We start from the raw sequence: 55587 nt of genomic DNA, 5'->3' as shown, positions 1-55587 counted from the left end.
TTTGAGAATTGGCGACAGCTTGAGCGCCGCAACCCTTGAAGCGCCAGAAAGCCCACAAGCCCAGAAGCTGTTCGACGATGAACGCCTCGACCCCGACGCACCGCGTGAAGTGGCAGCGTCTGGCGGCGACATTCACCGTTTCCCACGTGGCCCTAACCCCGGCACCTTTCTCCATGGCCTGTTGGAGTGGGCGGGCGAGGAAGGCTTCAACGTGACGCCCGAGGCCATCGAAAAAGCCGTGGGCGCCCGCTGTAATCGGCGCAATTGGGAAGGCTGGATCGTCACCCTAAGCGGCTGGCTCGGCCATTTGCTGCAGACGCCGCTGCCGGTAGATAACGATCTAGTCGCCCTCAGCAGCCTGCAGCACTACCAGATCGAAATGGAGTTCTGGTTCGCCAGCCACAAAGTCGACGTGCTGGCCCTCGACAAGCTGGTGTGCCAGTACACCCATAAAGGCGTGTCCCGAGTAGCCGCCGAACCGGTGCTGCTCAACGGTATGTTCAAGGGCTTTATCGACCTGACGTTCGAACACGACGGCCGTTATTACGTGGCCGACTACAAATCCAACTGGCTCGGCCCTGACGATTCGGCCTACACGCAGGACGCCATGGAACAGTCGATCCTCGAGCACCGGTACGACCTGCAATACGTACTTTACCTGCTGGCCCTGCACCGCCAACTGAAGGCACGCCTGCCGGATTACGACTACGACCGCCATGTCGGCGGCGCGCTGTACCTGTTCCTGCGTGGCACCCAGGCCATCAGCCAAGGCGCGTATTTTACCCGGCCGCCACGGGAGCTGATCGAAGGCTTGGACCTGTTGTTCCAGGGCAAACCCATACCGCCCAAGGTTGAGCCCGCCTGGGAACAAGGAGTGCTGCTATGAGCCTGTTGCCATTACCGCTTGAGGACCTGCTGCCGCTCAGCCGCGCTGCCGACCTGGTGCAGTTGTTGGAACGCTGGGTCGACCGTGGCTGGCTGCGCGCATTGGACAAAGCCTTCGTCGGCTTCCTCCACGAACTCGACCCGCAGGCCGACCCGCTGGTATTGCTGGCCGCCGCATTGACCAGCCACCAACTGGGTCATGGCCACGTCTGCCTGGACCTGTTCGAAACCCTTAAAGCGCCAGACTTTGCCCTGTCATTGCCCCCCGAAGGCGACCTGCAAACCGGCGCCATGCTGCTGCCCTCGCAATTGCTCGACGGCCTTGATGGCGCCCACTGGTGCCATGCGCTGGCCGCCAGCCACTTGGTCGCGCTGGCTGCGGATGGCAGTGAATCGGCTCAAAGCCGCCCGCTGGTGTTGTCCGGCAAACGCCTGTATTTGCGCCGCTATTGGACCTACGAACGGCGCATCGACACGGCGTTGCGCCTGCGCCTGGCCACCCAGGAAACCGTCGCCACTGATTTGCGGCAACGCCTGAACACCTTGTTCGATCAAGCGCCACCGGACGGCGTGATCGACTGGCAAAAACTCGCCTGCGCCCTGGCCACACGCGGGGCCTTCAGCATCGTCACCGGCGGCCCCGGCACCGGCAAAACCACCACCGTAGTGCGCTTGCTCGCGCTGCTGCAAGCCCCGGCCGTAGAGGCCAACAGCCCATTGCGCATTCGCCTCGCCGCGCCCACCGGCAAAGCCGCCGCGCGCCTCACCGAATCCATCAGCCAGCAAGTGTTGTCGCTGAATGTGCCGCACAGCGTGCGGGAAAAAATCCCCACCCAGGTCACCACGGTTCACCGCCTGCTCGGCAGCCGCCCCGGCACGCGACATTTTCGCCATCACCTCGGCAACCCGTTGCCATTGGACGTGCTGGTGGTGGACGAAGCCTCGATGATCGACCTGGAAATGATGGCCAACCTGCTCGACGCCTTGCCGGCCCACGCACGCCTGGTATTGCTCGGGGACAAAGACCAACTCGCCTCGGTAGAAGCCGGCGCCGTGCTCGGCGACTTGTGCCGTGATGCCGAAGCCGGCTGGTACAGCCCCGACACGCGCCAATGGCTGCAAGCGGTCAGCGGCGAAGACCTCAGCGCCAGCGGCCTGCAGGAAGACCTCGAGGGCAGTCATCCGCTCGCCCAGCAAGTGGTCATGCTGCGCTACTCGCGACGCTTCGGCGAAGGTAGCGGCATCGGCCAACTGGCGCGCTGGGTCAACCAGCAAAATGCCGAAGAGGCGCGCAAACTGCTTGCTGCGCGCAGCCACAGCGACCTGTTCTGCTTAAGCCTCAAGGGCGAACATGATCACGCCCTTGAGCGCCTGGTGCTGGACGGGCAGGGCGACGATGCCCAGGGTTATCGCTATTACCTGAATCTGCTGCACAGCGCGCGCCCGGCCCTCGACACCCCACGTGAAGACGCCGCCTGGACTCACTGGGCGCAACAACTGTTGCAAGCCTTTGACGCCTTCCAGCTGCTCTGCGCCGTGCGCAAGGGCCCGTGGGGCGTGGAAGGTTTAAACCAGCGCATTACCGCAGCCTTGCGCAAAGTGCGGCTGATCGAAGGCGATGACCAATGGTACGAAGGCCGACCGGTGCTGATGACCCGCAACGACTACGGCCTGGGCTTGATGAACGGCGACATCGGCATCGCCCTCAAGCTGCCCGAAAGTGACGGCGGCCCACAGGTGCTGCGTGTGGCTTTCCCACGCAACGATGGCCAGGGCGGCGTGCGTTTTGTACTGCCCAGCCGTCTGAATGATGTGGAAACCGTGTACGCCATGACTGTGCACAAATCCCAGGGCTCGGAATTCACCCACACGGCGCTGATCCTGCCGGATGCGCTGAACCCGGTACTGACCAAAGAGCTGATCTACACCGGCATCACCCGCGCCAAACGCTGGTTCAGTTTGATCGAACCGCGAGGCGGGGTGTTTGAGGAGGCGGTGCGGCGCAAGGTCAAACGCCTGAGCGGGTTGATGCTGGAGTTGGATGCCGTCCTCGATAAAACTGACTGATAGGTCATGAAATATTTCTGATTTAGTTGCCTGATTTTTCTGAAAAAATAGCAGGCTTTGATAAACCCCCAAGTCGTGGGGTTTTGCGCCGCTGTGCTATCGTTGCGGCATCACCCTGTAAAATAGCTGAGAGAATCGCTGCATGAACGTGGCTGTCTCGCCCACAGAGCGCAGTTTGAGCTGGAGACGCATGTTACTGGTGGCGGTGCTATGCCTGCTCGCCCCGCACGTATTTGCGCAGACGCCCAGCCTGGCGGATCACCGCGCCCAGGCCGTCACCCAAGTGGTACTCGGCATCCTCAGTTATGCCCGTTGGCCGGTGGAGCCTGCGCAACTGCGCTTGTGCATCGTCGGCCCCACCCAATACACCGACGACCTGATCAAAGGCACCACCCAGGCCACTGGCCGCCCGGTGGTGGTGCAGCGTCTGCTGGCCGATAATCCCAATATCGTCAGCGCCTGCGACGCCATTTACATCGGCAAACTCTCCGCCGATGAACGCAGCCGTCTGTTCACCTCATTGATCGGCCACCCGGTGCTCAGCATCAGCGAAGGCGGCGACCAATGCACCGTGGGCAGCCTGTTCTGCCTGCGCGTGGGCGATGAGCAAGTGTCGTTCGAGGTCAACCTGGACTCCGTCGCCCGCAGTGGCGTGCGTATTCACCCCAGCGTGTTGCAACTGTCCCGCCGTCGAGCGCCGGCGCCATGAGTACCGCTAAAGCGCGGCCGACCTTGCGTTCGGTCATTGGCCGTGGGCATTTGATCCTGGCACTGGTGGCCGTGACCCTGGCCAGTGTGTCGCTGACCCTGCTCGGCGTACTGGCGCTGCGCGTGTATGCCGAACACAACCTGCACCTGATTGCGCGCTCCATCAACTACACCGTTGAGGCGGCAGTGGTGTTCGACGACAGTGCCGCCGCCACCGAGGCCCTGAGCCTGATCGCCTCCACCGAAGAAGTGGCCCAGGCCGAAGTCTTCGATGCCAACGGCAAGCTGCTGGCGCAATGGATACGGCCCGATACCGGCATGCTCTCCAGGGTTGAACTGGCGGTGGCGCACACCCTGCTCGAACAGCCCATCAGCCAGCCGATCCTGCACCAAGGCAAACCCGTCGGCAGCATTCACTTGGTCGGCCATGGTGGCAGCCTGCTGCGCTTTTTGCTCAGCGGCCTGGCCGGAATTCTGATCTGTACCGCGCTCAGCGCCTGGGTCGCGTTGTACCTGGCGCGGCGTTTGTTGCAGGGCATCACCCAACCGCTGCAAAGCCTCGCCGCCGTGGCCCACGCCGCCCGCAGCGAGCGCGATTTCGACCGGCGTGTGCCACCGGCGCAGATCGCCGAACTCGACAGCCTCGGCAGCGACTTCAACGCCCTGCTCGGCGAGATGGAAGCCTGGCAAAGCCACCTGCAAAGTGAAAATGAAACCCTCGCGCACCAGGCCAGCCACGACAGCCTCACCGGCTTGCCCAATCGCGCGTTTTTCGAGGGCCGCATGATCCGTGCGCTGCGCAGCGCCGCCAAGGTCAATGAGAAGGTGGCGGTGCTGTTCCTCGACAGCGACCGCTTCAAAGACATAAACGACAACTTCGGCCACGCCGCCGGCGATGCCGTGCTGGTCGCCGTCGCCGAGCGCGTGCGCGCGCAACTGCGTGAGGATGACCTGGTGGCGCGCCTGGGCGGTGATGAATTCGCGATCCTGCTGGCGCCGCTGCACAAGGCCGAGGATGCCCAGCGCATCGCCGACAAGATCATTGCCAGCATGGACAAGCCGATCCCATTGCCCGGCAACGAACAGGTGTTGACCTCCCTCAGTATCGGCATCGCCATCTACCCCGATCATGGCGCCACTCCCGGCACCTTGCTCAATGCCGCCGACGCGGCCATGTACCAAGCCAAGCGGCTGTCCCAAGGCAGCCAGCAAACGGCGGAGGCGGAGCCTACCGCTGCCAATGTTCAACACAGGAGTTGATCCCTTGTTCTCTAAAACGCGTGTTCTGTTTATCACTTTGCTGGTGGCCTTCCTGGCCCTCGGCGGCTGCCAGACGCCGCCACCCAAAGGCCTGAGCCCGGCGCAAATCGCGGTCCTCAAACAACAGGGCTTTGAACTGACAGATGAGGGTTGGGCGTTCGGCCTGTCGGGCAAAGTGCTGTTCGGCAGCGATGTGGAAAGCCTCAACAAAGCCAGCACCGACATCGTCGAGCGCATCGGCAAAGCCCTGACGGGCGCCGGCATCGAACGCGTGCGCGTCGACGGCCACACCGACGCCTCGGGCAAAGAAACCTACAACCAGCAACTGTCACTGCGCCGCGCCAAAAGCGTGGGCAAGGTGCTGACCGGCGTGGGCATGAAAGAAGAAAACATCCAACTACGCGGCCTGGGCAGCAGCGAGCCGGTGGCGTCGAATACCACCGTGGCAGGTCGCACCGAGAACCGGCGCGTGTCGATCGTCGTGATCGCTGACTAAGCACACACCTCAAAAGCGGACGCAGAGCGTCCAGGGCGGCATTCCCACGCAGAGCGTGGGAACGATCGATTGAGGTCATTCAGCCAACGGGTCATTGACTGGCCCACCGCTTCACCGATCATTCCCACGCTCCGCGTGGGAATGCATCCTGTGACGCTCGGCGTCACGACTTCAAAAGCAGACGCAGAACGTCCAGGGCGGCATTCCCACGCAGAGCGTGGGAACGATCTGCGATCTAGCGTTTAGCTCGTTGGCGTCATCGCTTGCGTCAGGTCATCCACCACGGCTTTGCCCATCTCACACAGGTAGTGTGCGGCCCAGGCGTATTGCTCGCCGCGTACATCCATGGCGGCTTCCATGGCGAGTTTCTTGGAGTAGAACAGCAGGGTGGAGGCGTGTTCCAGGGCTTGCTCGATGGGCATGCCGGAGTTGACGCGGAACAGCGGTTTTTGGTTTTCGCCGTAGTCGCCGAAGGTGACGACGCCGAGGGTGGTGATGGAGGAAAGGGGTGGATCGGGGACGATTTTAGTCATGATCTATACCTGGGAGTTTTAGGAACCACCCACTCATGTCGCTAAACATGAAAGGGTGGCAGCTGTACGCAGGTTAGCGAACCGGACCCAGGACCCGGCAGACCCGAAGGTCTCCCACGCACAGCCGCCATAACACGAGAACGACGAGCATAAAGCTCCTGCCGTTGGGGGCTGTGTCCGGGTTCGGGTCGCTAAACCCGTTCGCTGATGTCAGCGAAGTACGGAGGCTAGTGACTCGAACCCTAAGGCGCAATAGGGCGGATAGTCTCTAGGAAACGTCCTGCAAATTAAAGCGAATCGTCGCTGATGGCGCTTTAATCCGCGAACCTCATCTCCCGCGTTTCCCCCATCAACAACCCCGCGTTCTGCTCCGTCACTTCCCTGATGTAATCCCACAACAACGTAATCCGCTTCAGCTTCCGCAAATCCTCCCGGCAATACATCCAAAACTGCCGCGTAATCGCAATCTGCTCGCCCAGCACCGGCAACAACCGTGGGTCCTGCGCCGCCAGGAAGCACGGCAATATCGCCATCGACCGGCCCTGCTGCGCCGCCACGTACTGCGCGATCACGCTGGTACTGCGCAAGCTCGCGCTGGCGCCGGGCACCACATTGGCCAGGTACAACAGCTCCGAGCTGAACGCCAGATCATCCACATAGCTGATAAACGGATGCTCGGCCAAATCCGCCGGTTTGCGGATCGGCGGGTGTTGGTCGAGGTAGCCCTGGGTCGCGTACAGCTGCAGTTTGTAGTCGCACAGTTTGCAGCACACATACGGCCCGTGTTCCGGGCGCTCCAGGGCGATCACAATGTCGGCTTCGCGCTTGGAGAGGCTGATGAAGTGGGGCAGGGGCAGGATATCTACCGAGATTGCCGGGTAAGTGTCGACAAAATGGCTGAGCTGCGGCGTCACGAAGAAGCTGCCGAAACCTTCGGTGCAGCCCATGCGCACATGCCCGGACAGCGCCACGCCGGAGCCGGAAACCTGTTCGCAGGCCATGTGCAGCGTGCTTTCGATGGACTCCGCATACCCCAGCAAACGCTGGCCTTCGGTGGTGAGCACGAAGCCGTTGGTCCGGGATTTTTCGAACAGCAGTGTGCCGAGCGACACTTCCAGTGAGCTGATGCGCCGCGACACGGTGGTGTAGTCCACCGCCAGGCGCTTGGCGGCGACGCTGGCCTTGCGGGTGCGGGCCACTTCGAGGAAAAACTTCAGGTCATCCCAGTTCAGGGAGCCCAGCGACGTGATGTTTTTTTGCATATTGGACCGGCTTTTATGTGCGTTCTTATTAGAGATTTGCACATCTATACTCCAAAAACAGTCCGAACGCCTCATTCTTCAAGGCGATTCAACGCCTTGGTTCTCTGCACAACTATAAGATTTGGAGACCACATGAACGCTTCTGCCGATATTTCCGTGCAACAGGTCAAGTTGTTGATCAAGGGTGAATGGGTCGAGTCCAAGACCACCCACTGGCAAGACATCGTCAATCCGGCCACCCAAGAGGTGCTGGCCAAAGTCCCTTTCGCCACCGCCGATGAAGTCAACGCCGCCATCGACGCTGCCCATCAAGCTTTTCAAACCTGGAAGCTCACGCCGATCGGTGCACGCATGCGCATCATGCTCAAGCTGCAGGCCTTGATCCGCGAGCATTCCAAGCGCATCGCCGTAGTCCTCAGCGCCGAGCAGGGTAAGACCATTGCGGACGCCGAAGGCGATATTTTCCGTGGCCTGGAAGTGGTCGAGCACGCGTGCTCCATCGGCACCTTGCAGATGGGCGAGTTCGCTGAAAACGTCGCCGGTGGCGTCGACACCTACACCCTGCGTCAGCCCATCGGCGTGTGTGCAGGCATCACGCCGTTCAACTTCCCGGCAATGATTCCACTGTGGATGTTCCCGATGGCGATTGCCTGCGGTAACACCTTCGTCCTCAAGCCCTCTGAGCAAGACCCGCTGTCGACTATGTTGCTGGTAGAGCTGGCGCTGGAAGCCGGTGTGCCGGCCGGCGTGCTCAACGTGGTGCACGGCGGCAAGGATGTGGTGGATGCGCTGTGTACCCATAAAGATATCAAGGCGGTTTCCTTCGTCGGCTCGACCGCCGTCGGCACCCACGTGTACGACCTGGCCGGCAAACACGGCAAGCGTGTGCAGTCGATGATGGGCGCCAAGAACCACGCCGTGGTGCTGCCGGATGCTAACCGCGAACACACGCTGAATGCCCTGGTCGGTGCGGGTTTCGGCGCGGCGGGCCAGCGTTGCATGGCCACCTCGGTGGTGGTGCTGGTGGGCGCGGCCAAGCAATGGCTGCCTGACCTGAAAGCGCTGGCGCAAAAACTCAAGGTCAATGCCGGCAGCGAAGCGGGCACGGATGTCGGCCCGGTGATCTCCAAACGCGCCAAAGCCCGCATCCTGGAACTGATCGAAAGCGGCGTGAAAGAAGGCGCCAAGCTGGAGCTGGATGGCCGCGACATCAAGGTGCCAGGCTTCGAACAAGGCAACTTCGTCGGCCCGACCCTGTTCTCGGGCGTGACCACTGATATGCAGATCTACACCCAGGAAATCTTCGGCCCGGTGCTGGTGGTGCTGGAAGTCGCCACGCTGGATGAAGCCATCGCCCTGGTCAACGCCAACCCGTTCGGCAACGGCACCGGCCTGTTCACCCAAAGCGGTGCGGCGGCGCGTAAGTTCCAGAGCGAAATCGATGTAGGCCAGGTCGGCATCAACATCCCGATTCCGGTGCCAGTGCCGTTCTTCAGCTTCACCGGCTCGCGTGGCTCCAAGCTCGGCGACCTTGGCCCGTATGGCAAGCAAGTGGTGCAGTTCTACACCCAGACCAAAACCGTCACCAGCCGCTGGTTCGACGATGACACGGTCAACGATGGCGTCAACACCACCATCAACCTGCGCTGATTCCGGGAGACGATCATGAAGATTGCATTTATCGGCTTGGGCAACATGGGCGCGCCCATGGCCCGCAACCTGATCAAGGCTGGCCATGCGCTTAACCTGTTTGATTTGAACCAGACAGTGCTCAAGGAGTTGGCCGAACTGGGCGGCGCCATCAGCGACTCGCCGCGTGATGCGGCCAGTGGCGCGGAGCTGGTGATTACCATGCTGCCGGCCGCTGCCCATGTGCGCAGCGTGTGGCTGAATGAAGATGGCGTGCTTGCTGGCATCGGCAAAGGCGTGCCTGCGGTGGATTGCAGCACCATCGACCCGCAAACCATCCGCGAGGTTGCCGCTACGGCGGCCAAGCAAGGTGTGGTGATAGCTGATGCGCCAGTCTCTGGCGGCACCGGCGGTGCTAGCGCAGGGACGCTGACCTTCATGGTTGGCGCCACGCCCGAACTGTTTGCCACCCTGCAACCAGTATTGGCGCAGATGGGCCGCAATATCGTGCATTGCGGCGACGTCGGCACCGGCCAGATCGCCAAGATCTGCAACAACCTATTGCTCGGCATCAGCATGGTCGGCGTCAGCGAGGCCATGGCCCTGGGCGATGCGCTGGGTATCGACACCCAGGTGCTGGCGGGGATTATCAACAGCTCCACCGGGCGCTGCTGGAGTTCCGACACCTACAACCCATGGCCGGGCGTGATTGAAACCGCGCCGTCGTCCCGTGGGTATACCGGTGGTTTCGGCGCCGACCTGATGCTCAAAGACCTGGGCCTGGCCACCGAAGCCGCGCGCCAGGCCAAGCAACCGGTAATCCTAGGCGCCGTGGCCCAGCAGTTGTATCAATCGATGAGTCAGCGTGGGGAAGGCGGCCTAGACTTCTCGGCCATCATCAACAGCTATCGCAAACCCAAGTAGGGGTGTTTCCGAGCGCCCGCGTCGGGCGGGCTTTCGGGTTTTTGCCGGTTACCACAGTGGCTTTTCGTAGCTGACGATCAAGCGTGTTTCGTCTATATCGCTTTCAAAGTTGGAGCGCAGCATTGCGTTGCGTAAGCGGACTTTGACGTTTTTCAGGGTCGGATTCTGGAAGGCATAGCTCACATCGATATCCCGCTCCCACTCACGCCCTTGCGAACGGCCAGGCCCTCGGTCGACGTTGCTGCCCGATGCATAGCGCGTGAACATGGAAAGGCCGGGAGCGCCCAGCGCGCTGAAGTCGAAGTCGTAGCGCACTTGCCAGGACTTTTCATCCTTATTGGCGAAGTCGCTGTACTGCAGAAAATTCACCAGTGTGGGATAGCTTCCTCTTACAGCGGCGTAGCCTGTGTTGCCTGACATGGTTTGGTAGGCCCCACCCAATTTATGCGCCCCCCATGAGTAGGTCAGCATCGCACCCACTGCGGTGTTGTCGATGTTGGTGTGGCCGTTATCGAGAGAGCGCGTGTAACGCAATTCACTTTTCAGGCTTTGGTTCTCGGCGACCGGATAGGTATGTTGAAGGCTGCCCGCGTGCTGGGTGTAGAGGTTGTCCAGCGTGCTGTAGTAGTAGCTGACGGTGAGTCGTTTGTTGACGGCGTAACTACCGCCTGCAAAGTCGAATGCATTGGATTGATTCTTCCCACGCACCACGATATTCCTGCGTGCGCCGGTGGCGACCGCTAACGCTTCATAGTGGGTTGAGTCGACCTGGTTGACGTGGGTAATTCTGCCCACGTCCAGCGTCAGGTCTTTGAGTTCCTGGGAGCGCAGGTGTGCGCCCCTGAAAAGCTGCGGCTGCAGGCGGCCAACGTTTTTTTCCAGTATCGGAAGCGTCGGTGGGGCCAGCGCACCCACTTTCAGCGTCGTTTGGGAGGCCCTGAATTTTGCCGTAAAGGCAGCTTCGCCATAGCTGTCTTCGGCTTTGCCGGATTGGCGCACCGGCAATAAGCCGGAGCGGGTTCGGTCTGCACTCGAATCGAGCTTAAAGCCCGCCATGGCGAGGACATCTACCCCCATGCCTACGGTGCCATCGGTAAACCCGGACTCAATGTGCAACGCGAAGCCTTGTGCCCATTCCTCGCGCTTGGACTGTGCGGCATTGGGCTCGCGATAATCGCGGTTGAAGTAAAAGTTTTTCAGTTCCAGCTTGCCGGTGCTGTCGTTGATGAAGTCAGCAAAGGCAGAGGGTGCGAGAAAAATGCAGATATTCAGCGTGCATATTTTGGTCAGAACGTTCACTTAGGCAGCCTGCGTGAGAGAGAGGACTCATCGCAGGGTGCTTTAAGGGGTTCGGACTCACGCTAGGACTAAGCTGAAGTCAGCCAGGGGTTGTCTGATGTGACTTACGCAAACACAAAATACTTACGCACGGTCTCGACCACTTCCCACGTGCCTTTCATGCCGGGTTCCACCACAAAGATATCCCCAGCACGCAGGTGAATCGGCGCCATGCCTTCGGGGGTGATCACGCAGTAGCCTTCCTGGAAATGGCAGTATTCCCACTTCACGTATTCCACGTACCACTTGCCCGGCGTGCAGATCCAGGTGCCCATGATTTTGCTGCCGTCTTCGCTGGTGTAGGCGTTGAGGTTGACGGTGTGCGGGTCGCCCTCGAGCTTTTCCCATTTGCAGGCATCCAGGACAGGTAGCGGGTGGGTGTCGCGCAGTACGGTGATGGGCTTGGACATGACGGCTCCGAGGCAGGGAATGGAAGCGTCCACCCTAAGGCCTGGGGCGTTGGGCCAGTGGTCTGAACTCGACATCGGGATGCCCAGAAGCGCAGGTGCGTCGTGATTCACCAGGCGCCGCAAACCCCTGTGGGAGCCGGGCTTGCCCGCGATAGCGGAGTGTCAGGTGCTGGAGATGCAAGCTGTGCCGCCGTCACCGCGGGCAAGCCCGGCTCCCACAGGGAATGGAGGAACTCTTGAGTGATAGGTTTGTGCGGTAAACTGCTGTTTCCTCGCAGTAACTGCGAAATATTTCCCGCCTTACGCTGGAATTCGCAAGAAAATGCACGGCTGGCCCTCGTATCATTCACCCAGGAACGAGTGAGAGCCTTGCAATGAACCCAATAAAAACGTGGTGGGATATCAGCCCGCCCTTGAGTACGGCGACGCCGACCTGGCCGGGCGATACGCCGTTCCAGGAAGCGCGCGTATGGCAGTTTGGCCCGGAGTGCCCGGTGAATGTAGGGCGCGTGACATTTTCGCCGCACACCGGCGCCCATGTGGATGCGCCGCTGCATTACAGCGCCGACGGCGCGCCGATCGGTGAGGTGTCGCTGGATGTGTACATGGGGCCATGCCGGGTGCTGCATTGCCTGGGCAGCGGTGCGCTGGTGCAGCCCCATCAATTGCAAGGGCGTGTGGATAACTTGCCTGAGCGCGTGCTGCTGCGCACTTATCCACAAGCGCCGCTGACCGAATGGGACTCGAATTTCACCGCCATCGCCCCGCAAACCATTGAGCTGTTCGCCAGCCTGGGCGTGCGCCTGATCGGTATCGACACACCGTCCCTGGACCCGCAACAGTCCAAGACCATGGATTCGCACAACGCCGTGGCCCGCCATGGCATGGCGATTCTCGAAGGCATCGTGCTCGATGATGTACCGGAGGGCGACTATGAGTTGATCGCGCTGCCGCTGCGTTTTGCCAACCTGGACGCCAGCCCTGTCCGTGCCATTCTGCGCCCGCTCAAGGAGCCCACGCGATGAGCCAGTGTCCCTTCTCACCTGATTACCAGCCGCCGGAAGAATGGCATAACGCCGAGCTGAATTTTTCCGAGTCCATGAGCTACGGCGATTACCTGGACCTGGGCAAAGTTCTCAGTGCCCAGCACCCGCTGTCGCCGGACCACAACGAAATGCTCTTTATCATCCAGCACCAGACCTCGGAGCTGTGGATGAAACTGATGCTCCACGAACTCAAGGCCGCCCGCGAACACGTGCGCCTGGGCGAGTTGCCGCCGGCCTTCAAGATGCTGGCAAGGGTGTCGCGGATCTTCGACCAACTGGTGCACGCCTGGGCCGTGCTGGCGACCATGACGCCGTCGGAATACAAGGCGATTCGCCCGTTTCTGGGGCAGTCGTCGGGGTTTCAGTCGTTCCAGTACCGCGAGATCGAATTTATTCTCGGCAATAAAAGCGCAGCGCTGTTACGCCCGCATGCGCATCGCCCGGAGTTGCTGAACGAGTTGAAAGTGGCGATTGCCACGCCGTCGTTGTATGACGAGGCGATCAATCTGATGGTTAAAGCCGGGTTGGCGATTGACCCCAAACGCGCCGAACGCGACCCGACGGCGGCCACGGTTCACGATGAGTCGGTGGAGGCGGCGTGGCGCGAGGTGTACCGCGACCCGAGCCGGTATTGGGATTTGTATCAGTTGGCCGAGAAGTTCATCGACCTGGAAGACTCATTCCGCCAGTGGCGCTTTCGACATGTGACCACGGTGGAGCGCATCATCGGCTTCCAGCCCGGCACCGGTGGCACGGAAGGTGTGGGTTACCTGCGCAAGATGCTCGACACGGTGTTGTTCCCCGAACTGTGGCGAGTGCGTTCCACGCTTTAAACAAAAAGCCCCGCAGAACCGGGGCTGATCGTTCCCACGCTCTGCGTGGGAATGCCGCTTTGGACGCTCTGCGTCCGCTTCATGTGGGAGCTGGCTTGCCTGCGATGGCGGTGCCAGCCCATCCACTGACTGACCCACCGCTATCGCGGGCAAGCCCGGCTCTCACAGGGGTTACTGCGCCACGGCTACTTTTGCGTTTCTGATCCGCAACCGGTAGGCAATGTAGATGATGCCCACCCACACCGGCATCGCATACACCGACTCGCGAATGCCTGGAATCGCCAGCATCACGCTGATGATCACCACCATGAACGCCAGGCACAGGTAGTTGCTGAACGGGAACCAGAAGGTCTTGAACGACGGCGTCACGCCTTGCTCGCCCATGGCCTTGCGGAACTTGATGTGGGTGAGGCTGATCAGTGCCCAGTTGATCATCAGCGAGGCAACCACCAGCGCGAACAGCAGTTCCAGCGCACTGTGCGGCGCGACGTAGTTGACCACCACGCACAGCATCGTCACCAGCGCCGAAATGGCCAGGGCGCGAATCGGCACGCCCTGCTTGTTGAGCTTCATCAGCGCCTTGGGCGCGTCGCCTTGCTCGGCCAGGCCGAACAGCATGCGGCTGTTGCAGTACACGCCGCTGTTGTACACCGACAGCGCTGCGGTCAGCACCACGAAGTTGAGGATGTGTGCGGCGGTGTCGTTACCGATCAGCGAGAAGATCTGCACAAACGGGCTGCCGCTGTAGGGGTCGCCCGATGCGCCGAGGGTTTGCAGCAGTTGGTCCCACGGGTACAGCGACAGCAGCACGGTCAGTGCGCCGACGTAGAAAATCAGGATGCGGTAGACCACCTGGTTGATGGCTTTGGGGATCACTTTGCGCGGCTCGCTGGCCTCGGCGGCGGTAATGCCCACCAGCTCCAGGCCGCCGAACGAGAACATGATGAAGGCCATCGACATCAACAGCCCCATGCCGCCATTGGGGAAGAACCCGCCGTGGCTCCACAGGTTGCTCACCGAAGCTTGCGGGCCGCCGGTGCCGCTGAACAGCAGGTAGCAGCCGAGCACGATCATGCCGACGATCGCCACTACCTTGATGATCGCAAACCAGAACTCGGCTTCACCGAAGAACTTCACGTTGAGGGTGTTGATCAGGTTGACCGCGACAAAAAACACCAGCGCACTGACCCAGGTCGGAATCTCCGGCCACCAGAACTGGATGTATTTGCCCACGGCTGTCAGTTCGGCCATGCCCACCAGCACGTAGAGCACCCAGTAGTTCCAGCCCGCCAGAAAGCCTGCGTAGCCGCCCCAGTATTTATGGGCAAAGTGGCTGAAGGAGCCGGCCACCGGCTCTTCGACGATCATCTCGCCAAGCTGGCGCATGATCAGGAATGCGATGAAACCGGCAATCGCGTAGCCCAGGATCATCGACGGCCCCGCCGACTTGAGTACCCCGGCCGAACCGAGGAACAACCCTGTGCCAATCGCCCCTCCCAAGGCAATCAGCTGAATGTGCCGGTTCTTCAGGCCACGCTTGAGGCCCACCGGGTTAACCATGTCATCCGCCATTAACATTCCCTTCTACTTGTTTTTCTTGAGGGTGAGTGCACGCCGCATCAGCCCCTCAGAACCGCTGAGGGGTCAGATATTACTCTGCGTAAACTTTTCGTAATACAGTTGAACGCCATCAAGTGCCTGATCCGCCAGCCATTGTTGAATGGATTCGACCATTGGAGGGGGGCCGCACACGTACATATCCGCCGAACCGTCCCGCAATTCGGCCAGGTCGAAATGTTCGGTGAGGTAGCCGCGTTTGCCCGGCCACTCCGGCGACGGGTCGCTGAGCACTTCGGTGTAGCGAAAGCCGGGGATTGTCGAGGCATAGGCGTGGATGCGTTGGGCTTCGCACAAGTCTTCGGCCCCGCGCACGCCGTAATACAAGTGGACCGGCTGGTCGCAGCCGTTGGCGGCCAGCTCGTCGAGCATGCCCAGCAAGGCCGACAAGCCGGTGCCGCCGGCCACCAGGATCAGCGGCCGGGTCACATGCCTGAGGTAGAAGGCACCCAATGGCGCCTCCATCAGCACTTCATCACCCACCTGGCAGCGTTCGCGCAGGTAGTTGCTCATGACACCATCGGGCAACAGGCGCACCAGAAACTGCAATTGATTGCCCGACCGGTTGGCAAAAGAATACGAACGCCAACGGTCGGTGCCTGGGACCGACAGACGGGCATATTGACCGGGCAGGAAGTCCAGTGAGTCGTCCAGGGTCAGCTGCAAAATCGCCGTGCTGGCCGACACGAGCTGCACTTCGCTGACCTTGCCGCGCACCTGCACCGGCCCTGGCGCATTGCACAGGCTCGATTCAAAATCGAAGTAGAACGTAGCGTCGGACTGCACCCGCGTCTGGCAACTGAGCATCTTGCGTTGCTTGAGGTCGAGGCTGGAGAGGGCTTCGTCGTCGACATAATCCTGGGTGTAATCGCCGGATTCGCAGCGGCCCTGGCAGGTGCCGCACACGCCTTCACGGCAATCGAGGGGGATCTTGATGCCGTTGCGCAATGCCGCATCCAGCAGGATTTCATTCGCACCTACCGGGAAAAACAGGGTTTTGCCGTCGGCAAAACTGAAGGCCACTTTGTGATTCATCCGCATAACTCCGCGTATCTGATTTTTGTGGCTGCCCCGTGAGCTTTTGTGGCGAGCGGGCTTGCCCCGCGTTGGGCTGCGAAGCGGCCCCAATAAAGTCACCGCATTCATCCAGTCAAACCACAGTGCCTGAACCAGGGGCCGCTTCGCGCCCCAACGCGGGGCAAGCCCGCTCGCCACAACAACCCAGCTCGCCACAGTGGCCAGCTAGCCCATGGGCGCAGTCAAAGGTGATAGAAATCCAGCACCGAGTTGATGGTGTCGTTGAGCAACAGTGCGTGCTTGCGGGTGATCAGCCAGCTGTCGCCATTCGGCTTGAGGTGGTAAGTGGCAGGCCCGTAAAACTGCTCTGAGGTGGCGAGTCGATAGAACAGCGTGTGCCAGTTCAGCTTCACCTCCAGCGTGCCGTCTGCCTGCTCGGCGATCCGCACGTTATTGATCAAGTGCAAGGTGCGCGGCATCGGCGTGGCCGACGCCGCCTTGCCGGTGCGCAAACGGAACACGCGGTCTTCCAGGCCCGAACGGTTGGCGTAGTAGATCAGCGACATCTCGCGTTTGGGGTCGCGGGTGTACACGTGTTCCGAGTCCCATTGCGGCAGGTGAAACTCGCTCTGCGGGTCGAACAGCTGCACGTAGGCGTCCCAGTCCTGGGCGTCGCACAGTTCGGATTTGCGGTAGAAAAATTGCTCGATCCGGTACTGCAATTGGGCATCCATCACTTCACCTCCCGCAGTGTCAGCGCTTGCTGGTCCAGGCCTTTGAGCAGAAATTGCTGCCAGTTACGGTGCTGGTTCACATACAGCCCTTCGTGGGTGAATTCGGTGCCGGTCATGGCCGGTTGAATGCCGATGGCTTCGCTGTTCGGCGTAGGGCCGGTTTCCCAGCGATGGCTGCCCCGTGAGATATCGCTCCAGCGCTCCAGGCGGCCCTGGAAACCGCGTTGGGCTTCGCGAAACTCCACCAGATCATCCGGCGTGCCCATGCCCGACACGTTGAAGAAGTCCTCAAACTGGCGAATGCGGTTTTCGCGGTCGGCCTCCGACTCGTTTTTCACGCCCAGGCACTGGCTGATGATCTCGGTCTTGTTCCACGCCACCGGGCGGATGATGCGCAGCTGCGAGCTGATCTGGTCGAGAAAGAACAGGCTCGGGTAGATGTTCAGGTTGCGCAGGCGGTGCATCATCCACTCGGCTTTCTGCTGGCCGTGTTCATCCACCAGGCGCGGCATGATGGTGGCGTAGCCCGAGCGCACGCCGGGGTTGGGCATGTCGCTGAACAACACGCTGTGGCCGTTATTGAAGGCGAACCAGCCGTCATCGGTATTCGCGTCGCCGGCGCCGAGTTTGCTGTAGTCCAGGGTGCTGGCGGAGCCGCTGCCGTTTTCGCTATTCACCTGCTGGCGATGCTGCACCGTGGCCACGTAGTTGTAGTGCACGGTACTGACGTGATAACCGTCCAGGCCGTTTTCGTTTTGCAGCTTCCAGTTACCGTCGTAGGTGTAGGCGGATTTGCCCGGCAGCACTTCCAGTTCACCGGTGGCGGACTGCGCGACCATCATGTCGAAGAACACTTTGGCGTCACCGAGGAAGTCTTCCAGGCTGTCGGTGCCTTGCACGTTGAGGCTGATGAACACAAAGCCCTTGTAGCTTTCGATACGGGCTTTTTTCAGGCCGCGTGTGGCTTTGTCGAAACCTTCCGGGTACTCGCCCGGCGCCTTGACCTTCACCAGCCGGCCGTCGCTCTTGTAGCACCAGGCGTGGAACGGGCAGGTAAAGGTCGATTGGTTGCCCTTGCCGACGCGGGTCAGCGTGGTGCCGCGATGCTGGCAGGCGTTGATCAGCGCATTGAGCTGGCCCTCGCCGTCGCGGGTGATGATCATCGGCTGGCGCCCGGCGCGCATCGTCACGAAGTCGTGGTTATTGGCCAGTTCGCTTTCGTGGCAGGCGTAGATCCAGTTTTTTTCGAAGATCAGTTCCATCTCCAGATCGAACAGTTCGGGCTCGGTGAACATGTCGCGGGCAATGCGGAACACTTCGTCCACCGGCCGAAAGTCCAGGCAACCTTCGATAAACGTTTTCCACTGCTCGACGCTTCTTGCACCACTCATGGGAGGCACCTTTTTTGATAGGGGCTAATCGGTGGGTTATTAGAGGCAGTGGAGCAGGGCGCGGGCTATCCGCTTAATGGGGGAAGGCAGGCCGCAAAATTGGGCAGCAAATACCCAGTTCAGTGCGCCCAGGTGACGCCATGCGCTACTGTCCTACCAAGGGAAGGTCGCAAACGCCTGCGGCTTATCCACATAGTCGACGGTTGCTATCCACCCGGTTGCATTCAGGCGGGCGTGGCGTAGAACTTGCTGTCGATTGCCAACGACGCGCCGCCAGAGCGCGCAACCGCCTAACCGCCGTGGGTGCACCCTGATGAGTAGCCATACACGCGAAATCCATATTCAACGCTTCGACCTGGAAGGCGCCTGCAGCTGGATGTCCGGCATTTGCGGGCCGCACCGACTGGCGACAAGCACGCCCGAGCGCCTGCGTTTTCACCACAGCGCCAACGTGTTCAAGTCCCGCGCCACCACCTTGGGCGTGATCGAATATGGCACCGACGTGACCATTGATATCGAAGACGCCGAGCACTTCAGCAGCTACAGCCTGAGCCTGCCCTTGGTGGGCGAGCAGGAATTGAGCAAGAACGGCGAGCGCTTGAGCTCCAACCGTGACCAAGGCGTGATTTTGTCGCCTAACGAGCATCAGGTACTGGCGATATCCGGTGATTGTCGCAAATTGCAGGTGGTGATTACGCGGGCGGCGATGAGTGAGTCGCTGGAAGGGTTGCTGCAACGGCCGATTGAAGCGCCACTGCGTTTTGAGTCGGTGATGGACGCGGTGGACGGTGCTTCGGCGTCGTGGTGGCGCATGGCGCGCTACTTTATTGCCGAGCTTGAGTGCAGCAGCGAGTTGTATGAGCAGGCGGCGTTTACGCGGGATCTGGAAAGCTCGTTGATCAAGGGGTTGATCCTGGCCCAGCCGAACAACTATTCGGAAGAGCTGCGCGCCGTGCTGGGCGTGAAGCTGCCGCATTATTTGATCCGGGCCCGGCAATACATCCACGACAACGCCCGCGAGGCAGTGAATTTGGAAGACCTGGAAGTGGCCGCGGGTGTGTCGCGGTTCAAGCTGTTCGATGCGTTTCGCAAATACTTTGCGCTGTCGCCGATGGCTTACCTGAAGAAGTACCGGCTGGGTGCCGTGCGCCAGGAGATCCTCGAGCACGGTTCAATCCGCACCATCTCCGAGATTGCGCTGGGCTGGGGCTTTACCCACTTGGGGCGGTTTTCGGCGGAGTACCGCAAGTTGTTTGATGAATCCCCCAGCCAGACCCTGCAGCGCAAGCGCCTGCGCAGCATTTGAAAACAATGAAGATCAAACTGTGGGAGCTGGCTTGCCTGCGATGGCGGTGGACCCGTTGGCATCTTTGTTAACTGACCCACCGCTATCGCAGGCAAGCCAGCTCCCACAGGGGAATTGCATTGTTTGGGAGAACTTAGATCAACTCTTCAACCAACTGCAAACAATGACTCAGCCCTGGCGACTGATCCTTCACGCGCCGGCTCAGGATAATCGGCGAAGTCGCAGTGGCTTCCACAATCGGCGTGTAGCCGATGTCCGCCCGGTGCAGCACCTGCACCGAGGCCGGCACCAGCGTCACGCCCATGCCTGCGCCCACCAGCCCGATCGCCGTCTGCAACTCGTTGGTCCACTGCGCCACTTTGAGGCTCAAGCCATGGGCGTCGAACAGCGCGATCACATGGTCGGCATAGCTGGGGCGCGGGTTGCCGGGGTAGAGCACAAAAGGCTCTGCGGCCAATTGCGCGAGGGTGGCGGGCGCGCCGAGCAGCGGGTGGCCGGCGGGCAATACGGCCACCAGTCGGTCTTCCACCAGCACGCGCTGGACGATGGCCGGGTCGTCGATGCGAATGCGCCCGAAGCCCACATCGATGCGCCCGGCCTTAAGCGCTTCGACTTGCTGCAAGGTGGTCATCTCCGACAAGCCCAGCTCCAGCTCCAGCGCCTCATGGTTGCGCAGCCGCCGAATCAACTCCGGCAGCACGCCGTACAGAGTCGATGGCGCAAAGCCGATGCCCAGCCAGGTCTTTTCGCCCTGACCGATGCGCCGCGTGGTGTCGCAGACCTTGGTCAGTTGTTCCAGCAGCACATTGGCGTGCTCATAGAAAAACCGCCCGGCCTCGGTCAGCCGCAACGGGCGGCCGCGTTCCAGCAGAATCACGCCCAGTTCATCTTCCAGTTGCTGGATCTGCCGGCTCAACGGCGGTTGGGCGATGTGCAGGCGAACGGCGGCGCGGGTGAAGTTGAGGGTTTCACCCAGCACCTGGAAATAGCGCAGATGACGCAGTTCCATGACGGCTCCTTTCATACCTTTAGGGTATTGTGCGAGACCCATTCTATATTGGAAGCCTTTAAAAATACGGCACAGAATCGGCTCAAACCTATAAAGAACCCAACGGGTATAGCCATGCCGATTTGCGCCATCGAGTCGATCGAGACCATCATCGTCGACCTCCCCACCATTCGCCCGCACAAGCTGGCGATGCACACTATGCAAAACCAGACGCTGGTGATCATCCGCCTGCGTTGCGCCGACGGCATCGAAGGCATCGGCGAGTCCACCACCATCGGCGGTTTGAGCTACGGCAACGAAAGCCCGGACAGCATCAAGGTCAACATTGACCGTCACTTCGCGCCGCTGCTGATCGGCCAGGACGCAAGCAATATCAACGCGGCCATGTTGCGCCTGGAGCGCAGCATTCGCGGCAACACCTTTGCCAAATCCGGCATCGAAAGCGCCTTGCTCGATGCACTGGGCAAACGCCTGAACCTGCCGGTGAGCGAGCTGCTCGGCGGGCGCGTGCGCGACGCTTTGCCGGTGGCCTGGACCTTGGCCAGCGGCAACACCGAACAGGACATCGCCGAAGCCGAAAAGATGCTCGACCTGCGCCGCCATCGCCTCTTCAAGTTGAAGATCGGCGCCGGTGAGGTCAGCCGCGACCTGGCCCATGTGCTCGCGATCAAAAAAGCCCTGGGCGAGCGCGCCAGTGTGCGTGTCGACGTCAACCAGGCCTGGGACGAAGCCGTGGCCCTGCGCGCCTGCAAGGTGCTGGGCGACAACGGCATCGACCTGATCGAGCAGCCGATTTCGCGCAACAACCGTGGCGGCATGGCCCGGCTCAACCTGTCGAGCCCGGCGCCGATCATGGCGGATGAATCGATTGAATGTGTGGAGGACGCCTTCAACCTGGCGCGCGAAGGTGCGGCTTCAGTGTTCGCGCTCAAAATCGCCAAAAACGGCGGCCCGCGTGCGGTGTTGCGCACCGCCGCGATTGCCGAGGCGGCGGGCATCGGCCTGTACGGCGGCACCATGCTCGAAGGCGGCATCGGCACGTTGGCGTCGGCGCATGCCTTCCTCACCTTGAACACGCTGGCGTGGGGCACCGAACTGTTCGGCCCGCTGCTGCTGACCGAAGACATCCTCAGCGAACCGCCGGTGTACCGCGATTTCGAGCTGCATGTGTCCACCACACCGGGCCTGGGCCTGGCCATTGATGAAGAGCGTTTGGCGTTCTTTCGTCGTGACACACACTAAGAGGCGCCTGCCATGTTGTTCCACGTAAAAATGACCGTGAACCTGCCGCTGGACATGAACCCCGAGCGCTCCGCCAGCCTCAAGGCCGAGGAGAAAGCCCTGGCGCAGCGCCTGCAACAGGAGGGCAAATGGCGCCACCTGTGGCGCATCGCCGGGCACTACGCCAACTACAGCGTATTCGACGTCGACAGCGTGCAAGACCTGCACGACCTGCTGATGCAACTGCCGCTTTTTCCCTACATGGCCATCGAAGTGAACGGCCTGTGCCGCCACCCTTCGTCGATCCATGAGGACGACCGTTAAGCCCGTTTGCACCCAATAATTACAAGATGAGGATTTGCACCATGTCCATCCGACTGTCCCAGACTGCCCACGCCCAGGCGTTTCTCGAAGAAGCCAGCGGCAACCATAACGACGGCGGCAACCCGCGCGCCAAGGCGCTGATCTATCGGATCCTGCGCGATACGGTAAACATCATCGAAGACCTGGAAGTGACCCCGGAAGAGTTCTGGAAGGCGGTCAATTACCTCAACGAATTGGGTAAAAATCAGGAAGCGGGTTTGCTCGCCGCCGGCTTGGGCCTGGAGCATTACCTGGACCTGCTGATGGACGCTGCGGACCAAGAGGCCGGCAAATCCGGTGGCACGCCCCGCACCATCGAAGGCCCGCTGTACGTGGCGGGTGCGCCACTGAGCCACTACGAAGCGCGGCTGGACGATGGCAAGGACGACGCGGTGCCGCTGTTTATGCGCGGGCAAGTGCGGGGCACCGATGGCAAGCCGTTGGCGGGCGCGATTGTGGATGTGTGGCAGGCCAATACCGGTGGCACTTATTCGTGGTTTGACCCGACGCAATCGGAGTTCAACCTGCGTCGGCGCATCGAGACCGATGCCCAGGGCAACTACCGTTTTCGCAGTATCGTGCCGTCGGGCTACGGTTGCCCGCCGACCGGGCCGACGCAGCAGTTGCTCGACCAGTTGGGGCGCCACGGGCAACGGCCGGCGCATATTCACTTCTTTATCTCGGCGCCGGGGCACCGGCACTTGACCACGCAGATCAACCTGTCGGACGACCCGTACCTGCATGATGATTTTGCCTACGCGACGCGCGATGAATTGATCGCCGAGATTCGCTTTAGTGAGGATCAGCAATTGGCGCGGGAGTTTGGGGTGCAAGGGCGGTTTGCACAGATTGATTTTGACTTTGAGTTGCAGCTGGCGGACGCGCCGGTAGAGCAAAAGCGCATGCAGCGCGTTCGTGCCCTCGAAGACTGATTAAACGCGCAAGATCGTTCCCACGCAGAGCGTGGGAACGAGCATCTGGTTATTTGCGCACCACCAGATCCAACACCTCATCCCGGTCCTTGATCTTCTGCAACACTATCTCCGAACGAATATCCATCACCCCGGCCGTGCGGTTCAGGTGGTTCACGATAAAGTCGGAAAAGTGCTTGAGGTTGCGTGCCTGCACGCGCAATACATAGTTGCTGGCGCCGGTGATCACATAGGCACTGGCCACCTCCGGCCAACCTTGCACCTTCTTGATAAAGGTCTCGTGCCAGTCCTCCACATCCTGGCGCAACGACAGGTGCACGATGGCCTCCAGCTCAATCCCCAACTGCTCGGCATTCAACACGGCGCGGTAGCCGCTGATGATTCCTTCGCTCTCCAGCAGGCGCAAACGGCGCAGGCAGGCGGAGGGCGACAGGGCGACTTTTTCCGCCAATTCCTGGTTGCTGATGCGCCCATCCTGTTGCAAAAAATGCAGGAGGCGCAGGTCGGTGGCGTCGAGAATCATGGTTAGAATAAATCCGCGTGTTTGTGGGTTAAATTCGAATTTCCTACAGCTTAATTAGCCTGTTACCTACCACTTTGCACGAAAATTCTCTAAAGCTTCGTTCATTATTTGGTCCATCCTCACTTATAAAAATCAGGACGCCCTATGACCACTCGAAGCCACTGCCAAGCCCTCGACGCCCAGGACCCGCTGGCGCCACTGCGTCAGCAGTTTGCCTTGCCTGCGGGCGTGATCTACCTCGATGGCAACTCTCTGGGCGCACGCCCGGTAGCGGCGTTGGCGCGAGCGCAGCAGGTGATCGCCGAGGAGTGGGGCAATGGCTTGATTCGCAGCTGGAACAGCGCCGGTTGGGCCGACTTGTCCCAACGCCTGGGCAACCGCCTGGCGCCGCTGATCGGCGCGCGTGACGGTGAAGTGGTGATTACCGATACCACCTCGATCAACCTGTTCAAGGTGCTCAGCGCTGCCTTGAGCGTACAGCGCCAACGCGAGCCTGCGCGCAAGGTGATCGTCAGCGAGGCGAGTAACTTCCCCACCGACCTGTACATCGCCGAGGGCCTGGCCGAGCTGTTGCAACAGGGCTATTCCCTGCGCTTGGTCAACAGCCCGGACGAACTGCCCCAAGCCATCGGCCAGGACGTGGCGGTGGTGATGCTCACCCACGTCAATTACAAGACCGGCTACATGTACGACATGCAGGCGCTCACCGCCCTGAGCCATGAATGCGGCGCGCTGAGCATCTGGGACCTGGCGCATTCGGCGGGCGCGGTGCCCATCGATCTGCATCACGCCAGTGCTGACTATGCAATTGGCTGCACCTACAAATACCTGAACGGCGGGCCTGGCTCCCAGGCGTTCGTGTGGGTCAACCCGGCGTTGGTGGATGTGGTGCGCCAGCCGTTGTCGGGCTGGTTCGGTCACTCGCGCCAGTTCGCCATGGAAGCTCAATACGCGCCAAGCGCCGGCATCGCGCGCTACCTGTGCGGCACTCAACCGATCACCTCGTTGGCGATGGTCGAATGCGGCCTGGAGATTTTCGCCCAGACCGACATGGCCAGCCTGCGCAGCAAATCCCTGGCCTTGACCGACCTGTTTATCGCGCTGGTCGAAGCCCGTTGCGCCGCCCACGGCCTGGTGCTGATTACGCCGCGTGAGCATGCCAAACGCGGCAGCCATGTGAGTTTCGAACACCCGGAAGGTTATGCGGTGATCCAGGCCTTGATTGCCCGTGGGGTGATCGGTGATTACCGCGAGCCGCGCATCATGCGTTTTGGGTTTACGCCGTTGTATACGAGCTATACCGAGGTATTTGACGCCGTGGAGATCCTGGGCGAAATCCTCGACAACCACACCTGGGACCTGCCGCAATTCAAAGTGCGCAACAGCGTCACTTAAGTACAACACGAATCAAAATGTGGGAGCGGGCTTGCCTGCGATAGCAACAGTGAATGCACCACCGCCCTCGCAGGCAAGCCAGCTCCCACAGGGTTCAGCACCGGCAGTAACCATCACAATAATAAAGGGGCACACCACGTGACCACGCCAGACAACGGCTTTGCAGAGATCACCCTGCGCGAACTGGGCCTGAGGCGCCAGCTCACTTCCGGCCAGATGAGTATGATCGCCATCGGTGGCGCCATCGGCACCGGGCTGTTCATGGGCAGCGCCTACGCCATCGGTTACGCCGGGCCGAGTGTGCTGGTGAGTTACGCCATCGGCGCGTTGATCACCTTGTTGCTGATGGGCTGCCTGGCGGAGATGACCGTGGCGCACTCCACCTCGGGCTCGTTCGGCGCCTATGCCGAGTTTTACATCAGCCCGCTGGCCGGCTTTCTGGTGCGTTATGCCTACTGGGCGGCAATTGTGCTGGCGGTGGGCGCCGAGGTCACGGCGGTGGCGATGTACATGAAGTACTGGTTCGCCAACGTGCCGGAGTGGGTGTGGATCGTGTCGTTTTCCAGTGTGCTGATTCTGCTCAATGCCATCAGCGTAAAGACCTTCGGCAACTTCGAATACTGGTTCTCGACCATCAAGATCACCGCGATCGTCGGCTTCATCATCCTCGCCGTGTACGTGGTGTTCGGTTCCGGTAACCCTGACTATGGCGTGCAGAACTACACGGCCCATGACGGGTTTTTCCCCCATGGCCTGAGCGGCATGTGGATTGCGGTGATCGTGTCGATCTTCAGCTACCTGAGCGTAGAAATGATCGCCGTGGCCGCCGGTGAAGCCGCCGACCCGGAGCAGGCGGTAAAGAAAGCCTTTCGCGCCACCATCGTGCGGTTGGTGGTGTTTTACCTGCTGACGCTCGCGTTGATGCTCGCCATTGTGCCGTGGAACCAGGCCGGCCAGACCCAGAGCCCGTTTGTCACGGTGATGCAGACCATCGGCATTCCCGGTGCCACCGGCGTGATGAACTTCGTGATCCTGATCGCCGCGTTGTCGGCGATGAACAGCCAGCTCTACATCACCACACGCATGATGTTCAGCCTGTCGCGTGCAGGCTTTGCGCCCAAGTCCATGGGCGCCTTGAGCAAGAGCGGCATTCCGCTGAACGCGTTGCTGCTGTCCAGCTCCGGCATCGCCCTGGCGACCCTGCTGAATGTGGTGTACCCGGAAAGCTCGTTCACCTTGATGATGGCGATTTCGATGTTTGGCGCGATCTTCACCTGGTTCATGATTTTCCTCACGCACCTGTTTTTCCGCCGTTATCGCAAGCGCCATGGCGGGCCGAAGTTGTCGTTTCAGCTGCGCCTGTTTCCCTACAGCACGCTGCTGGGCCTGGTGCTGATGGGGGCGGTGATGATCACCACGTACTTCACCGAGGCCTTCAAGATGACGCTGGTGTTTGGGGTGCCATTCCTGCTGATTCTGTCGGCGGTGTATTACGGGTTTTTCCGCAAGGGCAGGGCCAGGGCGTCGAACAAGGCCTTGGCGTAACCCGGCAATTGCTCGAAGGAGCGGGCACACAACAGCAGCGTGCGACAGGCCCAGTCTTCAGTTAAAGGCTGGGCCTTGAAGCGCTTTTCTGTCGGCCAACGTTCCAATGCAGCCTGGGGCACGATGCCCAGGCCGGCGCCGCCGGCGACCATGCGGATCAACCCATCAAAACCCTCGGCGCGAATGCGGGTTTGCAGGCGAAAGCCTGCGTGCAGTGCCTGTTCTTCCAGGTACACCGACAGTGCGCTGTGCGCGGTCAGGCCGACGTAGTCGTATTGCAGGCTGTCGATGAAGTTAGCCGTCGCCAACGGATGATCGAGGGGCATGATCAGCACCAGCGGGTCATCGCGAAACGGCAGGGTCTGCAGGCCGTGGGTGTCCACGGCATCAGAGATAATCCCCAGGTCTGCTGTGCCCTGGCGCAAGGCTTGGGTAATGCGCAGGCTCGGCAGCTCCTGCAGGTCGATATCGAGGTTGGGGTGTTGGCGCAAAAAATCCGCCAGCAGTTCCGGCAGGTATTCGCTCAGGGCGGTGGTGTTGCACAGCAGGCGCACCTGGCCTTTGATGCCCTTGGCGTATTCGGCCAGGTCCTGTTGCAGGTGCTCGGCCTGTTGCAACAGCAGCCGGGCGTGGCGGGCCAGGGCTTTGCCGGCGGGGGGTGGGGGGACGCCACGGCGGTTCCGTTCCAGTAGCTCAATGCCAAGTGATGCTTCCATCGCGCGGATGCGCGCGCTGGCGGCGGCCAGGGATAAATGGCTGCGCGCCGCGCCGGCGGTGATGTTGCCGGTGTCGAGGGTGTGCAGGTAGAGGCGCAGGTCGATCAGGTCAAAGTGCATGGCTGGGGTTTCTCGAGTGACTTCATTGGCCTTATCGCAGGCAAGCCAGCTCCCACCTTTTGCTTTGTGAGCACAATGAAATGTGGGAGCTGGCTTGCCTGCGATAGCAATTTCAGCCTCACGCAAAACAAGAGGCTAGCTCAGTATATGGCGAATTTTCGGCCTCAACGAAATCCTGCAAAATCGCCCCATGACTACCTTCCTTGCGTTCTACCAAAACCTCGGCCCCGCCTTGACCCTGCTGGTAATCGGCACCTTCCTGCTGGCCGGCACGGTCAAAGGCGTCATCGGCCTGGGCCTGCCCACCGTGGCCATGGGCATGCTCGGCCTGGCTATGCTGCCGGCGCAGGCTGCCGCTTTACTGATCATCCCTTCAACGGTCACCAACCTCTGGCAACTGGCGTTCGGCGGCCACTTGAGCGCCTTGCTCAAACGCCTATGGCCCATGCTGCTGCTGATTTTCCTCGGCACCGGGCTCGGCACCTTGTGGCTGGGCATGGACGGCGGGCACTGGGTGGTTCGCGCGCTAGGTGGCGCCTTGCTGGTGTATGCGTTAAGTGGCTTGTTCCTGCCGACCTTCAAGGTGAAGCCTCAAACGGAGCCCTGGCTGGGCCCGTTGTGCGGTCTGGTCACCGGCCTGATCACTTCGGCGACCGGTGTGTTCGTGATTCCGGCCGTGCCCTATCTGCAAGCCCTGGGTTTGCACCGCGATCAATTGGTGCAGGCGTTGGGGCTGGCGTTCACCGCTTCCACGCTGGCCTTGGCTGCCGCGCTGGCCTGGCGCGGCACCTTGGGCGGTGGCGAAGTCAGCGCCTCGTTGCTGGCGCTGGTGCCCGCGTTGCTGGGCATGTGGCTGGGCCAGGTGTTGCGCCAGCGCATCAGTGCGGTGCTGTTCAAGCGGGTGTTTTTTATCGGCATGGTGCTGTTGGGCAGTCATCTGTTGATCAGCGGCTGAGTGGCTGTTCACGGTGTAAGCTGTCGCGAACCGATTGAGAGGACAACCCGTGAAAGCCCGATCCGATGAGCTACAGATCTTCGTCAGCGTGATTGAGTGCGGCTCGATTTCGGCGGCTGCGGAGCAGGTCGGGCAGACGCCTTCGGCAGTCAGCCGCACCTTGTCGCGCCTGGAAGCCAAGCTCGACACCACGCTGATCAACCGCACCACGCGGCGCATGGACCTGACCGAAGAGGGCAAGTATTTTTTCGAACAGGCCAAGGTGATCCTGGCGCAGATGGACGAGCTGGAAGAGCGCCTGTCGTCGCGCCAGAAGAACCCGGCCGGGCGCCTGCGCATCAATGCGGCCGTGCCGTTCATGCTGCATGGGATCGTGCCGTACATTGCCGAGTTTCGCAGCCTCTACCCGGATATCCAGCTGGAACTGAACAGCGACGACCTGATCATCGACCTGCTGGAGCAGAGCACCGACATTGCCATCCGCATCGGCGCCCTGGCTGACTCGACTCTGCATGCGCGGTCACTGGGTTGCACCCCGCTGCATATCCTCGCCAGCCCCGATTACCTCAAGCAGTTCGGCACGCCGAAGACAGTGGCCGAGTTGGCCGACCATACGCTGCTGGGCTTTACCCAGACCGAAACCCTCAACCACTGGCCGCTGCGTCACGTGGAAGGCGACCGCTGGCTGATCCAGCCGAGCATTGCCGCCTCCAGCGGTGAAACCGTGCGCCAGCTGGCGCTGGAAGGGCAGGGCATTTGCTGCCTGTCGAACTTCATGACCAACGCCGACATCGATGCCGGGCGCCTGGTGCCGTTGCTGGAAGCCTTCAACAGCGGCTATCGCCAGCCGATCCACGCGGTGTTCTACCGTAACTCTCAGTTGGCGCTGCGCATCCAGTGCTTCCTGGACTTCATTCAAGCCAAGTTGGCGCGATATGCCTGTTGATTCGTGACCTGCACGCAAGATTGAATTGGGCAACATGGGCTTATTCGGCGCAAATGACTGCTTGATACTGGGCCCATCACTTACCCCGTCAGGAGCAACCTCCATGAATGTATTCGTCACCGGCGCAGCAGGGTTTATCGGCGGCTCCATCGCCACCGGCCTGGTCAAGGCCGGCCACACGGTCACCGGCCTGGTGCGCAGCGCCGAGCAAGCGGCTGAAATGACTGCCCTGGGCATCACGCCCGTGATCGGCACGCTGGATGACGCCGCCGTGTTGACCGCGCAGGCGCAACAGGCCGACGCGGTAATAAACGCCGCCAGCAGCGACCATCGTGCTGCCGTCGAAACCTTGCTGGCCGCCTTGAAAGGTTCAAACAAGCCGTTCCTGCACACCAGCGGTTCGAGCATTGTCGGTGATGCGTCGGGCGGTAAAGCCAGCGATGTCATCTACGTTGAAGACAACCTGCCGGAGCCGACCGTCGATAAGGCCGCGCGCGTGGCCATCGACAACCTGGTCCTGGCAGCGGCCAAAGACGGCGTGAACTCGGCGGTGATCTGCAACACCCTGATCTACGGTCACAGCCTGGGCGTGAAGCGTGACAGCGTGCAGTTGCCGCGACTGCTCAAGCAAGCGCGCAAAAGTGGTGTGGTACGGCATGTGGGCACCGGCCAGAACATCTGGTCCAACGTACACATTGAAGACGTGGTGGCCCTGTATCTGCTGGCGCTGACCAAAAACGTCCCGGGCACGTTCTACTTTGTGGAAAGCGGCGAAGCGGCATTTGTCGACATGACCACCGCGATTGCCCAAGCGCTGAACCTGGGCGAGCCGCAGGACTGGCCGTTGGCCGAGGCTGAGGCAGAGTGGGGTTATGAAATGGCCAACTATGGCCTGGGCTCCAACAGCCGCGTGCGTGGCAAGCATGCACGTGAGTTGTTGGGCTGGGCGCCGAAGCGCACCTCGGTGGTGGAGTGGATTCGTCACGAGATGGTGTGATGTTCGCTTAGCATCTTGGCGCTGCCATCGCAGGCAAGCCAGCTCCCACACTTGAATGGATTCGCAATTCAAAATGTGGGAGCTGGCTTGCCTGCGATGAAGGCGACTCGGTTCATGTGTTGTTACACATTACTAGCCCCCCCCGCCGCAATTCCGTACCATCCCCCGCCATATCCCTCGCTACTCCCTGGTAACTCATGAACCTCACCCGTCTGCGCGCCGATGCCCTGGCCGGCCTCACCACGTCTTTCGCGCTGCTACCCGAATGCATCGCCTTTGCCCTGGTGGCCCACCTCAACCCGCTGATGGGTCTCTACGGCGCCTTTATCATCTGCACGCTCACGGCCTTGTTCGGCGGCCGGCCGGGCATGGTCTCGGGCGCGGCGGGTTCGATGGCGGTGGTGATCGTGGCGCTGGTGGTGCAACACGGCGTGGAGTATTTGCTCGCGACCGTGCTGCTGGGCGGGCTGATCATGGTCGCGTTCGGCCTGTTACGGCTGGGCAAACTGGTGCGCATGGTGCCGCACTCGGTGATGCTCGGGTTCGTCAACGGCCTGGCGATCATCATTGCGCTGGCACAGCTGGAGCATTTCAAAAGCGGTGAAACCTGGCTGAGCGGCACGCCGTTGTACGTGATGACCGGGCTGGTGGCGGCCACCATGGCGATTGTCTACCTGCTGCCACGCCTGACCCGCGCCGTGCCGCCCGCGCTGGTGGCGATTTTGGGCGTCGGGCTGGCGGTGTACGTGTTGGGCTTGCCCACCCGTACGTTGGGCGATATGGCCCACATCGCCGGCGGCCTGCCGACCTTCGCGTTGCCGCAGATCCCCTGGACCCTGGAAACCCTCGGCATCATCGCGCCCTACGCGTTCCTGATGGCGATGGTTGGCCTCCTGGAAACCCTGCTGACCCTGAACCTTACCGACGAAATCACCGAAACCCGTGGCTACCCCGACCGTGAAAGCGTGGCCCTGGGCGCGGCGAATATGGTCTCGGGCCTGTTTGGCGGCATGGGCGGTTGCGCGATGATCGGGCAAACCGTGATCAACTTAAGCTCCGGCGGGCGCGGGCGTTTCTCCGGGGTGTTTGCCGGGGTGATGATCCTGTTGTTCATTTTGTTTCTGTCGCCGCTGATCGAGCGCATTCCGCTGGCGGCGCTGGTGGGGGTGATGTTCGTGGTGTCCCAGCAGACCTTCGCCTGGGCGTCGCTGCGGGTGATCAACAAGGTGCCGGTCAATGACGTGCTGGTGATTATTGCGGTAACGGTGATTACCGTGTTCACCGACCTGGCCACCGCCGTGCTGTGCGGCATCGTGATTGCGGCGCTGAACTTCGCCTGGCAACAGGCCCGTGAGTTGTATGCCGATGAGCATCTGGAAGCCGACGGCAGCAAGCTGTATCGCCTGCACGGCACGCTGTTCTTTGCCTCGACCACGCCGTTCTTGAACCAGTTCGACCCGGCCAACGACCCGGCCCAGGTGACGCTCGATTGTCGTCACCTGAGCTTTGTCGACTACTCGGCGATTGCTGCGTTGATGACCCTGCGCGAGCGCTATACCAAGGCCGGCAAGCATGTGCGCGTGCTGCATTTGTCGGAGCGCTGCAAGAAGCTGCTCAAGCGCGCCCGCGTGCATCACGACTGATTACAGCGGCAGCATGTTTTCCAGTTCCTGGGCGCGGGTCTGGGTCATGTCCAGCATGCAGCCGATGCCATTGACCTGATCGATGGTGCCGCCGGTCGCTGAGCCGATGAAGCCGCAGTTGGCGTCCCGGTACTTGATCCACAGGCGCTGCACGTCCTGCAGTTGCTGCTTTTGTTTGCCTTCCTGAAGGGCAAGGACGGCTTTGTAGGCCTTGTTCAGGCGCGCATCCTGGATCTTGGCTTCGGTGGCGTTGCAAGCAACCATATCCGCTGTGGTGTTGGCGCCATCCAGGCATTTTTTCAGCGCCGGGCTGTCATCGGCCGAGGCGCTGCCGCAAAAGGCCAGCAGCAGTGCGCTGGCGGCGAAAGGAACAAGCAGGGTCTTGCGCTTCATTGTCGGTTTTCCTGGTTGTGAGTAGGGCTGCCATCTGAGACTCGGCCCTGGTAGCTGAGTTTCCACGCGCACAAAACTTCGTGTAAGAACACCCCCCGAATTTTCATCCGCTGGCGTTGGGCATATCCCAAAGCGACAGCGCTTGTCCGTGGGCGAAAATGACTTTCACAAAAATTGAAAATCCAACCCGGTAATGATTTATGAGTTTCACAACCATTTCGACGTGACCCTTTCCAAGGAGTACCGCATGGCCGCACCACTGGGCTTTGGGCTGTTGGCATACGCTGCCATCGCCATCATTGCATTGATCGTGCTGATTGCACGTTACCGACTCAACCCGTTTATCGTCATCACGTTGGTGTCCATCGGCCTGGCTTTGATGGCCGGCATGCCGGCGGACACCATCATGGGCTCGTATGAGGCGGGCGTCGGCAAGACCCTTGGGCATATCGCCCTGGTGGTGGCGCTGGGCACCATGCTTGGCAAGATGATGGCCGAATCCGGCGGTGCCGAGCAGGTGGCGCGTACGCTGATCAACCGTTTCGGCGAGCGCAACGCCCATTGGGCGATGGTGTGTATTGCGTTCCTGGTGGGGCTGCCGCTGTTTTTCGAGGTCGGTTTTGTGTTGCTGGTGCCGATCGCCTTTACCGTGGCGCGGCGCGTGGGCGTGTCGATCCTGATGGTCGGCTTGCCGATGGTCGCCGGTCTGTCGGTGGTACACGCGCTGGTGCCGCCACACCCGGCGGCGATGATGGCGGTGCTGGCCTATAACGCGTCGGTGGGGCAGACCGTGCTTTACGCGATTCTGATCGGCATTCCCACGGCGATCATCGCCGGCCCCGTGTATGCCAAGTTCATCGTGCCGCGCATCCACTTGCCGGCGGAAAGCCCGTTGGAACGCCAGTTTATCGAGCGCGAGCCGCGTACACGTTTGCCAAGTTTCGCCCTGACCATGGGCACCATCCTGCTTCCGGTGGTGCTGATGATGATCGGCGGTTGGGCCAACGTGATTTCCACGCCGGGCACTGGCTTCAACCAATTCCTGCTGTTTATCGGCAACTCGGTGATTGCGCTGCTGGTCGCCACGCTGGTGAGCTTCTGGACCCTGGGCCTGGCCCAGGGCTTCAACCGCGAAGCGATCCTCAAGTTCACCAATGAGTGCCTGGCGCCGACCGCCAGCATCACCTTGCTGGTGGGCGCGGGCGGCGGCTTGAACCGCATCCTGGTGGACGCGGGCGTGACCCATGAGATTCTTGGCCTGGCGCATGCCTTCCAGCTGTCGCCGTTGGTGATGGGTTGGTTGTTTGCCGCGTTGATGCGCATCGCCACCGGCTCGGCCACTGTGGCCATGACCACCGCCTCGGGTGTGGTCGCGCCCGTTGCCTTGGGACTGGGTTATCCACACCCTGAACTGCTGGTGCTGGCGACCGGTGCGGGTTCGGTGATCTTTTCCCACGTCAACGACGGCGGCTTCTGGCTGATCAAGGAATACTTCAATATGACGGTGATCCAGACCTTCAAGACCTGGACAGTGTTGGAGACTTTGATTTCGGTGGTCGCGTTCGGTCTGACTTACGGCCTTTCTCTTGTTTTATAAGCCTTGTTTTGTAACCCGGAGCCAAGCCGATGGACATCCTCTACCAGATCCGCGCCCGTCAGGATTCGTTCAGCGCCGGTGAAGGCCGTATCGCCAAGCTGATGCTCGATGACGTGGGCTTTGCCGCGTCGGCCAGTCTGGAAGCGTTGTCGCAACGGGCCGAGGTCAGCACGGCAACCTTGTCGCGGTTTGCCCGCAGCGTCGGTTGCCGCGATCTACGCGATTTGCGCCTGCAACTCGCCCAGGCCAGTGGCGTGGGCAGTCGCTTCCTTGACCCGGCCGGGTTGCCGGAGCAGTCGGCGTTTCACCGGCAGATTCTGGGGGATATCGAAGCGACATTGCGTCAGCACCTGTCGGGGTTTAACCAGGCCAGTTTTGTTGATGCGGTCGGCCTGTTGGGCAAGGCGCGGATGATTCACGCGTTCGGCATGGGCGGCCCATCGAGCCTGTGCAGCGACGAATTGCAGGTGCGCCTGGTGCGTCTGGGCTACCCGATTGCCGCCAGCCATGATCCGGTGATGATGCGGGTCACGGCGGCCACTTCAGGCCCGGAGCAGGCGTTGATCGTGTGCTCGCTCACCGGGCTGACGCCAGAACTGTTGGACGTGGTGAAACTGGCGCGTAGCTACGATGCGCCCATCATCGCCATCACCCTGGCCGACTCCCCTCTGGCCGAATTGGCGGACGTACTGCTGCCGCTGCAACCGGCCGAAACCAGTTTTATCTACAAGCCCACTGCGGCGCGCTACGGCATGCTGTTGGCCATCGACCTGCTCGCCACCGAGCTGGCGCTGGCCCGGCCGGACGACAACCAGGAACGCCTGCGCCGGATCAAGCTGGCCCTCGACGATTATCGCGGCGGCCCCGACAGCCTGCCGCTTGGAGACTGATATGAAGTACGACACGCTGATCCGCCAGGCGTTGATCATTGATGGCAGCAACACGCCGGGCTATGTCGCCGATGTGGGGCTGCGCGCCGGGCGCATCGAGCGCATTGGCGATTTGTCGAGCGCAACCGGTGAGCAGGAAATCGACGCCAGTGGCCGCGTGTTGGCGCCGGGTTTTATCGACGTGCACACCCACGATGACACGGTGGTGATCCGCCATCCGCAGATGCTGCCCAAGCTCAGCCAGGGCGTGACCACGGTGATTGTCGGCAACTGCGGCATCAGTGCATCGCCAGTGAGTTTGCGCAATGATCCGCCCGACCCGATGAACCTGCTGGGGGCGCGTGAAGCATTCGCCTATCCACGTTTTGCCGACTATCGCGCGGCGGTGGAGCGGGCCCATCCGGCGGTCAACGTAGCCGCATTGATCGGCCACACCGCCTTGCGCAGCAATCATATGGACGACCTGCATCGCACCGCCACCCCCGGCGAAATTGCCGCCATGCGCGTGCAGTTGCAGGAGAGTCTGCAGGCGGGTGCCCTCGGTTTATCCACAGGCCTGGCCTACGCCAGCGCGTTCAACGCCGATACCGATGAAGTGCTGCAGCTCAGTGAAGAACTCACGGCGTTTGGTGCGGTGTACACCACGCATTTGCGCAGCGAATTCGAACCGGTGCTGGAGGCGATGGACGAGGCGTTTCTGATTGGCCGACATGCGCAGGTACCGGTGATCATTTCCCACCTCAAGTGTGCCGGTGCGGGCAATTGGGGGCGCAGTCCGCAACTGTTGGCATCGTTGGAATTGGCGGCGAAAACCCATCCGGTCGGGTGTGATTGCTATCCCTATGCTGCCAGCTCCTCGACGCTGGATTTGAAACAGGTCACCGACGCGTTTCGTATCACTATCACTTGGTCAACACCGCACCCGGAGGTCGGCGGGCGCGACTTGCAGGACATCGCTGCCGAATGGGACGTTTCGCTGATGGATGCGGCACGTCGCCTGCAACCGGCTGGGGCGGTGTACTACGGCATGGATGAGGCGGATGTGCGGCGTATTCTTGCGCATCCGTTATCGATGGTGGGGTCGGATGGTTTGCCGGAAGACCCGTTTCCCCATCCACGTTTGTGGGGCGCGTTCCCACGGGTGCTGGGGCACTTCAGCCGCGATGTGGGGTTGTTTCCACTGCACACGGCGGTGCACAAAATGACCGGGTTGTCGGCGGCGCGTTTTGGCCTGGCCGAGCGCGGGGAAATTCGTGAGGGGCACTGGGCCGACCTGGTGTTGTTCGACCCGTTGCGCGTGCGTGACGTGGCGGATTTCAAAGAACCGCAACGCGCCGCCGAGGGGATTGATGGTGTGTGGGTCAATGGCGTGCTGAGTTATAGCGATGGGCAGGCCAATGGTCAGCGACCGGGGCTGTTCCTCGCGCGCAATGGGGATTTGCGTGGCGGGTTTTCGTCTCTATAGTGGGCGCATTCATACACGGAGCGGTTGCCATGCACTTAGGAAAAGTCACCCCGATTTTGCGCATATTCGACGAGGCTAAAGCGTTGGAGTTCTACGTCGACTTCCTCGGGTTCAAGGTTGACTGGCAACACCGTTTCGAGGCGAATTTCCCGTTGTATCTACAGGTGTCGTTGGGCGAATGCGTGCTGCATTTATCCGAACACCATGGCGATGCTTCGCCGGGTTCGGCGGTGCGGATTCAGGCACAAGGCGTGGACGGCTACCAGCAGCAGTTGCTGGTCAAGGACTACCGGTATGCCAAGCCTGGGGTTGAAGAAACGCCTTGGGGCTCGCGGGAGATGAGCATCAAGGACCCGTTTGGGAACCGGCTGGTGTTTGTTGAGGAAGGCGAGGGCTGAGGGGTAAATCGCAGGCAATAAAAAACCGCCTTAGTAGGGCGGTTTTTTATTGCAAACCCAGTGAGTAGCTGGGGTTGCTCTCTCAAAAGACGCATCGACCTGCAGCCAGATACTACCGCCGGTCATATCATCACGCAAGACTGAACGATGGCCGGCATGGATATGTCAGGCACTTTTTTCGTTCCAGGTTTGAATGTAAAAGTTTGCAATGAATCTATCGGTCGATACTGGATATTTGACCACTGTTTGACACACCTTAGACGGGAATGTTGGTTAGGATCCTCCCCGTTCTGCGTTTGTTGCTTTTCAGGTGAGCCGGGTATGCGGACGAATTCTGGACCGACCGCCACGGGCTAGTAATCCGTGCCGGATTGATGCGGAAGGACCATTAGCCCGGCCACCTTAAAGGACGCATCGACCTGCGTCCGAAGGCTCACATGTTCCGGTAAGTGCGCTGGAGGTAAGGCCCAACTCAAGGAGGGCCGAGTATGTCTAAGTTTGCACGACGTACGTGGAACCTCGTAGTGAATGCCCTGCGTGTTTATCACGTCTGGGTATTCCTGCGGGACAGCTTCGATGACCTTTAAGGTCTGAGAAGTGGAGCCGCCTCGGCTTGAACCGAGGCGGCTTTTTGGTTTTTTCGCTTTAGTTTTTTACACCCGGAAATGACTGACCATCTGCTGCAACTGGCTGCCCAAACGCGCCAGTTCCACGCTCGATTTAGCCGTCTCATCGCTCGCAGTAGCGGTCTGCTCCGACACATCGCGCACGTTCACAATGCTGCGGCTGATCTCTTCAGCCACGGCGCTCTGTTGCTCGGCGGCCGCTGCAATCTGCTGGTTCATCGACTGAATATTCGACACGGTACGGGTGATGTTCTCCAGCGATACACCGGCCTTGCGCGTCAGCTCGACACTGCTGTCGGTAAGGCTGCGGCTGTTGTTCATCACCGTGGCCACTTGCTGGGTGCCGTTCTGCAAACCGGCGACCAGGCCTTCGATTTCTTCGGTGGATTTTTGTGTGCGCTGGGCCAGGCCACGCACTTCGTCAGCCACCACGGCAAAGCCACGACCGGCTTCACCGGCACGCGCCGCTTCAATCGCCGCGTTGAGCGCCAACAGGTTGGTCTGTTCGGCCACGGCCTTGATCACGTCCATCACGCTGCCGATCTTGTTGCTCTCTTGTTGCAGGTGCGTCATCGCGTCGGTGGAGCGTGCCACTTCGGCGGCCAGGCGTTCGATCTGGGCGATGGCCTCGGCCACCACTTTGTCGCCGGCGCGGGCTTGACCATCGGCGTCGGCAGCGGCCAGCGAGGCTTGCTCGGCGTTGCGCGCGACTTCCTGCACGGTGGCAGTCATTTCATGCATCGCGGTGGCGACTTGATCGGTCTCGATCTTCTGGCTGTTCACGCCGGCACTGGTCTGCTCGGTCACGGCCGAGAGTTCTTCGGCGGCGCTGGCGATCTGGGTTACGCCGTCGCGAATACCGCTGATCAGCTCGCGCAGGGTGGTGCCCATGCGCTGGATACCTTGCTGCAATACGCCGAGTTCATCGCGGCGGGTCACCTGGATATTGTGGCTCAGGTCACCGGAAGCGATACGCTCCACCACGGCCAGGGTGTCCTGGATCGGACGAGTGATCTGGCGGGTGATGACCAGGGCCGCGATGATGCCGACCAGCAACGCCAGCAAGGTGCTGATCAATTGCAGGCTGCGGGCCTGGGTGCTTTCGGCGTCACGGCGATCGAGCTGAATGTCGTACAGCTTGTCGCTGATGGTGACGATATCGGCGCCCTGGGTGGTCATTTCGGCGCGGGCGCTGACGATGTTGGCGTTGGCGGCCTTGTAGCTCTGTACGGCGCTGCGATAGGCGCCAAGTGCGGTTTCCAGCGACGTCAGTGCGCTTTGTTGGCTTGAAACAAATACGCTGCTGAGGCCTTTCAAGCCACTGATGGCTTTCTCGATTTGAGCCGCAGCGCGGGCTTCGGTTTCTGCGCTGGGGGAGTTGGTGTAGCCACGCACTTCATAGCGCGCCAGGTGGAATTCTTCCTTGGCGTGCGTCACAGCCTGGTACTGGGCGAAGCGCTCCGGGCTGTCGGGCGCTTGCTGCACGCCGGTCTCCAGTGCGTCGATCTGCCCGTTGGCGATGTCGGCCTTGTCGCCCATCACTTGGCGCGCGGCATTGCCGTTACGGTAGGCCTCACGCATTTTGTTCAGCGACTGCTGGTAAGCCGTGATGACGGCTTTCTGCTCGGTGAGCAATTTGCGATTTTCCGGGCTCTTGAAGCTGTCCAGCAGTTTCTGTTGCTGGGCGGCGAAGGCGTCAAGGCTGGTCTGGACGTTCTGTGCCACGGCTTCGTCGCCATTGGCCAGCATGTATTGCAGGCGCACGATGCGCAGTTTGGTCAGGGACGCGTTGAGCTGGGTGATGTCGCTCATCCAGTTACTGCGGTCGATCAAGCCGCCCAGGCTGGTCCATCCGGTCAGGGCCAGGATCGAGGTGAGGACCAGCACCAGGCCAAAGCCCAGGCCGAGTTTGAGGTTGACGCTGATGTTGCCGAACCAGCTATTCATCGAATGCTCCGCAAGAATGATGTGTGTCTGCTGGACGGTGTTGTTGTTTGAGCCAGCCAAAGTTTGTAGCGCTGTATCGGCGGCGGGGGGTGATTCTGAAATACATTTCTTACGGGTGCGACGAAGGGTCGCTATTGCAAGGTTGGATCCTCTGAAGGCGGCAGCCGGGGGCTGATCAGAGGCGGCTCTTGTGTGCTAGTCTGCGGGCCCTTTTAGTTCTGGATGGCACGGGAAACCGTGCTGCCCTACAGCGGAGCCTCTTCATGTCCGAAGTTAATCTGTCCACCGACGAAACCCGCGTCAGCTACGGTATCGGCCGTCAGTTGGGCGACCAACTGCGCGACAACCCGCCACCGGGCGTGAGCATCGACGCCATCCTGGCTGGCCTGACCGACGCCTTCGCCGGCAAGCCAAGCCGTGTTGATCAAGAGCAAATGGCGGCCAGCTTCAAAGTGATCCGTGAAATCATGCAAGCCGAAGCGGCAGCCAAGGCCGAAGCGGCTGCTGGCGCCGGCCTGGAGTTCCTGGCTGAAAACGCCAAGCGTGATGGCATCACCACCCTGGCTTCCGGCCTGCAATTTGAAGTGCTGACTGCCGGTAGCGGCGCCAAGCCGACCCGTGAAGACCAGGTGCGTACTCACTACCACGGCACCCTGATCGACGGCACTGTGTTCGACAGCTCCTACGAGCGCGGCCAGCCTGCAGAATTCCCGGTGGGCGGCGTGATCGCCGGCTGGACCGAAGCCCTGCAACTGATGAATGCCGGCAGCAAATGGCGCCTGTACGTGCCGAGCGAACTGGCTTACGGCGCCCAAGGCGTTGGCAGCATTCCGCCGCACAGCGTTCTGGTGTTCGACGTTGAGCTGCTCGACGTTCTGTAAGACCTGTTGATTGCGCCTGGCTCTGTGTGGGAGCTGGCTTGCCTGCGATAGCATCACCTCGGTAGCGGGTTTGACCGAGTCGCCTGTATCGCGGGCAAGCCCGGCTCCCACATGAAGCCGGTGCATTCAGGTTTTGCGCGGTGGTTCATGGGTGGAACTTGCCATTGAGCTCCGTCGCCGGGCGCAACGCTCTGGCATAGCAGAACAGAAACAGATTACGCACCACCTCCTTCAGCACCCCAGGTTCACTCGAACTCAAGCCGTTGACGTCCAGGTCGCCCTGGTCCTGCAGTTCGCTCAAGGCTTCTTCTTCCAGCACCGCACAAACTTCGCCGGTTTCCCGATGCAGGATCCGCAGGTAAGGGTGTGGGCGATCCAGCCAGGCATCTATCAAATAAGTCATGATGGTTCTCCTTGATAAGTTTCAATGAGAATAATTCTTATTCGTAGAATAGCAAGTGCCTATTGGCGGTTTCCTGGTTTTTCTGTGTGGATATTGAGACAGGTCAGCAGGGAGGGCAAAACGCCACCCCGCGGCGGGCGCGGGATGGATGCAGCAGGTTCAGACTTTGCGCACGAACTCGGATTTGAGTTTCATCGGGCCGATACCGTCGATCTTGCAATCGATATCGTGGTCGCCGTCGCACAGGCGGATGTTCTTGACCTTGGTGCCGACCTTGACCACCAGTGACGTGCCCTTGACCTTGAGGTCCTTGATCACGGTAATGGTGTCGCCGTCTTGCAGGACATTGCCCACAGAGTCTTTCTTCACGGTTTCGTCGCCCGCCACTTCGGCCTCGCCATTGGCGGACCACTCGTGGGCGCATTCCGGGCAGATCAGATGGGCGCCGTCTTCGTAGGTGTACTCGGAATTGCATTTTGGGCAGGGTGGCAACGTGCTCACTAAAGCTCCTTGAGAGTCAGGGTGGCTAAAAGTCGCACATTATATAGGGTTTATTGCGGTTTGGGGGGGGGGCGCCTCGGAACCTTGTGGGAGCCGGGCTTGCCCGCGATGCACGCACCGCGGTGTGTCAGTGATACCGAGGTGCTGCTATCGCAGGCAAGCCAGCTCCCACACAAGCCTGCGCTCGCAGATATTGCTCAGTGCGTACGGGCTACCGCAAACTCACTCAGCTCAACCAGGGCGTCCCGGTATTCGCTGGCCGGCAGGGCGTCCAGGCACTGGATGGCACGAGCCACATAGTCGCGCGCCAACTGTGCGGTGTATTCCAGCGAACCCGAGGCTTCTACCGCTGCACGGATAGCTTCGAGGTCTTCAATCCCGCCTTTCTGGATCGCCTTGCGCACCAGGGCGGCCTGTTCCGGCGTACCTTCGCGCATGGTGTAGATCAGCGGCAAGGTCGGCTTGCCCTCGGCCAGGTCGTCACCGACGTTCTTGCCCAGGGTTTCGGCGTCACCCTTATAGTCGAGCAGATCGTCGACCAGTTGGAATGCCACGCCCAGGTGATCACCAAAGGTGCGCAGGGCTTCGGCCTGTTCGGCCGTTGCGCCACAGAGGGCGGCGGCGCTGTGGGTGGATGCTTCGAAGAGCATCGCGGTTTTGCCGCGAATCACTTCCATGTAGGTTTCTTCGGTGGTGCTGGCGTCGCGGACCTTGGACAGCTGCAACACTTCGCCTTCGGCGATGATGCGCGTGGCTTGTGAAAGAATCTTCATCACCGGCATCGAGCCCAGCTCGACCATCATTTCGAACGAGCGCGAGTACAGGAAGTCGCCTACCAGTACGCTGGGGGCATTGCCCCACATTGCATTGGCCGTCTCGCGGCCACGGCGCATGCCGGACATGTCGACCACGTCGTCATGCAGCAGGGTGGCGGTGTGCAGGAATTCGATAGTGGCGGCCAGCAGGCGCAGGTCATCGCCTTCGCGGCCCAGTGCCTTGCCACACAGCAACACTAATAAAGGACGCAGGCGTTTACCGCCCGCCGACGTAATGTAGTCGCCAATTTTGGAGACCAGCGGCACTTTAGACGTCAGCTGCTGCTTGATGATGCCGTCGACGGCGCTAAAATCGTCCGCGACCGCGCGGTAGAAAGCTTGGGGTTGCATCAGCGACAGTCGCTCCAGAAGGGTTGCGCGGCATGCTAGGACCCTGACCCCGCAGTGTCAAGGCGCGCCCAGTCACCATGAAAGCTACTGCAGGCTGGGAGCCTTCGGCTCTACGCGCGCAATCCTGCGTCAAAAACAGGCTCGGAATGCTCATTTACAACCCGTAAACTCCGCTTCCTCGCCTGTTTTTTCGTTGTCTTCCCTTCGCTCGCTACGCTTTCAAGGCGACTGGCGGCCCCTTGCAAGGCATCTACAGCTTGCGTACAATCGCGCACCCTGAACTTCCTGGGCAGCACCTGCCTTACGCAATTGCATTCGGGACGTCCATCCCATGCAGCCATGCCAGCCAATACCTTTTCTTATAAAGCGCTGGGTGAGCAGGATTATCGGAGAAATACCATGTCGTACGCAGTAATTGTTACTGGTGGCAAGCAATACAAGGTCGCCCCAGGTGAATACCTGAAGATCGAAAAACTGGAAGTCGCTACTGGCGAATCCGTTACCTTTGATCGCGTTCTGTTGGTCGCTAATGGCGATGACGTGAACATCGGCGCTCCAGTTGTTGCTGGCGCTACCGTTGTGGCTGAAGTGATCTCCCAAGGTCGTCACGATAAAGTCCGCATCATCAAGTTCCGTCGTCGTAAGCACCACATGAAGCGTATGGGCCACCGCCAGTGGTACACCGAGATCAAAATCACCGGTATTCAGGCTTAATTTCAGCCTAATTCCTCACTAGGAGAATTGACTCATGGCACACAAAAAAGCTGGTGGTAGTACCCGTAACGGTCGCGACTCAGAAGCCAAACGCCTTGGCGTTAAGATGTATGGCGGCCAGAAAATCATTCCGGGCAACATCATCGTGCGTCAGCGCGGCACCCAATTCCACGCCGGTTACGGTGTTGGCATGGGTAAAGATCACACCCTCTTCGCTAAAATCGAAGGCGTGATCAAGTTTGAAGTAAAAGGCGCGTTCAACCGCCGTTACGTGAGCGTTGTCGCCGCTTAATTGCGCGATCGCTGGAAAAGCCCTGTCTCGCGACGGGGCTTTTTCGTTTGTGGAGTGAGTCTCTTGCAAAGCTGTTTGTGATGGGCTCAGGCGCTGGATGTGCGGTCGTTTTCTGAGGTCGCTGCGCTCATTTTTGCAAGAGTCTTATGTCTTGGTTTCTTAAGCTCGTCCATGCGACGAGAGGCGTTTTGTTATGAAGTTCGTTGATGAAGTTTCCATCCGAGTAAAAGCAGGCGACGGCGGTAACGGTTGCATGAGTTTCCGTCGCGAAAAATTCATCGAAAACGGTGGTCCAAACGGCGGTGACGGCGGTGACGGTGGTTCCATCTACATGATGGCCGACGAAAACCTCAACACCCTGGTCGACTACCGTTACACCCGGCACTTCGATGCCGAGCGTGGTTCCAACGGCGGCAGCACCGACTGTACCGGCAAAAAAGGCGAAGACCTGGTACTGCGCGTACCGGTCGGCACCACGATCATCGACTCTGCCACCCAGGAAGTGATTGGCGACCTGACCAAGGCCGGCCAGAAGCTGATGGTTGTGCAGGGCGGCTGGCACGGTCTGGGTAACACCCGATTCAAATCCAGTACCAACCGTGCGCCACGCCAGACCACACCGGGCAAGCCCGGCGAGCAGCGTGACCTCAAGCTGGAGATGAAAGTACTGGCAGACGTGGGCCTGTTGGGCTTACCGAACGCCGGTAAAAGTACCTTCATCCGTTCGGTCTCGGCCGCCAAGCCGAAAGTCGCCGACTACCCGTTCACCACCCTGGTGCCAAACCTGGGCGTGGTCAGTGTAGACCGCTGGAAAAGCTTCGTGATCGCCGACATTCCCGGCTTGATCGAAGGTGCTTCCGACGGTGCCGGCCTGGGGATTCGCTTCCTCAAGCACTTGTCGCGTACCCGTTTGCTGCTGCACCTCGTCGACATGGCGCCGCTGGATGACACCAGCGCACCGGATGCCGCCGAAGTGATCGTCAGCGAGCTGACCAAGTTCAGCCCGGCCCTGGCCGAGCGTGACCGCTGGCTGGTGCTGAACAAGTGCGACCAGATCCTCGAAGAAGAGCACGAAGAACGCGTCAAGGAAATCGTTGACCGTCTGGAGTGGGAAGGCCCGGTCTATGTGATCTCGGCCATCGCCAAAGAAGGCACCGAGCGCCTGACCCGCGACATCATGCGCTACCTCGAAGACCGCGCCGACCGCCTGGCGGCCGACCCGGTATTCAAGGCCGAACTGGCCGAACTCGACCAGCAGATCGAAGACGAAGCCCGCGCCCAGTTGCAGGCTCTGGACGACCAGCGTGCCCTGCGCCGCAGCGGCGTGAAGTCGGTCCATGACATCGGCGACGACGATTGGGACGAAGAAGACGTGGATGATGAAGACGGTCCGGAAATCATTTACGTGCGCGACTGATTCGTTGCAGTAAACTTGAACGCCGCTCCTTACAGAGCGGCGTTTTAGTATCCGGATATAACGTTATGGCCAGCGCTGGGTCGCGCGGCCCTCTATCTAAGGTTGAAGATGATGCGGAGCAAAGTGACAGGTGCGCAGCGCTGGGTCGTAAAGATCGGAAGTGCGCTGCTGACGGCGGATGGCAAAGGTCTGGATCGCGCAGCGATGAGCGTCTGGGTCGAGCAGATGGTGGCCTTGCATGAGGCCGGTGTTGAGTTGGTGTTGGTTTCGTCCGGGGCCGTTGCCGCCGGAATGAGCCGCCTCGGCTGGACCGCGCGACCCAGCGCGATGCACGAACTGCAAGCCGCCGCCGCCATCGGTCAGATGGGCCTGGTGCAAGCCTGGGAATCCAGCTTTGCCGAGCACGGCCGCCACACGGCGCAAATCCTGCTGACCCACGACGACCTGTCCGACCGCAAGCGTTACCTCAATGCTCGCAGCACCCTGCGCGCACTGGTTGAGCTCAAGGTCATCCCGGTGATCAACGAGAACGACACGGTGGTCACCGACGAAATCCGCTTCGGTGATAACGACACCCTGGCCGCGCTGGTCGCCAACCTGGTGGAAGCCGACCTGCTGGTGATCCTCACCGACCGCGACGGCATGTTTGACGCTGACCCGCGTAACAACCCCGACGCCCAGCTTATCTACGAAGCCCGCGCCGATGACCCGGCGCTCGACGCCGTGGCCGGCAGTGTCGGCGGTGCATTGGGCCGTGGCGGCATGCAGACCAAGCTGCGTGCGGCACGCCTGGCCGCGCGTTCCGGCGCGCACACCATCATCGTCGGTGGGCGCCTGGAGCGTGTGCTGGACCGCCTCAAGGCCGGTGAGCGCATCGGTACGCTGCTGTCGCCGGAACGCGGCATGCTCGCGGCGCGCAAACAGTGGCTGGCCGGTCATCTGCAAACCCGTGGCACGCTGGTTCTGGACGACGGTGCTGTGTCAGCCTTGTCCCAGGGCAACAAGAGCCTGCTGCCGGTCGGCGTCAAGTTGGTGCAGGGCAGCTTCCGCCGTGGCGAGATGGTGGTGTGTGTGGCGCCCGATGGTCGCGAGATCGCCCGTGGCCTGGCCAACTACAGCGCACTGGAAGCCCAGAAGATTATTGGACAATCGTCCGACGCGATTGTCGGACTCTTGGGTTACATGGCCGAACCGGAACTGGTTCACCGCGATAACCTGATCCTGGTCTGAATAAAGGAAATACACGATGCGTGTCATGAAAGGATTGCTCGGCCTGCTGCTGGCCATGCCGTTGCTGGCCTCGGCCGAAGAAATCGGCCAGGTGTCGACGGTGTTCAAGTTTGTCGGCCCCAACGACCGCATAGTGGTCGAGGCGTTTGATGACCCCAAGGTCGACGGCGTGACCTGTTACCTGTCGCGTGCCAAGACCGGCGGCGTCAAAGGCGGCCTGGGCCTGGCCGAAGACCGCGCTGAAGCGTCGATTGCCTGCCGTCAGGTTGGCCCGATTCATTTCAAGGGCGAGCTCAAGGATGGCGACGAAGTGTTCAAGGAGCGTACTTCGCTGGTGTTCAAGACCATGCAGGTGGTGCGCTTCCTCGACAAGAAGCGCAATACCCTGGTGTACCTGGTCTACAGCGACCGTCTGATCGAAGGCAGCCCGCAGAATGCGGTCACCGCGATTCCGATTTTGCCCTGGCCGACCGCGCAGTAACCGGCGGGCGAGTTTTTCAATCGGCGTCTATGATTGCAGGCTTGTGGTCTGTAATCTCGAACAGCCGCAACGCGAAGAACATGGGATATCTGGAGTTCGTCATGAGTGCTTTCCACGACCTGAAACTCAAAGCTTTGGACGGACAAGAGCTGCCGCTGGCGCCCTTCAAGGGGCAAGTGGTGCTGGTGGTCAACGTGGCCTCCAAATGTGGTTTGACCCCGCAATATGCGGCATTGGAAAACCTTTATCAGCAGTACAAAGGCCAGGGGTTTACTGTGCTTGGCCTGCCGTGCAACCAGTTTGCAGGCCAGGAGCCGGGCACCGAAGAGGAAATTCAGGCGTTCTGCAGCCTGAACTACGGCGTGACCTTTCCGTTGGGCAGCAAGCTTGACGTGAACGGCCACGATCGCCATCAGCTGTATCGCCTGCTGGCGGGCGAGGGCGCTGAGTTCCCTGGTGATATCACCTGGAATTTCGAGAAGTTCCTGCTCGGCAAGGACGGTCGTGTACTGGCGCGATTCTCGCCGCGCACCGCACCGGATGATCCGACGATCGTACAGGCCATCGAAAAAGCCCTGAGCTGAACACCTTTGGTGCAGCTTGATCGTTCCCACGCCCTGCGTGGGAATGCCGCCCCGGACGTTCAGCGTCCCGCTTTTACCCCTTAATCACCCAGATCAATAGTGCTACCCAGTACATTGCGCGGCTCATATTATCCGCATCATAAATCCCTCTTGTGTGGAGTGCCCCAATGCCCGTCCAAGCTCTGTTCAAACCCTTCCAGCTCGGTGCACTGCAACTGTCCTCCCGCGTGGTCATGGCGCCCATGACCCGTTCGTTCTCACCGGGCGGCGTACCCAATTCCAAAGTCATCGAGTACTACCGTCGCCGCGCCGCCGCCGGTGTGGGCCTGATCATCACCGAAGGCACCGTGGTCGATCATCAGGCCTCCAATGGCTACCCGAACGTCCCGCATTTTTACGGTGAGGCCGCGCTGGCCGGCTGGAAGAAAGTGGTCGACGCCGTACACGCCGAAGGCGGCAAGATCGTCCCGCAGCTGTGGCACGTGGGCAGCGTGCGCCGTATCGGCACCGAGCCTGACGCCAGCGTGCCGGCCTACGGCCCGATGGAGAAACTCAAAGACGGCACTGTCGTCGTTCACGGCATGACCCATCAAGACATCAAGGACGTGATCAGCGCCTTCGCCCAAGCCGCCAAGGATGCCCAGCGCATCGGCATGGATGGCGTGGAGATCCACGGCGCCCACGGCTATCTGGTCGATCAGTTTTTCTGGGAAGGCAGCAACCAGCGCACTGACGAATACGGCGGCAGCCTGGCCAACCGTTCGCGGTTTGCCATCGAGTTGATCCAGGCCACCCGCGCCGCCGTCGGCCCGGACTTTCCGATCATCTTGCGCTTCTCTCAATGGAAGCAGCAGGACTACACCGCGCGCCTGGTGCAAACCCCCGAGGCGCTGGGTGAGTTTCTTAAGCCGTTATCCGACGCCGGTGTGGATATTTTCCATTGCTCCACACGTCGGTTCTGGGAGCCGGAATTCGAAGGCTCCGACCTCAACCTGGCCGGCTGGACCCGCCAGCTCACCGGCAAGCCGACCATCACCGTCGGCAGTGTGGGCCTGGATGGCGAGTTCCTGCAGTTCATGGTCAACACCGACATGGTCGCCCAACCGGCCAGCCTGGAAAAACTGCTGGAGCGCCTGAACAACGAGGAGTTCGACCTGGTTGCCGTGGGCCGTGCCCTGCTGGTGGACCCGGATTGGGCCGTGAAAGTGCGCGAAGGCCGTGAGGGCGACATTCTGCCGTTCAGTCGTGAGGCGTTGACCAGCCTGGTGTAGCGTCTGCTCCGACGCCATCGCGGGCAACCGGCTCCCACAGGAAAATGCGTTCCAATGTGGGAGCCGGGCTTGCCCGCGATTGCGATCTAACGCCCAACACTGGCCTCAGATCAAACGCGACTCCCCTGCAATCACCGTCCGCTCGCCGCACACCCCGCGCAATTGACGCTCAAACTGCTCGATAATCGCCGGCCAACCCTGGCGGCTCGCATGCTGGCGAGCATTCAAGCGCATGCGGCGCAAACTCTCGGCATCTTCCAGCAGCCAGTTGGCAGCGTCACAAAACGCATCCTCATCCCCTGGCATCGCCAGCACGCCGTTGTAGCCATGGCGAATATGCTGGGTCGCGGCGGCCTGGTCGTACGCCACCACACCCAGTCCCGAGGCCATGGCTTCCAGCACCACGTTGCCGAAGGTTTCGGTCAGGCTGGGGAACAGGAACACATCGCCGGACGCGTAGTGCCGCGCCAGTTCTTCACCGCGCAGGGTGCCGCAGAAAATCGCCTCGGGCAGTTCCTTTTCCAGCGTCGCCCGCTGCGGGCCGTCGCCGACGATGATCAGTTTCATCTGGCGCAGCGGGTAGGTGTCCTGCAAGGTTTCAAAGCAGCGCTTGAGCAGCCCCAGGTTTTTTTCCTGTGCCAGGCGGCCCACATGCAACACGGCGATCTGGTCGTTGTTGAGCGCCCAGCTTTCACGCAACGCGTTATCGCGTTTGGCGGGGTGGAACAACTGGCTGTCGACGCCGCGTGACAACATGCCCAGGCGCTCGAAGTGGCGACGCTCCAACTCCAGGCGCTGGCTGGCGCTGGGCACCAGGGTTAGGGTCGAGCGGTTGTGAAACCAGCGCAAGTAATGGGTGACCATGCGGCTGAGCAGGCTCAAGCCATATTGATTGGAGTATTGCTGGAAGTTGGTGTGAAATCCGCTGACCACGCTGATCCCCAGGCGCCGCGCCGCACGTAGCGCCGACAGCCCCAGCGGCCCCTCAGTGGCGATGTACAGCACGTCCGGGCGCTGGCGTGTCCAGCGCCGCAGCAACTTGTGCATCGACGACTGGCCCCATTGCAGCCCCGGGTAACCCGGCAGTGGCCAGCCGCGACACAACAGTAATCCATCGTCGCTGGGCCGGCTCTGGTCGACACCCTGGCGTGGGCGTACCAATTCGACATGATGGCCACGCGCGCGCAAACCCTCACACAGGCGGCCAAGGGTATTGGCCACCCCATTGATTTCCGGCGGGAAGGTTTCGGTAATCAGGGTGATGTGGAGCGAGGCTGTCGTCATGACCCACAGTGTCACCGTGGGCCATGTCGTCATTGTGACGCTAGGATGATGGATTTATGACTTGGCTGGCGCCTGCCGCACCATCGCCTCGGCGCCTTGCTCCCGCACCCAGAACAGCGTAGCCCCGGCCACGGCCGCCGGCATCATCAGCAGGTTGACCACCGGCACCAGCAGCACCAGATAAACAATGCCGCCAAAGCTCATGCTTTGCCAGCGCTTCTGGCGCAGCCAGGCGAGCATTTCGTTCCAGCCCAGCTTGTGGTTATCCGCCGGGTAGTCGATGTACTGGATCGCCATCATCCACACGCCGAACAGCAGCCACAGCGGCGCGGCGATCAGGTTGACCACCGGAATGAACGACAGGATAAACAGGCCGATGGCGCGTGGCAGGAAGTAACCCAGTTTGCGCATTTCCCGCGCCAGGGTGCGCGGGACCATGGCAATCAACTCGCCCCAGCTGAAGGCGGGGAAGTCATCGGTGCCGCGCACCACTACCTCGACTTTCTCCGAGAGAAAACCGTTAAACGGCGCGGCAATGATATTGGCCAGCATGGTGAAGGTGAAAAACACCATCAACACCACCAGTACCACAAACAAGGGCCACAGGATGTAACTGAGGAAACTCAGCCAACCGGGTAGCGTCGGCATCAAGGTGTCGACCCACAGGCTGAACTGATGGCCGGCGAAATAGATCAAACCGACGAACAGCACCAGGTTGATCGCCAACGGCAGCAGCACAAACAGGCGCAGGCCAGGGCTCAACACCAGTTTGAGGCCTTCACGCAGGTATTGCGGGCCAGAAAGAGCAGGGGCGGGCATGGAGAACTCCGAGCAGGAAGACGAACGCGCCGACCTTACCGGCTTTGCTTGTTCGGCGAAAGCGGCGACATCAGCGGTAACATCTAGGTAACCAGGGTGTCGATTAACCGCGTCGACTGCATAGAGACCACCTATGAGCTGGATTGTTATTCCGTATTTCCTTAATCTTGCCCCCCTCTATACGCTGCACCCATTATTTTCAGGGCCTGCGAGTTCAAGCCTTCCCCAAGTGCTTCGCGGTCCTTTTTTATTCCAGCTGCCTTGTAGTCCGGGCGGTCGATAGGAGTGAGTCATGTCTGATACCCGTCATTCGCGAGTGATTATTCTCGGTTCCGGCCCTGCCGGTTACAGCGCTGCCGTCTACGCTGCCCGGGCCAACCTCAAGCCGCTGCTGATTACCGGCATGCAGGCGGGCGGTCAGTTGACCACCACCACTGAAGTCGACAACTGGCCGGGCGATGTGCACGGCCTGACCGGCCCGGTGCTGATGGAACGTATGAAAGAGCACGCCGAGCGCTTTGAAACCGAGATCGTTTTCGACCACATCAACCAGGTCGACTTCTCGAAAAAGCCTTACAGCCTGACCGGCGACAGCGGTGTCTACACCTGTGACGCGCTGATCATCGCCACCGGCGCCAGCGCCCGTTACCTGGGCCTGCCATCGGAAGAAGCGTTCATGGGCAAAGGCGTCTCCGCCTGCGCGACCTGCGACGGTTTCTTCTACCGCAACAAGCCGGTCGCTGTGGTCGGTGGCGGCAACACCGCCGTGGAAGAAGCGCTGTACCTGGCCAACATCGCCAGCACCGTGACCCTGGTTCACCGCCGTGAGACTTTCCGCGCCGAGAAGATCCTGATCGACAAGCTGCACGCCCGTGTGGCTGAAGGCAAGATCATCCTCAAGCTCAACGCCACCCTGGACGAAGTCCTGGGCGACAATATGGGCGTGACCGGTGCTCGCCTGAAAAACAACGACGGCAGCTTCGACGAGCTGAAAGTCGACGGCGTGTTCATCGCCATCGGCCACACCCCGAACACTTCCCTGTTCGAAGGCGTGCTCGAAGCCAAAGACGGCTACCTGGTTGTGCAAGGCGGCCGTGAAGGCAACGCCACTGCGACCAACATCGAAGGTATCTTCGCCGCCGGTGACGTGGCTGACCACGTGTACCGCCAGGCCATCACCTCGGCCGGCGCCGGTTGCATGGCGGCGCTGGACGCCGAGCGTTACCTCGACGGTTTGAAGGACGCTTCGTTCTAAACCCGTTGAAATGAAAAAACCGGCCGAGAGGTCGGTTTTTTTATGCGCACGATTCAAGCCGCACCACAGTGCTGATGTGCCAACCCGATTCAATGTGGGAGCTGGCTTGCCTGCGATAGCGGTGGTGGCTGACACACCGCTATCGCAGGCAAGCCAGCTCCCACCTTAAACCGGGTTATCAGGTTGAATCAGCGGCGGGTCAGCGGCTGTGCGGTGAACTTCACACCGGCCAAACCATGGGCAATCAACGCCCGAATATTGCCGTGATCACTGCCCTGCGGCGTCGCCACCACCGAACGGTAATGCTCACCAAACGCCAGCAACGCTTCCTGATCGCTCAAGCCTTCCAGCAGCGCCAAGCCCAAGGTCTTGCACGAACCTTCGTTCTGGCCAGCAGCGTTTTCTACGCCGCCATTGGTAAATGCCTGCGGCTGGTAGTCGTAACCGGCAGCCACAAAAGCCAGGGTGTCGGCAAAAACATGTTCGCCGCTGTTGAGGCTGGCGCGCAGGGTGTTCAGATCAGTCATGGGGTTTTCCTTTGGCGAACGCCGCCTGTTGGTCGGCGCTGGCTTCTTGCTGGTATTGGGCTTTCCACTCGGCGTACGGCATGCCGTACACCACTTCGCGGGCGTCATCGAGGCTCAGCTCGATGTGGCGCTCGTCGGCCTCGGCCTTGTACCACTTGGATAAGCAGTTGCGGCAAAAACCTGCGAGGTTCATCAGGTCGATGTTCTGCACATCCTTGCGGCTGTCCAGGTGGGCCACCAACCGGCGAAAGGCGGCGGCTTCGAGTTCGAGGCGTTGTTGATCGTTCATAAGGCTCACTTAACTATCAGCGGCTGGCAGCGAGGGTTATCGACACCGACTCGGCAAAGCGCAGCGCATGGGGCTTGTCCACTTCGACTTCGGCATACAGCACTGACTCATTGCTCATCACCAGGTCCAGCAACTCTTGCGTCAGACGTTCGAGCAGCGCAAAGCGATTGCCTTCGACGTGGGCAATGATCGCCTTGGTGATGGTGCGGTAATTCAGTGCGTGGTCGATGTCATTGTCGCGCACAGCTTCCTGTGCGGCATACAGGATGGTCAGGTTGATCAGCACATCCTGCTTGTTGTTGATCTCATCTTCATTGATGCCAATAAAGGTGCGCAGGCACAGGTCCTTGACCCGGATGCGCGCCATGCCTGGTTGAAGTTGTGGCATTGCTACTTGCTCCGTCCGATCAGTTGCAGGAACTCCATGCGCGTGGTGTTCGACTCGCGGAACGCGCCGAGCATCACCGAGGTGTTCATGGTTGAATTCTGTTTCTCCACGCCGCGCATCATCATGCACATGTGCTTGGCTTCGATCACCACCGCCACGCCTGCGGCCTGGGTGACCTGCTGGATCGCGTCGGCGATCTGCCGCGTGAGGTTTTCCTGGATCTGCAGGCGCCGCGCGTACATGTCGACAATGCGCGCCAGCTTCGACAGGCCCAGCACCTTGCCGGTCGGTATATAGGCCACGTGGGCCTTGCCGATAAAGGGCAGCAAATGGTGTTCGCACAGCGAATACAGCTCGATGTCCTTGAGGATCACCATCTCGTCGTTATCGGAGGCGAACAAGGCGCCGTTGACGATGGTTTCCAGGTTTTGCTCATAGCCATGACACAGGTACTGCATGGCCTTGGCGGCGCGCTTGGGGGTGTCGAGCAAGCCTTCGCGCTCCGGGTCTTCGCCCAGGCCTTTGAGGATCTCGCGGTAGTGTTGGGGCAGGGACAAGGTCATACAACATCCTCACAAACGGCTTACTTGATATGCCGCCCGCCGTTGACGGTCAGGGTGGTTCCGGTGACATACGGGTTGTCCAGCAGGTAACGCACACTCTGGTAGATCACATCAGGTCCAGGCTCGATGCCCAGCGCCGACTTGGCCAGCACCTTGGTTCGGTACGCCGCATCGTCGCCCGCGTTGAACATCACCATCGCCGGCGCGATGCCGTTGACCTTGATCAGCGGCGCGAACTGCGCGGCAAACGACAGTGTAAGGCTGTCGAGTCCGGCCTTGGTGGCGCAGTAGGCGATGTGCTGGCGGCTGCCCTTACGCACCACGTCATCGCTGATGTGCACGATATCGGCCGGTGTCGAGCGTTGCAGCAAAGGTGAACAATGCAGGTTGATCAGGTACGGCGCAAGCATGTGCACGCTGAACATATCGGTGAAGGCGCGGCTTTCGTCGCCGGGCGTTTCCGCAACCCACGCCGACGCGTTGTGGATGATCGCACGCAGGCTGTCGGTATGGGTTTTCAGTTCGGCGATAAAGGCCAGAATCCCGGCCTCAGTGGAGAAGTCGGCAAACACGCCGAGCGCACCACGCTCACGCAAGGCCTCAACGCCCGGGCGTTCGCTACGGTAGCTGAAAATCACCGCGTGGCCTCCGTCCAACAGGCGCTCGGCACAATACAAGCCGACACGCTGGCCGGCACCGGTGATCAGGATCGGGGCGTTGGTTACCGTCATGGGAGGCTCGAGTCGCTGGCAGGCTGAAACTATACCAGCGACCGGCCGCCCCTGTACTCACGCAGCGGCTTCGGTAGCCTTGGGCGTGGGCGTTGGATGCAACCAACTTGCGAGCAGATGGGTCGAGAGCGGAATAAAGAAGTACACCATCAATGGCGTGAGTGCCAGGGTACTGACCAGCACACGCGCGAACATGTCCAGCTCGCTGAGCAGCGGCCCCAGGCCGAAGTTAAACAACAGCGACACCGGGAAAAATGCCAGCCAGATCGCTACCGCCTGTTTCCAGCGCGGTGGTCGTGCGCCCACGGCGCCGAACCAGCCGTCGATGCCGCTGACGCGATGCTCGGACGGGTCGGCAAACAGTTCGCTGCCACGGCTTAGCCAGGCGCTGCGCGAGGCGGAGAACTCCCAGGCATGCAGGGTTTTTTCATCGGCGAAGCGGAAGATGATCTGAAACTCATCATCATGGGGCGGCGGCGCAAGCACACCGGAACCCAGGTAGCCGGGGAAGTCAGTGGCCAATTGCTCGCCTTCGCGCAGCCAGGCCATCAATTCTTCATAGCGCCCTTTGGCCACGCGGCGCGCAACCATCAAGGTGACGGGAGAGGTAGACATTGTGTATCTCCAAGTAATCAGGTGCGCTGAGCCGGGTAGGCGGCGCACACAGGTGGCGACCGGGTAAGGTCATCACCAAAAAACAGGCAAGGATTATTCCTGTTTTCAAAAAATACGCCAGTGGCATTGGTCTGACAGGCCAGCCCTTGAAAAGGACAAGTTTAAAAGCGTTAAATGGGATCCACACTTAGATGGATGTTTCTGACCTCTGATGCCTGAAATAACTGCTCAAACTCGCGAAATGGCCCAGGCTCACATCGCTGACCCGGACGAGCTGTACCCGATTCGTGATGTCTCGAGAATGACAGGTGTCAACCCGGTCACCCTGCGTGCCTGGGAGCGTCGTTATGGCCTGATCCAGCCGACACGCACCGAAAGCGGGCATCGGCTCTATTCCAGTGCCGATATTGTGACCATTAATCGCATTCTCGATTGGATTGAGCGTGGCGTGGCCGTCAGCAAGGTCGGCAAGATCCTCGCACGCGACGATCAGCAGGCTGTGGCACTTCATGCCGAGGGCAATGGCGTCGACGAACATGAGTGGTCACAGTGGCGGGCGCGTTTGCTGAACGCGGTCAGCGCCTTTGACGACCGTCAGTTGGAGAGCCTTTACGGCCAGGTTTTTGCGACCTACCCGCTGAGCGTGGCATTCCAGAACATCTTTATGCCGCTGTGGGGTGACCTGCTGCGCCACCAGGGCCGTTTCGGCCAGGCCAGTGAATGGCTTTTTTACGACACCTTCCTGCGCATGCATACCTTTGAGCGCTTAAGACTTGCGAGCAGCTCTCTGGCGCCGCGGGTGTTACTGGCGGCCATGCCGGGCGAATGCCGTAAATTGGAACTGCTGGTGGCGGCGCTGATGCTCAGCCACGAGAACACGCCGGTGAAAGTGCTGGGCATGGGCCAGCCGTTTGATGAGCTGACACTGGTGTGTGAAAAGATCCGTCCCCAGGCGCTGGTGATTTTCTCCAATCATGCGCACAACCATGAACTGGCAGCGCGCCTGAGTCGCCTGGCGCTGACCCTGGATTGCCCGCTG

General features: G+C 60.7%; 56 protein-coding genes and 2 pseudogenes (2 of these 58 only partly in view). 33 read left to right on the top strand and 25 right to left on the bottom strand.

Features of this window, described 5'->3' with window-relative positions:
• From recB to AOA59_RS27040, 5 genes are all read left to right on the top strand, one after another.
• Positions 1 to 886: the end of an exodeoxyribonuclease V subunit beta gene (gene recB / locus AOA59_RS27060; protein WP_099489686.1), read on the top strand. 2789 nt of this gene lie to the left of the window's left edge; the window shows 886 of its 3675 coding nt (coding positions 2790-3675); its start codon lies beyond the left edge, outside the window; its stop codon occupies positions 884 to 886.
• On the top strand, positions 883 to 2952 hold the full coding sequence (gene recD / locus AOA59_RS27055; RefSeq protein WP_099489685.1) for an exodeoxyribonuclease V subunit alpha: 2070 nt from the start codon (positions 883 to 885) through the stop codon (positions 2950 to 2952). Before recB ends, recD begins: the two co-directional genes overlap by 4 nt.
• A 142-nt stretch (positions 2953 to 3094) precedes the next feature.
• Positions 3095 to 3661, top strand: coding sequence for a YfiR family protein (locus tag AOA59_RS27050; RefSeq protein ID WP_099489684.1), 567 nt, complete (start codon positions 3095 to 3097; stop codon positions 3659 to 3661).
• On the top strand, positions 3658 to 4920 hold the full coding sequence (locus tag AOA59_RS27045; protein ID WP_099489683.1) for a diguanylate cyclase domain-containing protein: 1263 nt from the start codon (positions 3658 to 3660) through the stop codon (positions 4918 to 4920). The genes AOA59_RS27050 and AOA59_RS27045 overlap by 4 nt, the downstream gene beginning before the upstream one ends.
• Before the next feature lie 4 nt (positions 4921 to 4924).
• Positions 4925 to 5416 (top strand): OmpA family protein, encoded by a 492-nt coding sequence (locus tag AOA59_RS27040; RefSeq protein ID WP_065930494.1) that lies wholly within the window; start codon positions 4925 to 4927, stop codon positions 5414 to 5416.
• Between the two features lie 242 nt (positions 5417 to 5658).
• Here AOA59_RS27040 and AOA59_RS27035 read toward each other — a convergent pair whose 3' ends face one another.
• Both AOA59_RS27035 and AOA59_RS27030 read right to left on the bottom strand, forming a co-directional pair.
• Positions 5659 to 5949 (bottom strand): DUF3077 domain-containing protein, encoded by a 291-nt coding sequence (locus AOA59_RS27035; protein ID WP_068931335.1) that lies wholly within the window; start codon positions 5947 to 5949, stop codon positions 5659 to 5661.
• Between the two features lie 314 nt (positions 5950 to 6263).
• Positions 6264 to 7211 carry a LysR family transcriptional regulator gene (locus AOA59_RS27030; protein WP_099489682.1) on the bottom strand — a complete coding sequence of 316 codons (948 nt, stop codon included), beginning with the start codon at positions 7209 to 7211 and terminating at the stop codon, positions 6264 to 6266.
• A gap of 132 nt (positions 7212 to 7343) precedes the next feature.
• On the opposite strand from AOA59_RS27030, the gene AOA59_RS27025 reads away from it, so the two are divergent.
• Positions 7344 to 8861, top strand: coding sequence for a CoA-acylating methylmalonate-semialdehyde dehydrogenase (locus AOA59_RS27025; protein WP_099489681.1), 1518 nt, complete (start codon positions 7344 to 7346; stop codon positions 8859 to 8861).
• 15 nt (positions 8862 to 8876) lie between these two features.
• The gene (mmsB, locus tag AOA59_RS27020) at positions 8877 to 9764 is read left to right on the top strand and encodes a 3-hydroxyisobutyrate dehydrogenase (protein WP_099489680.1); all 888 of its coding nucleotides are present in this window, start codon (positions 8877 to 8879) and stop codon (positions 9762 to 9764) included.
• Positions 9765 to 9812: 48 nt separating this feature from the next.
• Here the strand turns inward: mmsB and AOA59_RS27015 are convergent, their stop codons facing one another.
• Both AOA59_RS27015 and AOA59_RS27010 read right to left on the bottom strand, forming a co-directional pair.
• The gene (locus AOA59_RS27015; RefSeq protein ID WP_099489679.1) at positions 9813 to 11063 is read right to left on the bottom strand and encodes an OprD family porin; all 1251 of its coding nucleotides are present in this window, start codon (positions 11061 to 11063) and stop codon (positions 9813 to 9815) included.
• A gap of 104 nt (positions 11064 to 11167) precedes the next feature.
• Positions 11168 to 11512: a cupin domain-containing protein gene (locus tag AOA59_RS27010; protein WP_003194115.1), complete on the bottom strand. Its 345-nt coding sequence runs from the start codon at positions 11510 to 11512 to the stop codon at positions 11168 to 11170.
• Between the two features lie 374 nt (positions 11513 to 11886).
• On the opposite strand from AOA59_RS27010, the gene kynB reads away from it, so the two are divergent.
• Both kynB and kynA read left to right on the top strand, forming a co-directional pair.
• The gene (gene kynB / locus AOA59_RS27005) at positions 11887 to 12537 is read left to right on the top strand and encodes an arylformamidase (protein ID WP_099489678.1); all 651 of its coding nucleotides are present in this window, start codon (positions 11887 to 11889) and stop codon (positions 12535 to 12537) included.
• Positions 12534 to 13391, top strand: coding sequence for a tryptophan 2,3-dioxygenase (gene kynA, locus AOA59_RS27000; protein WP_017137968.1), 858 nt, complete (start codon positions 12534 to 12536; stop codon positions 13389 to 13391). The genes kynB and kynA overlap by 4 nt, the downstream gene beginning before the upstream one ends.
• A 171-nt stretch (positions 13392 to 13562) precedes the next feature.
• Here the strand turns inward: kynA and AOA59_RS26995 are convergent, their stop codons facing one another.
• The 4 genes from AOA59_RS26995 to antA form a co-directional block, all read right to left on the bottom strand.
• The gene (locus AOA59_RS26995; protein ID WP_056858368.1) at positions 13563 to 14963 is read right to left on the bottom strand and encodes an amino acid permease; all 1401 of its coding nucleotides are present in this window, start codon (positions 14961 to 14963) and stop codon (positions 13563 to 13565) included.
• A gap of 72 nt (positions 14964 to 15035) precedes the next feature.
• On the bottom strand, positions 15036 to 16043 hold the full coding sequence (gene antC / locus AOA59_RS26990) for an anthranilate 1,2-dioxygenase electron transfer component AntC (protein WP_099489677.1): 1008 nt from the start codon (positions 16041 to 16043) through the stop codon (positions 15036 to 15038).
• A gap of 224 nt (positions 16044 to 16267) precedes the next feature.
• Positions 16268 to 16759 (bottom strand): anthranilate 1,2-dioxygenase small subunit, encoded by a 492-nt coding sequence (gene antB / locus AOA59_RS26985; protein ID WP_065930505.1) that lies wholly within the window; start codon positions 16757 to 16759, stop codon positions 16268 to 16270.
• Positions 16759 to 18150: an anthranilate 1,2-dioxygenase large subunit gene (antA, locus tag AOA59_RS26980; protein ID WP_065930506.1), complete on the bottom strand. Its 1392-nt coding sequence runs from the start codon at positions 18148 to 18150 to the stop codon at positions 16759 to 16761. The genes antB and antA overlap by 1 nt, the downstream gene beginning before the upstream one ends.
• Positions 18151 to 18463: 313 nt before the next feature.
• On the opposite strand from antA, the gene AOA59_RS26975 reads away from it, so the two are divergent.
• Complete coding sequence (locus AOA59_RS26975; RefSeq protein WP_065930507.1) at positions 18464 to 19456, top strand: helix-turn-helix domain-containing protein; 993 nt, start codon at positions 18464 to 18466, stop codon at positions 19454 to 19456.
• A 133-nt stretch (positions 19457 to 19589) separates the two neighbouring features.
• Here the strand turns inward: AOA59_RS26975 and AOA59_RS26970 are convergent, their stop codons facing one another.
• Entirely contained in the window at positions 19590 to 20465 is an 876-nt protein-coding gene (locus tag AOA59_RS26970) for a LysR family transcriptional regulator (RefSeq protein WP_099489676.1), read from the bottom strand.
• A 114-nt stretch (positions 20466 to 20579) separates the two neighbouring features.
• Here AOA59_RS26970 and AOA59_RS26965 point away from each other — a divergent pair, with 114 nt between their 5' ends.
• From AOA59_RS26965 to catA, 3 genes are read left to right on the top strand one after another with little or no spacing between them, the layout of a single operon-like run.
• Positions 20580 to 21707 carry a muconate cycloisomerase family protein gene (locus AOA59_RS26965; protein ID WP_099489675.1) on the top strand — a complete coding sequence of 376 codons (1128 nt, stop codon included), beginning with the start codon at positions 20580 to 20582 and terminating at the stop codon, positions 21705 to 21707.
• Positions 21708 to 21719: 12 nt separating this feature from the next.
• On the top strand, positions 21720 to 22010 hold the full coding sequence (gene catC / locus AOA59_RS26960) for a muconolactone Delta-isomerase (protein WP_099489674.1): 291 nt from the start codon (positions 21720 to 21722) through the stop codon (positions 22008 to 22010).
• A gap of 41 nt (positions 22011 to 22051) precedes the next feature.
• Complete coding sequence (catA, locus tag AOA59_RS26955) at positions 22052 to 22981, top strand: catechol 1,2-dioxygenase (RefSeq protein WP_099489673.1); 930 nt, start codon at positions 22052 to 22054, stop codon at positions 22979 to 22981.
• Positions 22982 to 23030: 49 nt separating this feature from the next.
• Here catA and AOA59_RS26950 read toward each other — a convergent pair whose 3' ends face one another.
• The gene (locus tag AOA59_RS26950) at positions 23031 to 23504 is read right to left on the bottom strand and encodes an Lrp/AsnC family transcriptional regulator (protein ID WP_003176072.1); all 474 of its coding nucleotides are present in this window, start codon (positions 23502 to 23504) and stop codon (positions 23031 to 23033) included.
• A gap of 144 nt (positions 23505 to 23648) precedes the next feature.
• Between AOA59_RS26950 and kynU the strand changes: the two genes are divergently transcribed.
• Both kynU and AOA59_RS26940 read left to right on the top strand, forming a co-directional pair.
• Complete coding sequence (gene kynU, locus AOA59_RS26945; RefSeq protein WP_099489672.1) at positions 23649 to 24899, top strand: kynureninase; 1251 nt, start codon at positions 23649 to 23651, stop codon at positions 24897 to 24899.
• A 138-nt stretch (positions 24900 to 25037) separates the two neighbouring features.
• Positions 25038 to 26444, top strand: a complete 1407-nt coding sequence (locus AOA59_RS26940; RefSeq protein WP_099489671.1) for an amino acid permease — start codon at positions 25038 to 25040, stop codon at positions 26442 to 26444.
• Here AOA59_RS26940 and AOA59_RS26935 read toward each other — a convergent pair.
• Entirely contained in the window at positions 26390 to 27280 is an 891-nt protein-coding gene (locus AOA59_RS26935; protein WP_099489670.1) for a LysR substrate-binding domain-containing protein, read from the bottom strand. The two genes, AOA59_RS26940 and AOA59_RS26935, sit on opposite strands and share 55 nt — an antisense overlap.
• Before the next feature lie 190 nt (positions 27281 to 27470).
• On the opposite strand from AOA59_RS26935, the gene AOA59_RS26930 reads away from it, so the two are divergent.
• The 4 genes from AOA59_RS26930 to AOA59_RS26915 all read left to right on the top strand — a co-directional run bounded on the left by AOA59_RS26930 (position 27471) and on the right by AOA59_RS26915 (position 31821).
• On the top strand, positions 27471 to 28235 hold the full coding sequence (locus AOA59_RS26930; RefSeq protein ID WP_099489669.1) for a sulfite exporter TauE/SafE family protein: 765 nt from the start codon (positions 27471 to 27473) through the stop codon (positions 28233 to 28235).
• Between the two features lie 49 nt (positions 28236 to 28284).
• On the top strand, positions 28285 to 29181 hold the full coding sequence (locus AOA59_RS26925; protein WP_065930517.1) for a LysR family transcriptional regulator: 897 nt from the start codon (positions 28285 to 28287) through the stop codon (positions 29179 to 29181).
• 103 nt (positions 29182 to 29284) lie between these two features.
• Positions 29285 to 30178: an NAD-dependent epimerase/dehydratase family protein gene (locus tag AOA59_RS26920; protein WP_099489668.1), complete on the top strand. Its 894-nt coding sequence runs from the start codon at positions 29285 to 29287 to the stop codon at positions 30176 to 30178.
• Between the two features lie 197 nt (positions 30179 to 30375).
• Complete coding sequence (locus AOA59_RS26915; protein WP_069788217.1) at positions 30376 to 31821, top strand: SulP family inorganic anion transporter; 1446 nt, start codon at positions 30376 to 30378, stop codon at positions 31819 to 31821.
• Here the strand turns inward: AOA59_RS26915 and AOA59_RS26910 are convergent, their stop codons facing one another.
• Complete coding sequence (locus AOA59_RS26910; RefSeq protein WP_056858351.1) at positions 31822 to 32214, bottom strand: lysozyme inhibitor LprI family protein; 393 nt, start codon at positions 32212 to 32214, stop codon at positions 31822 to 31824.
• A gap of 193 nt (positions 32215 to 32407) precedes the next feature.
• On the opposite strand from AOA59_RS26910, the gene AOA59_RS26905 reads away from it, so the two are divergent.
• Genes AOA59_RS26905 through AOA59_RS26890 form a run of 4 tightly spaced genes read left to right on the top strand, consistent with a single transcriptional unit; the run spans position 32408 to position 36564 of the window.
• Entirely contained in the window at positions 32408 to 33811 is a 1404-nt protein-coding gene (locus AOA59_RS26905; protein WP_099489667.1) for a gluconate:H+ symporter, read from the top strand.
• Positions 33812 to 33840: 29 nt separating this feature from the next.
• Entirely contained in the window at positions 33841 to 34701 is an 861-nt protein-coding gene (locus AOA59_RS26900; protein WP_099489666.1) for a MurR/RpiR family transcriptional regulator, read from the top strand.
• A 1-nt stretch (position 34702) separates the two neighbouring features.
• Positions 34703 to 36166: an amidohydrolase family protein gene (locus tag AOA59_RS26895; protein ID WP_099489665.1), complete on the top strand. Its 1464-nt coding sequence runs from the start codon at positions 34703 to 34705 to the stop codon at positions 36164 to 36166.
• A 29-nt stretch (positions 36167 to 36195) separates the two neighbouring features.
• Complete coding sequence (locus AOA59_RS26890; protein WP_099489664.1) at positions 36196 to 36564, top strand: glyoxalase superfamily protein; 369 nt, start codon at positions 36196 to 36198, stop codon at positions 36562 to 36564.
• A 653-nt stretch (positions 36565 to 37217) separates the two neighbouring features.
• On the opposite strand, the pseudogene AOA59_RS33635 reads toward AOA59_RS26890, so the two are convergent.
• Both AOA59_RS33635 and AOA59_RS33630 read right to left on the bottom strand, forming a co-directional pair.
• Positions 37218 to 37811: pseudogene (locus AOA59_RS33635) on the bottom strand (methyl-accepting chemotaxis protein); the annotation flags it as partial.
• 309 nt (positions 37812 to 38120) lie between these two features.
• Positions 38121 to 39137 (bottom strand): annotated as a pseudogene (locus tag AOA59_RS33630) (methyl-accepting chemotaxis protein); the annotation flags it as partial.
• Positions 39138 to 39400: 263 nt separating this feature from the next.
• On the opposite strand from AOA59_RS33630, the gene AOA59_RS26880 reads away from it, so the two are divergent.
• Positions 39401 to 40018, top strand: a complete 618-nt coding sequence (locus tag AOA59_RS26880) for an FKBP-type peptidyl-prolyl cis-trans isomerase (protein WP_099489662.1) — start codon at positions 39401 to 39403, stop codon at positions 40016 to 40018.
• A gap of 145 nt (positions 40019 to 40163) precedes the next feature.
• On the opposite strand, the gene AOA59_RS26875 is transcribed toward AOA59_RS26880, so the two are convergent.
• The 3 genes from AOA59_RS26875 to AOA59_RS26860 form a co-directional block, all read right to left on the bottom strand.
• The gene (locus AOA59_RS26875) at positions 40164 to 40421 is read right to left on the bottom strand and encodes a hypothetical protein (protein WP_056858344.1); all 258 of its coding nucleotides are present in this window, start codon (positions 40419 to 40421) and stop codon (positions 40164 to 40166) included.
• Positions 40422 to 40580: 159 nt separating this feature from the next.
• A complete protein-coding gene (locus AOA59_RS26870; protein ID WP_099489661.1) occupies positions 40581 to 40922 on the bottom strand; it encodes a zinc ribbon domain-containing protein YjdM in 342 nt (113 codons plus the stop codon).
• 197 nt (positions 40923 to 41119) lie between these two features.
• Positions 41120 to 42088: a polyprenyl synthetase family protein gene (locus AOA59_RS26860; protein WP_056858342.1), complete on the bottom strand. Its 969-nt coding sequence runs from the start codon at positions 42086 to 42088 to the stop codon at positions 41120 to 41122.
• A 399-nt stretch (positions 42089 to 42487) separates the two neighbouring features.
• On the opposite strand from AOA59_RS26860, the gene rplU reads away from it, so the two are divergent.
• The 7 genes from rplU (at position 42488) to AOA59_RS26825 (ending at position 48077) form a co-directional block, all read left to right on the top strand.
• Complete coding sequence (rplU, locus tag AOA59_RS26855) at positions 42488 to 42802, top strand: 50S ribosomal protein L21 (protein ID WP_007950961.1); 315 nt, start codon at positions 42488 to 42490, stop codon at positions 42800 to 42802.
• Between the two features lie 34 nt (positions 42803 to 42836).
• Positions 42837 to 43094 (top strand): 50S ribosomal protein L27, encoded by a 258-nt coding sequence (rpmA, locus tag AOA59_RS26850; RefSeq protein WP_003176049.1) that lies wholly within the window; start codon positions 42837 to 42839, stop codon positions 43092 to 43094.
• Between the two features lie 193 nt (positions 43095 to 43287).
• Positions 43288 to 44511: an Obg family GTPase CgtA gene (gene cgtA / locus AOA59_RS26845; protein ID WP_016976186.1), complete on the top strand. Its 1224-nt coding sequence runs from the start codon at positions 43288 to 43290 to the stop codon at positions 44509 to 44511.
• Positions 44512 to 44622: 111 nt separating this feature from the next.
• On the top strand, positions 44623 to 45741 hold the full coding sequence (proB, locus tag AOA59_RS26840; protein ID WP_026013771.1) for a glutamate 5-kinase: 1119 nt from the start codon (positions 44623 to 44625) through the stop codon (positions 45739 to 45741).
• 16 nt (positions 45742 to 45757) lie between these two features.
• Complete coding sequence (locus AOA59_RS26835) at positions 45758 to 46222, top strand: CreA family protein (RefSeq protein ID WP_017137940.1); 465 nt, start codon at positions 45758 to 45760, stop codon at positions 46220 to 46222.
• Positions 46223 to 46323: 101 nt separating this feature from the next.
• Positions 46324 to 46806, top strand: coding sequence for a glutathione peroxidase (locus AOA59_RS26830; RefSeq protein WP_065930526.1), 483 nt, complete (start codon positions 46324 to 46326; stop codon positions 46804 to 46806).
• Between the two features lie 167 nt (positions 46807 to 46973).
• Positions 46974 to 48077 carry an NADH:flavin oxidoreductase gene (locus tag AOA59_RS26825; protein WP_099489659.1) on the top strand — a complete coding sequence of 368 codons (1104 nt, stop codon included), beginning with the start codon at positions 46974 to 46976 and terminating at the stop codon, positions 48075 to 48077.
• A gap of 105 nt (positions 48078 to 48182) precedes the next feature.
• On the opposite strand, the gene AOA59_RS26820 is transcribed toward AOA59_RS26825, so the two are convergent.
• Both AOA59_RS26820 and cysZ read right to left on the bottom strand, forming a co-directional pair.
• Positions 48183 to 49361, bottom strand: a complete 1179-nt coding sequence (locus tag AOA59_RS26820) for a glycosyltransferase family 1 protein (protein ID WP_065930528.1) — start codon at positions 49359 to 49361, stop codon at positions 48183 to 48185.
• A gap of 54 nt (positions 49362 to 49415) precedes the next feature.
• Positions 49416 to 50180, bottom strand: a complete 765-nt coding sequence (gene cysZ / locus AOA59_RS26815; protein WP_099489658.1) for a sulfate transporter CysZ — start codon at positions 50178 to 50180, stop codon at positions 49416 to 49418.
• 292 nt (positions 50181 to 50472) lie between these two features.
• Here cysZ and trxB point away from each other — a divergent pair, with 292 nt between their 5' ends.
• Positions 50473 to 51435 (top strand): thioredoxin-disulfide reductase, encoded by a 963-nt coding sequence (trxB, locus tag AOA59_RS26810; RefSeq protein WP_010206474.1) that lies wholly within the window; start codon positions 50473 to 50475, stop codon positions 51433 to 51435.
• Positions 51436 to 51623: 188 nt separating this feature from the next.
• On the opposite strand, the gene AOA59_RS26805 is transcribed toward trxB, so the two are convergent.
• The 6 genes from AOA59_RS26805 to AOA59_RS26780 are packed head-to-tail and all read right to left on the bottom strand — an operon-like array spanning position 51624 to position 54548.
• Positions 51624 to 51962 (bottom strand): HopJ type III effector protein, encoded by a 339-nt coding sequence (locus tag AOA59_RS26805; RefSeq protein WP_099489657.1) that lies wholly within the window; start codon positions 51960 to 51962, stop codon positions 51624 to 51626.
• Positions 51955 to 52251: a DUF1244 domain-containing protein gene (locus AOA59_RS26800; protein ID WP_069788208.1), complete on the bottom strand. Its 297-nt coding sequence runs from the start codon at positions 52249 to 52251 to the stop codon at positions 51955 to 51957. The genes AOA59_RS26805 and AOA59_RS26800 overlap by 8 nt, the downstream gene beginning before the upstream one ends.
• A 16-nt stretch (positions 52252 to 52267) precedes the next feature.
• On the bottom strand, positions 52268 to 52639 hold the full coding sequence (gene folX / locus AOA59_RS26795; protein WP_017135091.1) for a dihydroneopterin triphosphate 2'-epimerase: 372 nt from the start codon (positions 52637 to 52639) through the stop codon (positions 52268 to 52270).
• A gap of 2 nt (positions 52640 to 52641) precedes the next feature.
• A complete protein-coding gene (gene folE / locus AOA59_RS26790; protein WP_056858336.1) occupies positions 52642 to 53202 on the bottom strand; it encodes a GTP cyclohydrolase I FolE in 561 nt (186 codons plus the stop codon).
• A gap of 20 nt (positions 53203 to 53222) precedes the next feature.
• Entirely contained in the window at positions 53223 to 53933 is a 711-nt protein-coding gene (gene folM / locus AOA59_RS26785; protein ID WP_099489656.1) for a dihydromonapterin reductase, read from the bottom strand.
• 57 nt (positions 53934 to 53990) lie between these two features.
• Positions 53991 to 54548 (bottom strand): antibiotic biosynthesis monooxygenase, encoded by a 558-nt coding sequence (locus AOA59_RS26780; RefSeq protein WP_099489655.1) that lies wholly within the window; start codon positions 54546 to 54548, stop codon positions 53991 to 53993.
• Between the two features lie 211 nt (positions 54549 to 54759).
• On the opposite strand from AOA59_RS26780, the gene AOA59_RS26775 reads away from it, so the two are divergent.
• On the top strand, positions 54760 to 55587 hold the 5' portion of the coding sequence (locus tag AOA59_RS26775) for a MerR family transcriptional regulator (RefSeq protein ID WP_371919093.1). The gene runs 132 nt beyond the window's last position; the window shows 828 of its 960 coding nt (coding positions 1-828); it begins with the start codon at positions 54760 to 54762; its stop codon lies off the right edge, out of view.

It is taken from the genome of Pseudomonas sp. 2822-15, from assembly GCF_002742515.1.
GTDB lineage: Bacteria > Pseudomonadota > Gammaproteobacteria > Pseudomonadales > Pseudomonadaceae > Aquipseudomonas > Aquipseudomonas salomonii.
Note: the sequence above shows the minus strand (reverse complement) of the source record. Positions and strands in the feature narration are given on the sequence as shown.

Bases quoted from the DNA above. Each gene is read 5' to 3' on its own strand.
- recD (WP_099489685.1), top strand. From the start codon at position 883: ATGAGCCTGTTGCCATTACCGCTTGAGGACCTGCTGCCGCTCAGCCGC.
- AOA59_RS27050 (WP_099489684.1), top strand. From the start codon at position 3,095: ATGAACGTGGCTGTCTCGCCCACAGAGCGCAGTTTGAGCTGGAGACGC.
- AOA59_RS27045 (WP_099489683.1), top strand. From the start codon at position 3,658: ATGAGTACCGCTAAAGCGCGGCCGACCTTGCGTTCGGTCATTGGCCGT.
- AOA59_RS27035 (WP_068931335.1), bottom strand. From the start codon at position 5,949: ATGACTAAAATCGTCCCCGATCCACCCCTTTCCTCCATCACCACCCTC.
- AOA59_RS27030 (WP_099489682.1), bottom strand. From the start codon at position 7,211: ATGCAAAAAAACATCACGTCGCTGGGCTCCCTGAACTGGGATGACCTG.
- AOA59_RS27025 (WP_099489681.1), top strand. From the start codon at position 7,344: ATGAACGCTTCTGCCGATATTTCCGTGCAACAGGTCAAGTTGTTGATC.
- mmsB (WP_099489680.1), top strand. From the start codon at position 8,877: ATGAAGATTGCATTTATCGGCTTGGGCAACATGGGCGCGCCCATGGCC.
- AOA59_RS27010 (WP_003194115.1), bottom strand. From the start codon at position 11,512: ATGTCCAAGCCCATCACCGTACTGCGCGACACCCACCCGCTACCTGTC.
- kynB (WP_099489678.1), top strand. From the start codon at position 11,887: ATGAACCCAATAAAAACGTGGTGGGATATCAGCCCGCCCTTGAGTACG.
- kynA (WP_017137968.1), top strand. From the start codon at position 12,534: ATGAGCCAGTGTCCCTTCTCACCTGATTACCAGCCGCCGGAAGAATGG.
- AOA59_RS26995 (WP_056858368.1), bottom strand. From the start codon at position 14,963: ATGGCGGATGACATGGTTAACCCGGTGGGCCTCAAGCGTGGCCTGAAG.
- antC (WP_099489677.1), bottom strand. From the start codon at position 16,043: ATGAATCACAAAGTGGCCTTCAGTTTTGCCGACGGCAAAACCCTGTTT.
- antB (WP_065930505.1), bottom strand. From the start codon at position 16,759: ATGGATGCCCAATTGCAGTACCGGATCGAGCAATTTTTCTACCGCAAA.
- antA (WP_065930506.1), bottom strand. From the start codon at position 18,150: ATGAGTGGTGCAAGAAGCGTCGAGCAGTGGAAAACGTTTATCGAAGGT.
- AOA59_RS26975 (WP_065930507.1), top strand. From the start codon at position 18,464: ATGAGTAGCCATACACGCGAAATCCATATTCAACGCTTCGACCTGGAA.
- AOA59_RS26970 (WP_099489676.1), bottom strand. From the start codon at position 20,465: ATGGAACTGCGTCATCTGCGCTATTTCCAGGTGCTGGGTGAAACCCTC.
- AOA59_RS26965 (WP_099489675.1), top strand. From the start codon at position 20,580: ATGCCGATTTGCGCCATCGAGTCGATCGAGACCATCATCGTCGACCTC.
- catC (WP_099489674.1), top strand. From the start codon at position 21,720: ATGTTGTTCCACGTAAAAATGACCGTGAACCTGCCGCTGGACATGAAC.
- catA (WP_099489673.1), top strand. From the start codon at position 22,052: ATGTCCATCCGACTGTCCCAGACTGCCCACGCCCAGGCGTTTCTCGAA.
- AOA59_RS26950 (WP_003176072.1), bottom strand. From the start codon at position 23,504: ATGATTCTCGACGCCACCGACCTGCGCCTCCTGCATTTTTTGCAACAG.
- kynU (WP_099489672.1), top strand. From the start codon at position 23,649: ATGACCACTCGAAGCCACTGCCAAGCCCTCGACGCCCAGGACCCGCTG.
- AOA59_RS26935 (WP_099489670.1), bottom strand. From the start codon at position 27,280: ATGCACTTTGACCTGATCGACCTGCGCCTCTACCTGCACACCCTCGAC.
- AOA59_RS26930 (WP_099489669.1), top strand. From the start codon at position 27,471: ATGACTACCTTCCTTGCGTTCTACCAAAACCTCGGCCCCGCCTTGACC.
- AOA59_RS26920 (WP_099489668.1), top strand. From the start codon at position 29,285: ATGAATGTATTCGTCACCGGCGCAGCAGGGTTTATCGGCGGCTCCATC.
- AOA59_RS26915 (WP_069788217.1), top strand. From the start codon at position 30,376: ATGAACCTCACCCGTCTGCGCGCCGATGCCCTGGCCGGCCTCACCACG.
- AOA59_RS26910 (WP_056858351.1), bottom strand. From the start codon at position 32,214: ATGAAGCGCAAGACCCTGCTTGTTCCTTTCGCCGCCAGCGCACTGCTG.
- AOA59_RS26905 (WP_099489667.1), top strand. From the start codon at position 32,408: ATGATTTATGAGTTTCACAACCATTTCGACGTGACCCTTTCCAAGGAG.
- AOA59_RS26900 (WP_099489666.1), top strand. From the start codon at position 33,841: ATGGACATCCTCTACCAGATCCGCGCCCGTCAGGATTCGTTCAGCGCC.
- AOA59_RS26895 (WP_099489665.1), top strand. From the start codon at position 34,703: ATGAAGTACGACACGCTGATCCGCCAGGCGTTGATCATTGATGGCAGC.
- AOA59_RS26890 (WP_099489664.1), top strand. From the start codon at position 36,196: ATGCACTTAGGAAAAGTCACCCCGATTTTGCGCATATTCGACGAGGCT.
- AOA59_RS26880 (WP_099489662.1), top strand. From the start codon at position 39,401: ATGTCCGAAGTTAATCTGTCCACCGACGAAACCCGCGTCAGCTACGGT.
- AOA59_RS26875 (WP_056858344.1), bottom strand. From the start codon at position 40,421: ATGACTTATTTGATAGATGCCTGGCTGGATCGCCCACACCCTTACCTG.
- AOA59_RS26860 (WP_056858342.1), bottom strand. From the start codon at position 42,088: ATGCAACCCCAAGCTTTCTACCGCGCGGTCGCGGACGATTTTAGCGCC.
- rplU (WP_007950961.1), top strand. From the start codon at position 42,488: ATGTCGTACGCAGTAATTGTTACTGGTGGCAAGCAATACAAGGTCGCC.
- rpmA (WP_003176049.1), top strand. From the start codon at position 42,837: ATGGCACACAAAAAAGCTGGTGGTAGTACCCGTAACGGTCGCGACTCA.
- cgtA (WP_016976186.1), top strand. From the start codon at position 43,288: ATGAAGTTCGTTGATGAAGTTTCCATCCGAGTAAAAGCAGGCGACGGC.
- proB (WP_026013771.1), top strand. From the start codon at position 44,623: ATGCGGAGCAAAGTGACAGGTGCGCAGCGCTGGGTCGTAAAGATCGGA.
- AOA59_RS26835 (WP_017137940.1), top strand. From the start codon at position 45,758: ATGCGTGTCATGAAAGGATTGCTCGGCCTGCTGCTGGCCATGCCGTTG.
- AOA59_RS26830 (WP_065930526.1), top strand. From the start codon at position 46,324: ATGAGTGCTTTCCACGACCTGAAACTCAAAGCTTTGGACGGACAAGAG.
- AOA59_RS26825 (WP_099489659.1), top strand. From the start codon at position 46,974: ATGCCCGTCCAAGCTCTGTTCAAACCCTTCCAGCTCGGTGCACTGCAA.
- AOA59_RS26820 (WP_065930528.1), bottom strand. From the start codon at position 49,361: ATGACGACAGCCTCGCTCCACATCACCCTGATTACCGAAACCTTCCCG.
- cysZ (WP_099489658.1), bottom strand. From the start codon at position 50,180: ATGCCCGCCCCTGCTCTTTCTGGCCCGCAATACCTGCGTGAAGGCCTC.
- trxB (WP_010206474.1), top strand. From the start codon at position 50,473: ATGTCTGATACCCGTCATTCGCGAGTGATTATTCTCGGTTCCGGCCCT.
- AOA59_RS26805 (WP_099489657.1), bottom strand. From the start codon at position 51,962: ATGACTGATCTGAACACCCTGCGCGCCAGCCTCAACAGCGGCGAACAT.
- AOA59_RS26800 (WP_069788208.1), bottom strand. From the start codon at position 52,251: ATGAACGATCAACAACGCCTCGAACTCGAAGCCGCCGCCTTTCGCCGG.
- folX (WP_017135091.1), bottom strand. From the start codon at position 52,639: ATGCCACAACTTCAACCAGGCATGGCGCGCATCCGGGTCAAGGACCTG.
- folE (WP_056858336.1), bottom strand. From the start codon at position 53,202: ATGACCTTGTCCCTGCCCCAACACTACCGCGAGATCCTCAAAGGCCTG.
- folM (WP_099489656.1), bottom strand. From the start codon at position 53,933: ATGACGGTAACCAACGCCCCGATCCTGATCACCGGTGCCGGCCAGCGT.
- AOA59_RS26780 (WP_099489655.1), bottom strand. From the start codon at position 54,548: ATGTCTACCTCTCCCGTCACCTTGATGGTTGCGCGCCGCGTGGCCAAA.